At 58.8% G+C, this 56944-nt stretch carries 49 protein-coding genes and 11 pseudogenes (2 of these 60 only partly in view); 30 read left to right on the forward strand and 30 right to left on the reverse strand.

What is annotated here, in order from left to right:
* Positions 1-1558, reverse strand: the 5' portion of a protein-coding gene (locus NKH54_RS23820) for a branched-chain amino acid ABC transporter ATP-binding protein/permease (protein ID WP_353029079.1). The gene continues 308 nt to the left of window position 1, outside the view; the window shows 1558 of its 1866 coding nt (coding positions 1-1558); the start codon lies at positions 1556-1558; its stop codon lies beyond the left edge, outside the window.
* A 356-nt stretch (positions 1559-1914) separates the two neighbouring features.
* Here NKH54_RS23820 and NKH54_RS23825 point away from each other — a divergent pair, with 356 nt between their 5' ends.
* Both NKH54_RS23825 and NKH54_RS23830 read left to right on the forward strand, forming a co-directional pair.
* Positions 1915-2517: a hypothetical protein gene (locus NKH54_RS23825; protein WP_353029080.1), complete on the forward strand. Its 603-nt coding sequence runs from the start codon at positions 1915-1917 to the stop codon at positions 2515-2517.
* Positions 2518-2989: 472 nt separating this feature from the next.
* Positions 2990-3904: a MurR/RpiR family transcriptional regulator gene (locus NKH54_RS23830; protein ID WP_353029081.1), complete on the forward strand. Its 915-nt coding sequence runs from the start codon at positions 2990-2992 to the stop codon at positions 3902-3904.
* A gap of 30 nt (positions 3905-3934) precedes the next feature.
* Here NKH54_RS23830 and NKH54_RS23835 read toward each other — a convergent pair whose 3' ends face one another.
* Entirely contained in the window at positions 3935-5101 is a 1167-nt protein-coding gene (locus tag NKH54_RS23835) for an NAD(P)/FAD-dependent oxidoreductase (protein ID WP_353029082.1), read from the reverse strand.
* A gap of 591 nt (positions 5102-5692) precedes the next feature.
* Here NKH54_RS23835 and NKH54_RS23840 point away from each other — a divergent pair.
* Together NKH54_RS23840 and NKH54_RS23845 are read left to right on the forward strand one after the other, a co-directional pair.
* Positions 5693-6814 carry an aminomethyl transferase family protein gene (locus NKH54_RS23840; protein ID WP_353029083.1) on the forward strand — a complete coding sequence of 374 codons (1122 nt, stop codon included), beginning with the start codon at positions 5693-5695 and terminating at the stop codon, positions 6812-6814.
* Between the two features lie 378 nt (positions 6815-7192).
* A complete protein-coding gene (locus NKH54_RS23845) occupies positions 7193-8107 on the forward strand; it encodes a MurR/RpiR family transcriptional regulator (RefSeq protein ID WP_353029084.1) in 915 nt (304 codons plus the stop codon).
* A gap of 26 nt (positions 8108-8133) precedes the next feature.
* Here NKH54_RS23845 and NKH54_RS23850 read toward each other — a convergent pair whose 3' ends face one another.
* From NKH54_RS23850 to NKH54_RS23860, 3 genes are all read right to left on the reverse strand, one after another.
* Positions 8134-8997, reverse strand: coding sequence for a MurR/RpiR family transcriptional regulator (locus tag NKH54_RS23850; RefSeq protein WP_353029085.1), 864 nt, complete (start codon positions 8995-8997; stop codon positions 8134-8136).
* A gap of 112 nt (positions 8998-9109) precedes the next feature.
* The gene (locus tag NKH54_RS23855) at positions 9110-9799 is read right to left on the reverse strand and encodes a cysteine hydrolase family protein (protein ID WP_502907567.1); all 690 of its coding nucleotides are present in this window, start codon (positions 9797-9799) and stop codon (positions 9110-9112) included.
* Positions 9789-10559, reverse strand: a complete 771-nt coding sequence (locus NKH54_RS23860) for an N-formylglutamate amidohydrolase (RefSeq protein ID WP_353029087.1) — start codon at positions 10557-10559, stop codon at positions 9789-9791. Before NKH54_RS23860 ends, NKH54_RS23855 begins: the two co-directional genes overlap by 11 nt.
* 332 nt (positions 10560-10891) lie before the next feature.
* Here NKH54_RS23860 and NKH54_RS23865 point away from each other — a divergent pair, with 332 nt between their 5' ends.
* The 6 genes and pseudogenes from NKH54_RS23865 (at position 10892) to tnpB (ending at position 15541) form a co-directional block, all read left to right on the forward strand.
* Positions 10892-12205, forward strand: coding sequence for a glutamine synthetase family protein (locus tag NKH54_RS23865; RefSeq protein WP_353029088.1), 1314 nt, complete (start codon positions 10892-10894; stop codon positions 12203-12205).
* A gap of 40 nt (positions 12206-12245) precedes the next feature.
* Positions 12246-13313: a GlxA family transcriptional regulator gene (locus NKH54_RS23870; protein ID WP_353029181.1), complete on the forward strand. Its 1068-nt coding sequence runs from the start codon at positions 12246-12248 to the stop codon at positions 13311-13313.
* A gap of 77 nt (positions 13314-13390) precedes the next feature.
* A pseudogene (locus tag NKH54_RS23875) lies at positions 13391-14719 on the forward strand (NAD-dependent succinate-semialdehyde dehydrogenase); the annotation flags it as partial.
* Positions 14720-14812: 93 nt separating this feature from the next.
* A pseudogene (locus NKH54_RS23880) lies at positions 14813-14989 on the forward strand (transposase family protein); the annotation flags it as partial.
* Positions 14990-15065: 76 nt separating this feature from the next.
* Positions 15066-15389 (forward strand): IS66 family insertion sequence element accessory protein TnpB, encoded by a 324-nt coding sequence (locus NKH54_RS23885; protein ID WP_353029089.1) that lies wholly within the window; start codon positions 15066-15068, stop codon positions 15387-15389.
* Positions 15390-15397: 8 nt separating this feature from the next.
* The gene (gene tnpB / locus NKH54_RS23890) at positions 15398-15541 is read left to right on the forward strand and encodes an IS66 family insertion sequence element accessory protein TnpB (RefSeq protein ID WP_502907570.1); all 144 of its coding nucleotides are present in this window, start codon (positions 15398-15400) and stop codon (positions 15539-15541) included.
* Positions 15542-15588: 47 nt separating this feature from the next.
* Here the strand turns inward: tnpB and NKH54_RS23895 are convergent, their stop codons facing one another.
* The 5 genes and pseudogenes from NKH54_RS23895 to NKH54_RS32540 all read right to left on the reverse strand — a co-directional run bounded on the left by NKH54_RS23895 (position 15589) and on the right by NKH54_RS32540 (position 18228).
* Positions 15589-15789 carry a site-specific integrase gene (locus NKH54_RS23895; protein ID WP_352756108.1) on the reverse strand — a complete coding sequence of 67 codons (201 nt, stop codon included), beginning with the start codon at positions 15787-15789 and terminating at the stop codon, positions 15589-15591.
* Positions 15786-16481 carry a tyrosine-type recombinase/integrase gene (locus NKH54_RS23900; protein ID WP_353029090.1) on the reverse strand — a complete coding sequence of 232 codons (696 nt, stop codon included), beginning with the start codon at positions 16479-16481 and terminating at the stop codon, positions 15786-15788. The genes NKH54_RS23895 and NKH54_RS23900 overlap by 4 nt, the downstream gene beginning before the upstream one ends.
* Positions 16482-16590: 109 nt before the next feature.
* On the reverse strand, positions 16591-17160 hold the full coding sequence (locus NKH54_RS23905; protein WP_353029091.1) for a tyrosine-type recombinase/integrase: 570 nt from the start codon (positions 17158-17160) through the stop codon (positions 16591-16593).
* A gap of 215 nt (positions 17161-17375) precedes the next feature.
* The gene (locus NKH54_RS23910) at positions 17376-17501 is read right to left on the reverse strand and encodes a hypothetical protein (RefSeq protein WP_353029092.1); all 126 of its coding nucleotides are present in this window, start codon (positions 17499-17501) and stop codon (positions 17376-17378) included.
* A pseudogene (locus NKH54_RS32540) lies at positions 17498-18228 on the reverse strand (site-specific integrase). The gene NKH54_RS23910 and the pseudogene NKH54_RS32540 overlap by 4 nt, the downstream one beginning before the upstream one ends.
* Positions 18229-18433: 205 nt before the next feature.
* Between NKH54_RS32540 and NKH54_RS23925 the strand changes: the two are divergent.
* Positions 18434-19382, forward strand: a protein-coding gene (locus NKH54_RS23925; RefSeq protein ID WP_502907568.1) for an IS630 family transposase whose coding sequence is annotated in 2 segments (ribosomal slippage) — positions 18434-18774 and positions 18773-19382 — 951 coding nt in all. Because the reading frame shifts where the segments join, the coding sequence is not laid out codon by codon here.
* A gap of 56 nt (positions 19383-19438) precedes the next feature.
* On the opposite strand, the gene NKH54_RS23930 is transcribed toward NKH54_RS23925, so the two are convergent.
* Positions 19439-19759 (reverse strand): hypothetical protein, encoded by a 321-nt coding sequence (locus NKH54_RS23930; protein WP_353029095.1) that lies wholly within the window; start codon positions 19757-19759, stop codon positions 19439-19441.
* Between the two features lie 350 nt (positions 19760-20109).
* Here NKH54_RS23930 and NKH54_RS23935 point away from each other — a divergent pair.
* Positions 20110-20975: pseudogene (locus tag NKH54_RS23935) on the forward strand (tyrosine-type recombinase/integrase).
* 413 nt (positions 20976-21388) lie between these two features.
* Here NKH54_RS23935 and NKH54_RS23945 read toward each other — a convergent pair.
* From NKH54_RS23945 to NKH54_RS23955, 3 genes are all read right to left on the reverse strand, one after another.
* Positions 21389-22174, reverse strand: a complete 786-nt coding sequence (locus NKH54_RS23945) for an aspartate/glutamate racemase family protein (RefSeq protein ID WP_353029096.1) — start codon at positions 22172-22174, stop codon at positions 21389-21391.
* Between the two features lie 127 nt (positions 22175-22301).
* Positions 22302-23240, reverse strand: coding sequence for an L-histidine N(alpha)-methyltransferase (locus NKH54_RS23950; RefSeq protein WP_353029097.1), 939 nt, complete (start codon positions 23238-23240; stop codon positions 22302-22304).
* A gap of 688 nt (positions 23241-23928) precedes the next feature.
* On the reverse strand, positions 23929-25179 hold the full coding sequence (locus NKH54_RS23955) for an ATP-grasp domain-containing protein (RefSeq protein WP_353029098.1): 1251 nt from the start codon (positions 25177-25179) through the stop codon (positions 23929-23931).
* A gap of 774 nt (positions 25180-25953) precedes the next feature.
* Here NKH54_RS23955 and NKH54_RS23960 point away from each other — a divergent pair.
* Positions 25954-26091: a hypothetical protein gene (locus NKH54_RS23960; protein WP_353029099.1), complete on the forward strand. Its 138-nt coding sequence runs from the start codon at positions 25954-25956 to the stop codon at positions 26089-26091.
* A gap of 209 nt (positions 26092-26300) precedes the next feature.
* Here the strand turns inward: NKH54_RS23960 and NKH54_RS23965 are convergent.
* Positions 26301-26521: pseudogene (locus NKH54_RS23965) on the reverse strand (transposase); the annotation flags it as partial.
* A gap of 265 nt (positions 26522-26786) precedes the next feature.
* Between NKH54_RS23965 and NKH54_RS23970 the strand changes: the two are divergent.
* Positions 26787-27987 (forward strand): annotated as a pseudogene (locus NKH54_RS23970) (IS110 family RNA-guided transposase).
* Positions 27988-28185: 198 nt separating this feature from the next.
* On the opposite strand, the gene NKH54_RS23975 reads toward NKH54_RS23970, so the two are convergent.
* The 3 genes from NKH54_RS23975 to ectB all read right to left on the reverse strand — a co-directional run bounded on the left by NKH54_RS23975 (position 28186) and on the right by ectB (position 31704).
* Positions 28186-29652 carry an aspartate kinase gene (locus NKH54_RS23975; protein ID WP_353029100.1) on the reverse strand — a complete coding sequence of 489 codons (1467 nt, stop codon included), beginning with the start codon at positions 29650-29652 and terminating at the stop codon, positions 28186-28188.
* A gap of 342 nt (positions 29653-29994) precedes the next feature.
* A complete protein-coding gene (locus NKH54_RS23980; protein WP_353029101.1) occupies positions 29995-30291 on the reverse strand; it encodes an ectoine synthase in 297 nt (98 codons plus the stop codon).
* 105 nt (positions 30292-30396) lie between these two features.
* Positions 30397-31704, reverse strand: coding sequence for a diaminobutyrate--2-oxoglutarate transaminase (ectB, locus tag NKH54_RS23985; protein WP_353029102.1), 1308 nt, complete (start codon positions 31702-31704; stop codon positions 30397-30399).
* A gap of 387 nt (positions 31705-32091) precedes the next feature.
* On the opposite strand from ectB, the gene NKH54_RS23990 reads away from it, so the two are divergent.
* Entirely contained in the window at positions 32092-32583 is a 492-nt protein-coding gene (locus NKH54_RS23990) for an Lrp/AsnC family transcriptional regulator (protein WP_353029103.1), read from the forward strand.
* 133 nt (positions 32584-32716) lie between these two features.
* On the forward strand, positions 32717-34210 hold the full coding sequence (locus NKH54_RS23995; RefSeq protein WP_353029104.1) for an NAD-dependent succinate-semialdehyde dehydrogenase: 1494 nt from the start codon (positions 32717-32719) through the stop codon (positions 34208-34210).
* Between the two features lie 1134 nt (positions 34211-35344).
* Here NKH54_RS23995 and NKH54_RS24005 read toward each other — a convergent pair.
* Positions 35345-35521, reverse strand: a complete 177-nt coding sequence (locus tag NKH54_RS24005) for a GntR family transcriptional regulator (protein ID WP_353029105.1) — start codon at positions 35519-35521, stop codon at positions 35345-35347.
* A 74-nt stretch (positions 35522-35595) separates the two neighbouring features.
* Here NKH54_RS24005 and NKH54_RS24010 point away from each other — a divergent pair.
* The 3 genes and pseudogenes from NKH54_RS24010 to NKH54_RS24020 all read left to right on the forward strand — a co-directional run.
* Positions 35596-36048, forward strand: a pseudogene (locus tag NKH54_RS24010) (PLP-dependent transferase); the annotation flags it as partial.
* Between the two features lie 92 nt (positions 36049-36140).
* Positions 36141-36536: a dihydrodipicolinate synthase family protein gene (locus tag NKH54_RS24015; RefSeq protein ID WP_353029106.1), complete on the forward strand. Its 396-nt coding sequence runs from the start codon at positions 36141-36143 to the stop codon at positions 36534-36536.
* Entirely contained in the window at positions 36533-36811 is a 279-nt protein-coding gene (locus tag NKH54_RS24020; RefSeq protein ID WP_353029107.1) for a hypothetical protein, read from the forward strand. The genes NKH54_RS24015 and NKH54_RS24020 overlap by 4 nt, the downstream gene beginning before the upstream one ends.
* A 420-nt stretch (positions 36812-37231) precedes the next feature.
* On the opposite strand, the gene NKH54_RS24025 is transcribed toward NKH54_RS24020, so the two are convergent.
* From NKH54_RS24025 to NKH54_RS24055, 7 genes and pseudogenes are all read right to left on the reverse strand, one after another.
* Positions 37232-39391 carry a peptidase domain-containing ABC transporter gene (locus NKH54_RS24025; protein ID WP_353029108.1) on the reverse strand — a complete coding sequence of 720 codons (2160 nt, stop codon included), beginning with the start codon at positions 39389-39391 and terminating at the stop codon, positions 37232-37234.
* Positions 39392-39423: 32 nt separating this feature from the next.
* On the reverse strand, positions 39424-40509 hold the full coding sequence (locus tag NKH54_RS24030; RefSeq protein ID WP_352597105.1) for an HlyD family secretion protein: 1086 nt from the start codon (positions 40507-40509) through the stop codon (positions 39424-39426).
* A 676-nt stretch (positions 40510-41185) separates the two neighbouring features.
* Positions 41186-41379, reverse strand: a pseudogene (locus NKH54_RS24035) (hypothetical protein); the annotation flags it as partial.
* 224 nt (positions 41380-41603) lie between these two features.
* Positions 41604-42339: pseudogene (gene scpB / locus NKH54_RS24040) on the reverse strand (SMC-Scp complex subunit ScpB).
* A 14-nt stretch (positions 42340-42353) separates the two neighbouring features.
* Positions 42354-42654: pseudogene (locus tag NKH54_RS24045) on the reverse strand (DUF1403 family protein); the annotation flags it as partial.
* Between the two features lie 348 nt (positions 42655-43002).
* On the reverse strand, positions 43003-43596 hold the full coding sequence (locus NKH54_RS24050) for a type II toxin-antitoxin system VapC family toxin (protein WP_353029109.1): 594 nt from the start codon (positions 43594-43596) through the stop codon (positions 43003-43005).
* Positions 43586-43882, reverse strand: a complete 297-nt coding sequence (locus NKH54_RS24055) for a hypothetical protein (RefSeq protein ID WP_353029110.1) — start codon at positions 43880-43882, stop codon at positions 43586-43588. Before NKH54_RS24055 ends, NKH54_RS24050 begins: the two co-directional genes overlap by 11 nt.
* A 296-nt stretch (positions 43883-44178) precedes the next feature.
* On the opposite strand from NKH54_RS24055, the pseudogene NKH54_RS24060 reads away from it, so the two are divergent.
* From NKH54_RS24060 to NKH54_RS24080, 5 genes and pseudogenes are all read left to right on the forward strand, one after another.
* Positions 44179-45251, forward strand: a pseudogene (locus NKH54_RS24060) (site-specific integrase).
* A 1001-nt stretch (positions 45252-46252) separates the two neighbouring features.
* Positions 46253-47434: a plasmid partitioning protein RepA gene (gene repA, locus NKH54_RS24065; RefSeq protein WP_353029111.1), complete on the forward strand. Its 1182-nt coding sequence runs from the start codon at positions 46253-46255 to the stop codon at positions 47432-47434.
* Positions 47431-48465, forward strand: coding sequence for a plasmid partitioning protein RepB (gene repB / locus NKH54_RS24070; protein WP_353029112.1), 1035 nt, complete (start codon positions 47431-47433; stop codon positions 48463-48465). Before repA ends, repB begins: the two co-directional genes overlap by 4 nt.
* Positions 48466-48619: 154 nt before the next feature.
* The gene (gene repC / locus NKH54_RS24075; protein WP_353029113.1) at positions 48620-49963 is read left to right on the forward strand and encodes a plasmid replication protein RepC; all 1344 of its coding nucleotides are present in this window, start codon (positions 48620-48622) and stop codon (positions 49961-49963) included.
* Positions 49964-50050: 87 nt separating this feature from the next.
* Complete coding sequence (locus NKH54_RS24080) at positions 50051-50236, forward strand: hypothetical protein (RefSeq protein WP_032937087.1); 186 nt, start codon at positions 50051-50053, stop codon at positions 50234-50236.
* 25 nt (positions 50237-50261) lie between these two features.
* Here NKH54_RS24080 and NKH54_RS24085 read toward each other — a convergent pair whose 3' ends face one another.
* Positions 50262-51194: a recombinase family protein gene (locus NKH54_RS24085; protein WP_352811252.1), complete on the reverse strand. Its 933-nt coding sequence runs from the start codon at positions 51192-51194 to the stop codon at positions 50262-50264.
* Between the two features lie 294 nt (positions 51195-51488).
* Between NKH54_RS24085 and NKH54_RS24090 the strand changes: the two genes are divergently transcribed.
* Together NKH54_RS24090 and NKH54_RS24095 are read left to right on the forward strand one after the other, a co-directional pair.
* Positions 51489-52613, forward strand: a complete 1125-nt coding sequence (locus NKH54_RS24090) for an RHE_PE00001 family protein (protein WP_353029114.1) — start codon at positions 51489-51491, stop codon at positions 52611-52613.
* 94 nt (positions 52614-52707) lie between these two features.
* Complete coding sequence (locus NKH54_RS24095) at positions 52708-53394, forward strand: XRE family transcriptional regulator (protein WP_353029115.1); 687 nt, start codon at positions 52708-52710, stop codon at positions 53392-53394.
* Positions 53395-53565: 171 nt separating this feature from the next.
* Here NKH54_RS24095 and NKH54_RS24100 read toward each other — a convergent pair whose 3' ends face one another.
* Genes NKH54_RS24100 through NKH54_RS24110 form a run of 3 tightly spaced genes read right to left on the reverse strand, consistent with a single transcriptional unit; the run spans position 53566 to position 54629 of the window.
* Positions 53566-54141, reverse strand: coding sequence for a Fic/DOC family protein (locus NKH54_RS24100; protein ID WP_353029116.1), 576 nt, complete (start codon positions 54139-54141; stop codon positions 53566-53568).
* Positions 54141-54350: a hypothetical protein gene (locus NKH54_RS24105; protein WP_353029117.1), complete on the reverse strand. Its 210-nt coding sequence runs from the start codon at positions 54348-54350 to the stop codon at positions 54141-54143. Before NKH54_RS24105 ends, NKH54_RS24100 begins: the two co-directional genes overlap by 1 nt.
* A 33-nt stretch (positions 54351-54383) precedes the next feature.
* A complete protein-coding gene (locus tag NKH54_RS24110) occupies positions 54384-54629 on the reverse strand; it encodes a DUF6290 family protein (RefSeq protein WP_353029118.1) in 246 nt (81 codons plus the stop codon).
* Positions 54630-54671: 42 nt separating this feature from the next.
* Between NKH54_RS24110 and NKH54_RS24115 the strand changes: the two genes are divergently transcribed.
* The 4 genes in view from NKH54_RS24115 to NKH54_RS24130 are tightly spaced (at most 12 nt apart) and all read left to right on the forward strand, a layout consistent with a single transcriptional unit that may run on beyond the window.
* Positions 54672-54947, forward strand: coding sequence for a multiubiquitin domain-containing protein (locus tag NKH54_RS24115; RefSeq protein WP_224616311.1), 276 nt, complete (start codon positions 54672-54674; stop codon positions 54945-54947).
* 12 nt (positions 54948-54959) lie between these two features.
* On the forward strand, positions 54960-55349 hold the full coding sequence (locus NKH54_RS24120) for an E2/UBC family protein (RefSeq protein ID WP_353029119.1): 390 nt from the start codon (positions 54960-54962) through the stop codon (positions 55347-55349).
* Positions 55346-56731 (forward strand): ThiF family adenylyltransferase, encoded by a 1386-nt coding sequence (locus NKH54_RS24125; protein WP_353029120.1) that lies wholly within the window; start codon positions 55346-55348, stop codon positions 56729-56731. Before NKH54_RS24120 ends, NKH54_RS24125 begins: the two co-directional genes overlap by 4 nt.
* On the forward strand, positions 56728-56944 hold the 5' portion of the coding sequence (locus NKH54_RS24130; protein ID WP_353029121.1) for a ubiquitination-like system serine protease family protein. The gene runs 119 nt beyond the window's last position; 217 of the gene's 336 nt are visible here — the first part of the coding sequence; it begins with the start codon at positions 56728-56730; its stop codon lies beyond the right edge, outside the window. Before NKH54_RS24125 ends, NKH54_RS24130 begins: the two co-directional genes overlap by 4 nt.

Genomic DNA, 56944 nt, shown 5'->3' on the forward strand with positions numbered 1-56944 from the left:
GAAGGAGGAACCGGGGCCCCGTCGCAAGCGCGCGGGCGATTTCTACGAGACGCCTTTGTCCGTACGGAAGACTGCCGGCGAGCCGGTCTCCCAATGTTTCCACGCCAAAGCGCGCCAGGGCGTCATTGGTGCGCCACACAGCTAGAGCCGTGTCGGCCGCACATGCCTCAGCGGCAACAAGAACGTTCTCCCGAACGGTCATGTCAGCAAACACACGAAGGTTTTGGAACGTTCGCGCCAGACCTGCGCGGGCAATTAGATGTGGCTGCCTATTTTCGATCAGGTCCGAGCCAAGCGCCGCATGACCTGCACTGGGTCGTAGCTGGCCAGTCAACAGATTAATCAAGGTGCTCTTCCCGGCGCCATTCGGACCGATCAATCCGGTGATAAGCCCGGCTTCCGCTTTGAAGGACACCCCGTCGACGGCCCGCACACCGCCGAAATGACGGGACAGTTGATTTGCCTCCAGGGCGTGTGCACCCTTTGGTGCCTGAAAATCCAGCGATCCTGTGGGCAGCTTGCCACCGCGCCCCTTGAAAGGATCCCATGCGTTTGCAAGCTCGAGTTCCCTGCCACCGACGAGACCAGTCGGTCTGAAAAAGAGAACCAGGATCATGGCCAAGGAGGCACCAACGAGCGGCAGTCCGTACAAGGCCGGCACAGAGAAACCGAGGATATTGCCGCCGCCCTCCAGCGCCCTCAGAAGCTCCGTCACTGCGGTAATTATGATCACGCCTACCAGAGCGCCCGAAACAGAACCGAGCCCTCCGACGATCAGCATCGAGATCAGCAGAAAACACGACTCGAAGTAGAAATCCTTGGGGCCGAAGGCACCTAAAAATTGAGCCAATAACGCCCCGGCAATCGAAAGGATCGTTCCGCTCAACAGCCATGCCTTAAGCCGCGCCTGGCGAACGTCCACGCCCACTGCCGCGGCGGCTACTTCATCTTCTCGCGTCGCCCTGACGGCGCGGCCAGTCCTTGTATCCCTAAATGTTCGAGCAACGGCGATCGACAACGCTGCCACCAATAGAGCAACCACAAGCGTGGTATTGCGGGGCACTCCATAAAATGTTTGGCTTCCGCGCGTAATATCCTTTGTCGCCACTAGGACGGTGTAGACAATAATCTGCAATGCCAGAGTGGCGATGGACGCGGCCGAACCGGATAACCGCCGCATAACGAGACCGCTCACTCCCGCTAAAATCAACCCGGCCACGCCCGCCAGTAGCAACGAGGACCAGACTGAAAGACCATAGCCCGCCATCCAGGCCGGAAGGTGAGGAAGTGCTGTCCGTTGAACAGCAGGGCTCATCGTGAGGATGCCAGCGGTGTAGGCACCTATCCCCATGAAGGCTGCAGGACCGAATGAAACGATACCTGTGTTGCCGGAAAAAACCTGCAAACCAACGCAGGCAGTGACCACGATCGACATCGAAGTCGCGATGCGGGTTCCGTTCGCACCAAACAAAAGACCGGCCAAGATTCCTACCGCCACCAGGATCACGGCCAAAGCCAGCGAATCCATCGTCACAGCCTTGATGCGGGAATTGACCATTCCGTCTGCTCCTTTGCGGAATTGCAACTATTGGACAGGTCAACCCCGATGTCAATATAATTACATCATTCTGTCATATGAAAAATTGTGCAGAGGGCGCTACAGTCGGCTTAGTGAGGATTTCTGATTGCTATCGCTTGTCTAGGATTCGATGTTCCGCGAGCTCAACCTAGCCGAGCTGAGCAATAGCCAACGATGCAGATCGGGTCATGCTGACATGCAGCGCTAACTGCCAATCCTAGTCGAGACATTGGCGAACCGTCTACTTTTCTTACGCCAGAGCTTACCTTTGAAGAGATATTGACACGTCTCCAGCCCGAGGTTACCCTCTAACAAGGCTTTGAGTATGATGCCGGTTGGACCCCTTCTTCCCGCACACAATTTTGCATTTCGGAACGAGCCTTCAGCAATCGGCTAGTTCCGCCACGCCCTCATCATTCATGAACAACAAAGGTATTCCGATGCGGTCTTCTGTTCCAACTTACGAAAATCGCGTGCTCAGCGCATATGAGGGGGAAATCTTGGGGGAAGAGTTTTTTAGCGTTCTTGCCGAGAAAGCTGGCAGCGATCAATCTCGTGTAAAGTTGCGCAATTTAGCCGCCATTGAGCGGCTCGTCGCAGAGGCGCTGTTGCCGGTTGTTACGCGGTACAAACTTCAGCCGAGCAGCAAAGCATCGCTTGCCGAGAAGGGACGCGATGAAACTGTCGAGTATGCCGAGCTCGGATGGACTGAATTTGCGGTAAAGCTCAAGAGGCTGTTAGAGCCATTTGTTCGTGACTTTGAGACTCTGCTTGCAGAGTCGCCGGTTGAAGACCGACCCTATATCCAGTTACTCCTTGACCACGAAATCGCGCTTTTCGCGTTCGCCCAGGCGGAAGGTGAGGACTCACGCGATGGTCAGATTTATCTGGACAACTTTCTGCAACGGCATAAAACTCTTTTGCGCGACGGAAACTAAGAACCCTGTCTTCAAACCAGATCCTGCTGTATCTGAACGTTTCCGAGTTCGTCGGCGCCGGCTTGGTCTGGGTCACGCCGCCTTGGTCGGTTCTCGCTGGAGTTGGTGAGTGGCGTATCTCGGCCCCGCCGTCCCTGGTTGCTGACGGTGTTCACATTAGCCCAACCGTTTGATCTGGCGATCAAGATCCTCCACCCGGCGCCGCGCATGGGTGACTCACCGCGCAGCCAGACACCGGAGGCAACTCGGCTTGGTGGTGGGCTGGCGAACGGTGCAACGCTGCTCAACGCCCCGGCAGCCGCTGTTGGCCGCGATCGGCGGACAGCATGGAGTGCCCTTTGGTGGGCGAAAACCAAAAGTAGCCTCGCGGGCGCCCACTTTGGTGGCGCATTACTCGCACAGTCCGCTAACATATTTTCACAATGAGAACTTTTGTAATATTCTCTTCAGCGATGTCAGTTGGAGGACACGGATGAACGTTAGAGACATGCTCCTGCACGGGGCCATTTCGTTGACACCATCAGAGGAGCGGATCGTTCAGGTGCTCCTCACGGACTATCCTGCAGCCGGGCTAGGCACTGCCACGAGCCTCGCAAAGCGCGCCGGTGTCAGTGATCCCACCGTCGTTCGCCTTGCCATGAAGCTCGGTTTCGAAGGGTTCCCTGCCCTCCAACGGCGACTACTTGCAGATGTTGAGGCAAGATTGCATTCGCCCTTGCTTATGATGGAAGCCAAACGGCCTGACATTGGGACGGATGGCGAACAAGGAGCTGCTATCGCCTACATGCATTCAGTGGCCAGCAACCTCAACAAAGCGCTGACATCAACCCCGCTGGCGTCATATCAACGCGCCGCGCGCCTGGTAATGGATACAAAGGGCAAGGTCGTCCTGCTCGGCGGCCGCTACAGCCGTTTTATCGCAGGCATGCTGGCAGCCTATCTGTTGCAATTTCGGCCAGACATCATGCATATCGACGCCCTATCAGCGCAAAAGACCGACGTGTTAGTCGACTTGGGAAAGCGCGATCTCTTGATCGTATTCGACTATCGCCGATATCAGCTGGACGTTGTTGCGTTCGCGCAATTGGCCGCGGCCCGCCGCGTTCGCATTCTTCTGTTTACGGACCCCTGGTTGTCGCCCATTTCCGAGTTTTCGGAACTAACGCTGACCTGCCCAATCGAGGTTGATTCGCCCTACGATACCATGGCCTCTTCCGTGGCGCAGATTGAGGCCGTTATCGCTCAGATTCTTGCTTCCATGGAGAAGCGGACGCGCCAACGTATCGAGGAATTGGAGGAGATCCGACTCCAGGCGAGCGCATCACTGGATAATGGGCGTCTTCTCGAAGATGAAAAGCCCGCGCCGGCATCCACGACGAGCAACTAGCCCGCCATGAATGCAGATGCGTTGAGGACGTTACGAGAAGCGATGCATCGAGAACTTCCTGAGTAGTTCCTGCCGTTCACCCAAAGCCCATTTTGCGACGACTTCGCCCATGGCAGGCCCCAGCTTGAAGCCATGCCCGCTCGAGCCGGTGATCACGAAAGTTCCTTTTGCACCGGGAATCTCGTCGACGATGGGAAGGTGGTCAGGGCTCATATCGTACTGACAGGCATAGCCGGGACGGATGCCCAATTCGGCAATCTCGGGAGAACGGGACATGATATGTTCAATCGCCCAGACCGATTCCTCTTGCGTGATCGTTCGGTCCAGTTGGCCCGCGACATCGAGGCGATAGTTCATGCGAGTGTGTGCTTCTTTAAGCTCATCGTTCTCCACACCGGTGCCGCCGCCACCCCAGGTCCCGACCAGAATTGTATTTTCGCCTTCCGGCCGAGCATAGCAGTTCGTGGTTTCGTCGACCCAGCAGTGCGGAAGTAGCTTCCTTGCGGCACCGGGCGCATCCATAACTGCCATGAAGTGGCGTTCGATAAACGTCGGCAGGTCAACGCCAAGCTTAGCCACGAGCGCTTTTGACCAGACACCAGTCGCAAGAATGACGCGACCGGTAGAGATGACGGTTCCATCACTTAGCGTCGCTCCAGTCGTGTTTCCATTTGTTACTTGAATTTCGGTTACCGAGCGGCCGCCCATGAATTTAACGCCTTTCGCGCGGGCTCGATTGACCAATTCGTTAGTTGCGCCGTAAGGGTCGCAGTGTCCCGATTCATCTTCCCATGCGGCAAAAGTGATCCCCTCCATATTGAAATGGGGGAGAATTGCTTGCGCCTGCTCTCCGGTCAGCCCCTCGATTCGGCTTCCTTCATCGTCGCGGATCCGTTTAACAATCTCGCGATTTACGGGTTCGTGCTGAGGGCCGCAAACCCACAGGCAGCCAGACTGATGAAAAGCGCCGGGGAGGTCCTTTAGGATCTCGATCCCGCGTTTTGCGAGCAAAGATAACTCGCGATCGCCATAGAACGCGTGGCACACGGCGGACGACGAGCCGGTCGGCCCGGAAGCCGGATGGTCGGACTCGACTTGGATAACGTTCAGATTCTGGCTCGACAGATAATAGGCTGCCCCCGCACCCGCAATTCCCGCTCCCGCAACGAGTACGTCACAGCTCAATCTTTCGCTCATTTGATGCTCCCTGTTACAAGAAAGCCGACCGGCTATCCTTATCGATGCAGTCACTTCCGGTACGGCGAGTGGTGGAGGGCCAGGACGACGATTGCCACCGGCTCGCGATCAACTCCCTCCCAGCCGCCCTCTGCGCAAGGATCGCCCTCCCGCCTCGGCCAGTCCGCTTTAGGCTGACTGAGCAGCAAAATTAATGTGGAATTTTCTTCCTGTCTACAGCTAACTGCAGTCACTGAAGAAACTATTTCAGTCCACGACACTCGACTTTCTCTTCCAGCGTCGAACCATCCGGTTCGTCTGACAAGCCAACCCGCACCTGATCTATCCCGACACTGAGGCCATGGTTCACCCAATGCCAAGCCGAAAGAAATTTTCCATCACGCCAGATGGACACGTCATTGACAAATAATTTTCAGCAACTCATGCTTTGGGAGATAGCACGTTCGTTGCACTCGGAATGGACGCCCCATCGAGGAGATGCTGCCAGCGTACGAAGCACCGGAAATCAAGTGGGGGGGCCCGTTCTGGAAACGGTGCCAGTGCCGCCTGTCGGCCGACAAAGATGGCCAATTGTGAAGTTTGGAGGGTAAAATGGAAAAAAGAACTGCATATCATTCGATATACGAGAAGCTTGGGGCCCCCATGATTGACTTTGGGGGCTGGAAGGTCGCTTCACACATAACTTCTACTGACGAAGAATACATGATGATCCGCAACAGTGTCGGCTTTGCAGAGTATGACTTCCAGAGCTGTTTTGGGGTGTGCGGACCGGAAGCGTTTCAATTCATACAGGAAATTATCGTAAACGACTTGAGAAAGATCACCCCAGGCGGCACTCTTTACTCAAGTATCCTGGATGACAATGCCAGTCTGATCGACGATGTGATCATCTTTTGGATTAGCGACGATCGGTTTATAATACACGGTGGAATTACTCGGGACGCCTCGCGCAAGTGGATTACGGAAAAGGCAGACGGTCGAAAGGTCTGGGTTACGGAATTGTCTAATACGTTCCTTTCCGTACAGGGTCCAAAGTCAATCCATGTGCTTCAACAGGCCGTGGACGTTGCAGATCTAGAGCACAACCGCTTGATACAGGTTGATTTCGAGGGTGTTCCAACCACGATTGCACGGGTGGGGTTTTCCGGTGAACTGGGTTACGAGGTCCATTTCGGGCCTGAGTATGCTCACGGCATGTGGGAAAAATTCACTGCCTATTGCGCGAAGTACGGTGGTGGCCCGGCCGGTCTGATGGCTGCCTTTCCGATCGCGGTTGATAAAGGCTTTCTGTTTGGCGCGGACTTTTATGCGGGTGGTTCGCCTCTTGAGTATGGTCTTGGGTGGTCCGTAGCTTTCGACAAGGGCTTCTTCCATGGCAGAGATGAGATGTTGCGCCGCAAGCAGGCAGGGCTGCGCACCAAACTCGTAGGAATAGAGGCCGATCTAACGGAGCCTCAGATAGCGGGAGGTTCGAAGCTGAGCTGTGGCTCCAAAAACAACGTTGGTGAAACGACGATCGGCTGGATCAGCCCACTGCTCGAACGCAATATTGGGCGAGCATGGGTCAATAGCGAATTCGCCGAGCCTGGCACGGAGTTGGAGGTTCAATCGAAGGGCGGTCCCAAGAAGGTGAAAGTCACCGCCAGCTACCGGTTCTTCGATCCCAAAGGCGAGCGCGTCAGGGTAAATCCCCGCGAGATGCTCAACGTCTGATAAGAGCGCAGATAGGCAGCTCGCCGCCGTCCGAGCATGGGGCCTGGCAAAGCAACGTTGCTTGCAGGCCCCTGTGGCGCCCTTGCCCTGTCGGCCTCTCAAGAGAATCGCACCCTGCGGAACTCCTGCCGTAGTCGGCATCCATAGCCAGCTTCGCAAAGGTCCATCCGCAGATTGAGGTGGAGATTCGACCAGGGTCTTCGGTCGACTCGCCCTCGTAGGTGAGCCGGTTTGTGTCCGCCATTCGCCGGCCTTGATGCAAAAACTGTAAAGTTTCTTTCTCGATCTGGATCGCCCCATCGATTAAGAGTTTGACATGTTGACGCACTTCAAGATGATTTGTAATTTCCTCTTCATGAGAATGAGGGGAGCTGATTGATGCAGTTTCGAGATATGCTGCTTCAAGGGGGTTTTTCGCTGACCCCGTCGGAGGAGCGCATTGTTCAGGTGCTGCTCACGGATTATCCGACGGCCGGCCTAGGCACCGCAACGAGCCTGGCGAAGCGTGCTGGGGTCAGCGACCCCACTGTGGTTCGTCTGGCCATAAAGCTCGGCTTTGAGGGTTTTCCCGACTTTCAGCAGCGGCTGCTTGCCGACATCGAAGCGCGATTGCATTCCCCACTGCTTATGATGGGAGCAAAGCGCCCAGAGTTGAGTACAGACAATAAACAAGGCGCAGCTATAGCCTACATGCATTCGGTTGCCGGGAGCCTCGAAAAGGCGTTGACGACCACTCCGTTGGCTACATACGAGCGCGCAGCCCGAGTTGTCATGGATTCCAAAGGGAAGGTCATCCTGCTCGGAGGACGCTACAGTCGGCACGTCGCCGGAATGTTGGCGAGCTACTTATCGCAGTTTCGAGCCAACGTCGCCTACATCGAGACCCTGTCCGCCCAGCAACTGGATCTGTTGGTCGATTTAGGAAAGAGAGACGTTTTGATCGTCTTTGACTACCGCCGCTACCAACGCGACGTGGTCGCATTCGCGGAACAAGCGGCCGCCCGCCACGTCCGCATTCTTCTGTTTACCGATCTATGGGTGTCGCCGATCTCCGATTTCGCAGAAGTTACCCTCTCCTGCCCGATCGAAGTCAGTTCGCCCTATGACACGATGGCACCGGCAGTGGCGCAGATCGAAGCCCTCGTCGCTCAGATCTTTGCAGCCACGGGTGAGCGGACACGCCGCCGTATTGAGGAACTCGAACAAATCCGTCACGAGAGCAATGTGACACTTAACGAGGCCCGCGCGCACAAAAATCAGAGCAATGGGGCTTCTCGTCAAAAACTCCAATAGCCGGCCCGAAGAACAACTTCGCTTAGCTATGACGAGACTGAAGTCCTCAACGAGTCCCATTTCTTTATGCGCTGGCTTGCCTGGGACCAGTTCGCCTCTGCGACCCGGGTTATCAGGGCCTCGATCAACGCGAACGCGGCAACATTGCTGTCAAATGCAGTCTCGTTCTCAATGTGCAGCGCGATGACTTCTGATGCATATTTCGAGATGGGCGACATCCATCGATCCGTTATCAGGATGATCTTCAGCCCACTGTTCTTTGAAGCCCTTTCGGCGAACTCTTCAAGAGACCGTTGGTACCTTCGAAAATCGACAAGGACCAATACATCCTTCTGCCGCATGCGCAGTATATACTCAGGCCACCAATCGTCCTCAGACGACACTTGGTGAACACCGGCTCGGATCTGTTTCAAATGCCTAGATAAATACTGAGCAACGAGATCGCTGATGCGACCGCCCAATGTGAATATGTCCGATTTTGGGTCGGAAAGAAGTGACCCCACTCTTTCAAACTGGGCGGCCGTGATCGCTCCGGCGGACGCCTTTAGCAACTCTGTAGATTTTTGGATGAAGTTATCAAAAAACTCGTCCGTTATACCACTTGTTGTTGGCCTCAAATCGAGCGGAGACTTCTGCCCTTGTCTCAGCTCCTTGATAAGTTGTTGTTGGAACTCCTGCAGCCCCTGATAGCCGAGTTTACTCACAAAGCGCGAGATAGAGGGAGCAGAAACGTTTGAGGAGGTGGCGATGACCTGAATTGGCTCAAGCCCGGCAAACGGATAATTTGACAGAATTAGCGCAGATAGGCGCCGCTCCGTGGCGGTCAAAGAACCTGCTGCTTTCCTTATCTGCTCCCTTACGGTTTCGCCGGGAACTGCGCTATCGGTCATGATCTCTCCAAAGCCGGCCACCCCGCAAACCCTTAAGCACTGCTCTTTTTAGTATGCGGGAGTGAGACTCGGCTAGCAAGCTCAAGCCCTGCGCCACGACAATGAGATGCTGTTAACCAGCACTGGGGGTTAGCGCCCCGTAGGCGTGCTCCACACCTTGTATTTCGAATATGAGTTCTTGTGTCGTGATCTGACGACAATAGCCCTTGATCGCCCGTAGCGAGCTATCATGGCGTTCCTGGGTATAAGTCAGGCATGCATCTGTAACCTGTGTGACGAGATAGCCCAGGTCACAGGCGTCCCTGATCGCGCCCTCTACACACTGGTCGGTTACCAACCCCGCGAGTACGAGCTGTTTAACACCGAGATTGCGCAGTATGTAATCGATATTTGTGGAAATGAAGACGGAAGATGACGTCTTGGGCAGAACTATCTCATCACCCTGCACAGCTATCTGCTCGATTACCTTTCCGTCCCACGAGCCCTTCGGGACATGGAACCCGGTTATCTTGTAGTCGAGAGATCGGTCTCGACCATCGGCGGTCAAGCTCTCGATCGTTGTGTACATTACTTCAATACGCGACTTCCTGAAGGCGGTTTGCAAAGCCTGCATGTTGGGAATGACCCGAGCCTCAAGCTCGCTGAAAAACCAGCCGTACTTTGCTGCAAAATCGGTTTTCGGAAGCCCGGAAAATTCGGCTCCGTCACGGTGAGCACTGAAATTTTGGACGTCGATAAAAAGTAAGGCTGATTGCTCCGGCACCAAGGGCACATTGCGAGTAAGGCTCATTTCAGTTCCCATTCAAATAGTCTTCGATAGATGATGCGACGATATCCGCCCAGCGCTTTTGACCTTCAGGCGTCTGGATATGGTCATTTCGGATCTCAATCAGGCTGTTGTTCAAGCCACGTGTCTCGCAATGCCGCGGCACAAACCAGTCCGTCGAGTCGTTGACCTGATAGGGCTCATTCATCCCCACGCTTAAACGCGGATACCTGCGAGTAACAGAGTCTCTCAGGCGCGCTGACGTGTCCGTGTCAAGACGGAAGAGGAAACCGATATCCCACGGGCGCCACATGTTGTTCATGCGAGGGGTGAAACTGTGAACCGATATCGCCACTGTGTGTCGACCCTCATCCAGACGTCGACTAATCTCTGCGTGAAAAGGCTCGAAGATCTCGGCCACGCGAGCGGTGCGATCGGTAATGTCGACTTCCTGATTGCCGGGTATTCTGATCCCATCGCTTATTGCAGGAATGGCGTCGAATGCCTCCGGCGGTCTGTTGCAATCTATGACCAGGCGGCTATACGGCTGAAAGACAGCAACGGCATCCAGCCGCCGCGCCAAAAGCCGCGCCACTTCGGCTGCCCCGATATCCCAGCCAACATGATCGTCGAGCACCTCAAGAGAGATACCCAGATTTCCGAGCGCAGCGGGGATCGCCTGACCCGCATGTTCACACACAAGGAGAACAGAGCTTGAACCGTCCGGGTTCACGACCTCAAACGGGACCGGATCGCCCTGCCCCAGCAAGCGTAGCGTATCATAACCCTGCTTCATGCCATTATCTGTCCTTCGAGCGATTGGCGGGCCTGGTGACGCTCAGCCACCAAGGCATTGAGATTTCAACTGACCCCTGAGGGCCAACTATCTGAGGAATCCACCCGCCGCACGCTCCCACCGTTCGCTGCAAAAGAGGACGAGATTTCATTTTCAATGTCAACTCAGTATTTATGATTGACAAAAAAATTTCATTCAGGTTTTCTCCGCTGAAGGCAATATGCTCGTTTCGAGACAGGCGATTGCAGTGGTGAGGTTGCATAAAGGCCGCGCGGAGCACTGGCGCAAGTTTTGGATGGTCTCGATTGAGCCCAACGTTTTGAAGGACACCAATGATTTCGAACCCGCTCGTCTTCGCAGCTATGTCCGATATCGCGGGGAGAACACGTGGTAAAGCGTTTCCAGTTTCGGAACTGGATAAGCGCCTGAAGCGTGGAATCGGCTGGACGCCGACCAATGTGATGATTACCTGTTTCGACGCGATCGCGCCGAGCCCGTTTGGCTCGCTCGGCGATCTGCTTTTGATCCCTGACGCTGAGGCGCGCGTCGATGTGGATTTTGCGGACGGCGGCCCGGTTGAGCGTTTCATGTTGGGGGATATCACCGATCTCGAGGGCCGCCCATGGGATTGTTGCACTCGCTCGATCCTCAAAGCAGCACTTGAGCGGCTCCAATCTTGTGGCGGTATCCAGCTTGTTAGCGCCTTCGAGCATGAATTCCAGATGCTCGACGCCGGCGGAGTTCTTCCCGACGCCTTTAGCCTGCGCGGGTTTACTCAGCGGCGGCTGTTCGGTGAAGCTTTGATGTCGGCTCTCGCTCAGGCAGGACTAACGCCCGATACCTTCATGAAGGAATTTGGCCCAAACCAGTACGAGGTAACCAATGGCCCCGCTCAAGGTCATCGCTCTGCCGACCAAGCGGTAATTCTTCGGGAGCTGACCCGCATGACGGCGCAACGCTGCGGTGAACAGGTGACGTTCGCACCGATATTAGACCCCGCCAGCGTTGGTAACGGCGTTCACATCCATATGAGCTTCCTGGATGAGAATGGCTCCCCGGCAACGTACGACGAGAACGACCCGTTCGGCATGTCCAAGATTGCGGGGTCATTCATTGCCGGCGTACTCAAATATCTCGACTGCATCGTTGCGCTGACCGCGCCGTCTGACATTTCGTATCTGCGATTGACGCCAAACCGCTGGAGCGCGGCATATAACAATCTTGGCTTCCGCGATCGCGAGGCTTCAGTCCGAATCTGTCCCACAACCTCCGCAGATCCCGAGAAGATCGCCAGTCAATATAACTTTGAGTACCGTGCGGCTGACGCCGCCGCCTCGCCACATCTGGCCTTGGCATCGATTCTGCATGCAGGTGCCCAGGGCATCGAAGACAGCCTCTCCGCACCTCAGGTAACTCAGGAGAACTTATCCCTGCTGTCTGAGGCCCAGCTGTCTGGCCGCGGCTACAAGCGGCTACCACAATCGCTGGAAGAGGCTTTGCAGCGTTTTGAGCAGAATGACATTGTAACGCGTTGGTTTCCCGCCGGCTTTGCCTCGATATATACCGCGCACAAGCGAGCCGAAATCGCGCATCTGGGCGATCGCTCCGTCAAAGAGCGCTGTTCCGATTATTCAAAAGTGTACTGATAAAAGCAGACACTGCGCGGGAGGCGCAAAGATGCTGAATATGAAAGCTACAAGACGACTATTCAGTCTCTATCTAGAGCCTGGATTTTCGTTACAGGCTTTTTCTTCTGCAGTCGAGGCCTTGCGGCTTGCCAACGAAGTGCTCGAGTCGGAGATTTACACTTGGCGAGTTGTATCTGACGACGGACACCCTGTGAGATCGAATTGTGGACCTACGATCTCGGTTGATACGTCGCTCAAGGAGGAACGCAGCCTCCTTGGCAAAACGGGCTGGTCCCCGTCAACCGCCGTAATTTGCGGAGGTAGCCAACCACTTACCGCAAATCGGGCCCTGCATGGCTGGTTGCGAGAGTGCCGATCTAGGAAATTGTGTCTGGTCGGAATCGCGAGCGGGGTCTTCAGCATCGCCCAGAGCGGTCTGGCGGATGGACGAAGATGTGCAGTGCACTGGGAGCAATTCCCCTCATTCGTTGAACAGTTTCCAAGTGTGGCTGCTGTTCAAGCCGCTTATGAGATCGACGGCGACACGTACTCCTGCTCGGGTGGGGATGCTGCTTTCGACATGTTCGTGCAGTTCATCAAAGAGGACTATGAATTCCCAATTGCAAGCCGGGTGTGCGAAAAGGCCACCGCGATGAGGGTTCGTGACCCCGGTGATCGGCAGCGACTTCCTCTGCATGCAGGCGCGGCCATTCACCATGACGGCCTGTTGAGGATCATCGAGCAGATGGAGAGGCATCTCGACGAGCCAATAGCGCTCCAAGACATGGCTGCTTCCAGCCGTCTGTCTCGCCGCCAGGTTGAGCGTATTTTTTCGAAACAAATAGGGCGTTCGCCTGCGAAATATTATCTCGAGATGAGACTTGAGCGCGCTCATTTGCTTATCTTGAACTCGCAACTCCCAATTGTTGAGATCGCGATGGCTTGTGGTTTCGTCTCAGCCTCGCACTTTTCAAAGGCATATCGCGAGAATTATGGACTGGCTCCACGTGAGGCTCGCTTGGAAGCCATAGAACGCCGACGGAGCGGGCACGGAACGTTCGCCGCAGCCCGAGCTCACGAGTACCGCCGGACATCGAATTATCATAGCACCACAACGGAGTTCTGAAGGGGTCTCAGGGGCGGTGGCCACTCTCGTTGCCGATCCTCCCAGGGCTTTGGACGTTCATTTCTTGGGAGCAACTCATGCAAGGAATCGCGGCCGCTGCACTTCTTCAGCTTAGGCGGGCGGAGCCTCTCAACGACCAGGCTTATTTGAATGGCCGTTGGGTACTGAAAGCTCAATCACTCGCGGTTACCGACCCAGCTACTGGTGAGGAGCTGGCAAAGGTTCCTGCCTGTGATGCCGCAGATGTCGACGAGGCAGTCGAGGGCGCGAAGGCCGCCTTCCTCTCGTGGCGCGATCTGCTTCCGGTTGAACGTGGCGCTGTTTTACGCAGGTGGGCACCCCGCATGCGGGGAATGCGGAGGATCTTGCGGTAATCGTGACGGCAGAACAAGGAAAGCCGCTCGTCGAGCCCCGCGGCGAGATTCCTATGGCGCCAACTTCCTCGATTGGTTTGCCGCGGAAGGTGAGCGGGCCTATGGTGAGACAATACCAAGCCATCTAAGCGGGAGCCGTCTGACAGATGCAACCGATTGGGGTTACGGTTGCAATCACGCCCTGGAACTTCCCATCCGCGATGATCACCCGCAAGGCCGGCGCAGCGCTCGCTGCGGGCTGCAGCATGATTGTGAAGCCAGCTCCGGAGAAACCTCTTTCTGCTCTTGCCCTGGCGCGTCTTGCCGAAGAGGCCGGGGTCCGGCAGGTGTGTTCCAGGTAATCACTAGCGAAGCTCCACCACTTGCACAGCGGCTGCTTGAGCACACTGACGTCCGGGCCTTTTCCTTCACGGGGTCTACCGAAGTGGGCCGGATACTACTCGCACAGTCGGCGCAGACGATAAAGAAGTCGTCCATGGAACTCGGTGGACACGCGCCTTTCCTGCTGTTCGATGACGCCCATCTTGCCTCTGCGGTCTTCGGCTGTATGAGCGCGAAATTCGCTACGTCAGGGCAGGACTGCCTTGCCGCGAACCGGATCTATGTACAGCGCGGCGTATATGACAGCTTTGTCAGCAGCTTTGCTGACGCTACGAGAAAGCTCAAAGTTGGTCACGGGCTTGAACAGGGTACGGACATAGGCCCGATGACGCGCTCGTCTGTCGCAGAGAAATGCCGAGAACAAATTTCGCAGGCGGTCGCCGCCGAGCTCGCATCGTCTCTGGCGGCCAGGACAGCCCGCTCGGCCGAAATTTCGTCACACCAACGGTCCTCGCCGATGTCACCGATGACATGGTGATTGCCAGGGAAGAGACCTTCGGGCCGGTCGCTGCGATCTTGGCTTTCGACGACGAGCACGAGGTGCTCACTCGTGCCAATAAATCGGAAATGGGCCTTGCAGCCTACGTTTATACGCGCGATCTCAACCGCGCCATGCGGCTCACGGATCGGCTCGAATACGGCTTGGTCGCTTCACCGGGCAGGTCAATCGCTTCGGGTTAACGGGTGGTGCGTGTGGGGTGCGGATATGATTCATGGGAGGCTTCGTGATTTGCGGAGCCCACGATGTCGCGCCAACATTCCCGTTCGCTTTCGATTCTCGATCATTTTTCGGCGCTGTCTGATCCCCGCCAGCGTTGGCGTGTCGCCTATCCGCTACCCGAAATCCTGCTTGTGGTGCTGTGCGCGACGCTGTGCGGCATGGACGATTTCGTCGAGACGAAGCTGTGGGGTGGTAAGCGGTGCGCCAAGGCACCTTGCAATAGGATGATGAACATGGAGCTTTCGCGCCATGACATTGGAACATGCGAGGGGCGATATGGTCGCCGAGTTAAGCGGCGCCGCGGCGGCCGAAGAGCTTTCAACGGTGCCCGGGCGCGTGCGGCAACGAAGACTGTGGAGTTGCACCGAGAAGCGCGCGTTGGTCGACCTGGCGAGCGCGGCGGGGTCGTCGGTGACCGAGGTCGCGCACTTCGCGCGGATCGACCTGAGCGATCTGCCCGAGGTAGAGCGTCCCGTCGCCAATTGCCCGGACCCGGCCGGCAGAATCGTCGTGGCCTTTCCGAACGGCGCGCGATTGCGGATCGACGGGACCGTCGATCCGACGGCGCTGCGTATCGTCCTGGCGGAGTTGACCAGGTGATCACGGTGGTGCCGACCGACCGGATTTACTTGTGCTGCGGTGAGACCGACATGCGCCGCGGGATCAACAGCCTAGCGCGGATGGTGCAGCAGGTGCTCGCGCTCGACCCGCATTTATGCGTCGGGCGAGATTATGTGGCGGAGCCGCCCTGACGCCCGTCAGGGTCGGCCGAACCCAGCTTGCCTCCGCCACATAATATTTAGATGCTGTTCAGCAGTTGCAGAACGGCGTCGTTCGGTCGGAAACGCACGCCGTGGTCGCCGGCGACGCCCGCCTTCTCGAGTCCGTTGCGCATCATCTCGACATCCGCGGCGGCATAGCGGTGGGTCGTGGCGACCTGTGCGTGTCCGAGCCAGGCTTGGATCGTCAAAAGGTCCACGCCGGACTGGAGAAGCTTCATGGCCAGGGAGTGCCGGAGATGTGCGGCGATATGGGCTTGTCGGCCAAGGCCGGCCTGATGGTCACGGCCTCGGCGGCCGCACGCCGCACGATATGGGTCGCTCCGAAACGAGTCAGGCGCTCGTTGCGGGCGCCGGCGAATATCGGTCGCGGCTCGTGATGGGCGATCCCGCGCTCGCTCAACAAGGTCGTCAGCGCTCGCGCCAAGTCCTTAGGAATGGGGACGACGCGGTCTCTGCGCCCCTTGCCGCGCAGCAGCACTTGCGGGTGCGGCCGCTCCAACTGAAGGTCGTTTGCGTTGACGCCGGTGGCTTCGGAGACCCGGGCGCCGGTCCGTGCCAAGAAGAGCAGAAAGGCTCGGTCGCGCCGACCACGGGGCGTCTTTGGATCGGGCGCCGCGATGAGGGCGTCCACTTCGGCGCTGGTGAGGTGATGCGTCACCTCGATGTGCGCCCGTTTTATGGGAATCGTCACCACGCGTTGGGCGACGCCGAAGGACGCCGGGTCGGCGGCAGCGACGTGGTGGAAGAAAGATCGGATCGCGGCCAGGCGGGCATTGCGCGTGGCGACGGAGTTGTTCCGCTTCTCTTCGAGTTCGTCGAGAAAGGCGAGAACGAGGTCTCGATCAAGGTCTTCGAGCGTCAATGCCGCCGGCTTCCTTCGTAGTCGAGCGGCGGCAAAGAGGATCAGCATGCGCAAGGCGTCGCGCTAGCTGGCCACGGTCGCGGGAGCGGGTTGCGTTGCTTGGTCAGGCGCCGGCGAAATTAGGACTCCAGGAGCGGCGCCAAGAGCAGGTGTTCGCTCATGCTGCACCTCCATCGAGGAAGGCGCGTTCCGCCGCAGTGAGGTAGTAGGCTGTATCGCTGTAACTGGCGTGGCCGAGATAGGTGGCGAGCAACGGGAGCAGCGCCTGAACGTCTGCGCGCTGTTGGTGCCAGAGGCTGAGGGGGGTCACGGCGAACCGGTGCCTGAGATCGTGCGGCCTTAACGGCTTGCCGCCATCAAGGCCGGCGAGCTTACGGACCTCAGCAAAGCCGTTTTGCAGGCCAGTCGCCGAGAGGCGGTTGCCCCGGGAACTGAGGAAGAAGGCCTGATCCTTGGGCATGGGAAATGCGGCATCGCGCTCACGGGCATAGCAACCAAGGGCAGCCTGGGTTGTCGTGTGAACTGGAACGAGACGATCCTTGCGGAACTTCGTCTTCTGAATGAGGAGGACCCCGTTGGCCAGATCGACGTCGGAACGATCAAGCCGGACCACTTCGCCCGATCGCAGCCCCGAGCTCGCCAACAATCCGATCAGCGTCGCCATGGTCCGGCCCTTGAGAGGAACCTCCGGCGAAATGCGATGGCATGCGTCGATGAGCGACGCCAACTCAGCCTCGCTGAGAATACGCGGAGGCGGAATCGCTCTGGATCTGGGGAAAGCTCTGCGCTCCAAGGCCTCGGTTCGGACGTCATAGACGGCGAGATACTGTAAAACCGGCGGAGCACGCCCTGGCGAGTGGCGCGGCTGTTGGGGCGCCGCTGAACGACAAGGCGAAATCCAGCGCCATCGTTCGAGTGGCGGGCGCATCGAGCTGACCGCGCTCAACGTAGCGGACGAAAGCCCCGCAACGTGCCAGCTTGCTTGCTGAAGGCGTAGCCGAGGGAGTGGCGCAGCTCGATGTAACGCTCGGCGGCCTTCTCGCCGAGGAAACGGGCGAAGGCGGTCATGCGACGCCTCCCGGAAAAGGGAATGCGACCTCGGCGAGCTGCGAGGCCGGGATCTTTACGTACAGCGCTGTTGTATTGATGCTGCGGTGCCCGAGAAGATCGGCGACCTCGTTGATCGGCGTTCGCTGCCTGACGAGCTGGGTGGCAAGGCTGTGGCGCAGGAGATGTGCACCTGCGACCCGCCCGAGTCCGACCCCGCCATGCCGCAACCGCTTCCGCACGATCCTCGAAACAGGCGCCGCGCACTTGGGAACAGATACGGACTGTCCACCTTCGGTCGAGCGCGCAGGATGTAGTCGGCGAGCGCGGCGCCGGTCTCCTCAAGGAGCGGTGCCACCCGATCACGCTTACCCTTGGTGCGCCGGACTAAAACCGCGCCAGCACGCCAGTCGATATCCTGCAGCCGAATGGCGCGAAGCTCGCTGTTGCGAATGCCCGTGGTGGCGAGTAGCAACAGGACGGCTCGATCGCGGATGTCGACTGGCGTCGTTGCGCCGATCGCATCGATTGCGCGCCGAACGTCATCCCATGCAAGGCGCGGCGGCAAATGCGCCAAACGCCAATGCGGCGTCCCTGGGACGAAGCGGGCGAAATGGTCATGGTGGCCAGCCCAATACAAAAACCGAAGAAATGTTCGGATGTGAGAGGTCGCCGCCGTGCGGGTGGCGGAGGTCGCCGATAGCGACAGCCGATGCTCAACGGCGGCGAAGACATGCTCCGCCGTCAACGCTTGGGGCTCTTGGTCGGGATGATGATGGCGGAATCAATCCAGAAAGCGGCGGCCGCCCAGAAGAACGCCTTCGCGGGTCTTCGGCTCAAGTCCCCGCACCTTGCGCAGATAGAGCATAATCTGACCTGATGGAATCGCGAGGGATTCCCATCGGGGAGAATATCTGATTCATCATGTCGGCTGGGTATGGAGGCCAGCAGGCATGGTTAGAGCCATATCGGAGGATTTGCGTTCGCGAGTGATCGCAGCGGTTGAGAGTGGTCTGTCGCGGCGGGCTGCGGCGGATCGTTTCGGTGTTGCCGCGGCAAGCGCGGTCCGCTGGGTCCGCGAATGGCGAGAGAGCGGCGCGACGCGGGCAAAGCCCCAAGGCGGAGACAAGCGCTCCCAGCGGATCGAAGCCTACCGGGATACGATCCTAGCGGTGATCGAAGGTCAGGACGACATCGCACTGGTCGAGTTGGCTGAATTTCTCAGGGCGGAGCATGCGGTCGTGTTCGCGCCGAGCACGATCTGGCGCTTTCTCGACCGTCACTCGATGACCTTCAAAAAAAACAGCGCACGCCAGCGAGCAGGATCGGCCCGACGTGCTCGCGCGGCGACGCGCCTGGTTCAAGGCCCAGCCTGATCTCGATCCCGAACGGTTGGTCTTTATCGACGAGACCGGCGCATCGACGAAGATGGCTCGCCTGCGTGGACGGGCAAAGCGGGGCATGCGGTGCCGATCTCCGATCCCGCACGGGCACTGGAAAACGACTACCTTTACAGGCGCATTGCGCCTGACGGGCATGACTGCGCCGATGGTCCTCGACGGACCGATGACGGGTGAATGGTTCGCCGCTTATGCCGAGCATGTATTGGCGCCTACGCTTCGAGTTGGTGACATCGTCATCCTCGACAACCTGCCCGCTCACAAAGTCGCCGCCGCCCGCCAAGCGATCGAAGCGGCCGGCGCGCGAATGCTCTTCCTACCGCCTTACAGCCCAGACTTTAACCCGATCGAGAATGCCTTCTCCAAGCTGAAGTCGATCCTCAGGAAAGCCGCCGCACGCAACATCCCCGAGCTTTGGGACGCAATCCGCGACGCCTTGCCACGCTTCACCGCCGAGGAGTGCTCAAACTACTTCTGCGCCGCAGGATACGAGCCTGAGTGATCAGATTCTGCTCTAGTCCGAAAAGGAGGCCAGAAGCGGAGCATCTGGATCATCCTCTACACTTGGAACGGAAACAATGAACCGCTCTGGAGCCACTCGCCGTGCGTGTCCCAGCGCCGATCCTGCCCCAATGCGCGGAGTATCCGTAGTAAACGTGCATAAATAGCTATCGATGACATCTTGATGGATCGGCATCGGACCACTGCGCGGCCCGGCAAACTGGCTAAAGCGCGAATGCGGCTCAGGTAAATCTTGGCGGACGCTCGCTTGTAACCAAGCGTGAAAAAATGCTTCGCGATGCGATCCATCTCGCCACCGAGCGCACCGCTACGCAGGCGCTTGAGCACCCCACGATACGAAAAATAGAACTCGAGCATCCTGCCCCTCCGACATTGCGGCGCAGGGGAATCCCGCGTCCGTTAGAGAGACACGAAATATTATGTGGCGGAGGCAAGCTGGGTTTGGCCGGCCCTGACGGGCGTCAGGGCGGCTCCGCCACATAATCTCGCCCGACGCATAAAAACGGTTGGACTGACCCGCTCCGCGAATGCGGAGCGGCAAGGAGGGTGAGTGCCGCCGGCGTGGTGTTGATCGCGTCGTCTGTCGCGCGGGTCATGTGTCCACAACAAGCTCCGACTGCGTCAGCATGGAGTGGCTGCTTGCAGCCCATTCCATCGGACAAGGAGGAGTTTGTCATGACCCACTTCGCCAGCGCATGAGCGAGGACATGCAGGTGCGCAACTTCGCGCTCAACACCCAGCTGTCGTATCTACAACAGGTGTCGCTGTTCGCGCGTCACTTCGGCAAGTCGCCGGACTTGCTCGGGCGCGAGGATATTCGGACCTATCAGGTCTATCTGACCAACGAGAAGAAGCTGTCGCCCGGCTCAATCCACGTCGCCATTGCGGCGCTGCGCTTTCTCTACACTGTGACGCTCGAGAGGGATTGGGCGCCTGAAGAGGTCCTGCCGCTTCCCAAGAAGCCGCAGAAGCTGCCGATCATCCTCAGTCCCGAGGAAGTTCAGCGGTTCCTCGGCTGCGTCCTCGACGTCAAACACCACGCCATCCTGACCACGTGCTATGCCGCCGGCTTACGCATCTCGGAAGCGGTGCAGCTGAAGCCCACGGGCATCGACAGCCAGAGAATGGTCATTCGCGTCGAGCAGGGCAAAGGCCAGAAGGACCGCTCTGTGATGCTGTCGCCCAAGCTCTTGGAGATCCTGCGCAGCTACTGGAAGGTGCGGCGGCCAAAGGAGTGGCTCTTCCCCGGCGATCGTCCGGCCAGCCGATCACCAGGGATGCGGTGGGACACGCCTGCGCGAAAGCGCGCGACCGCTCCGGATTGTCCAAGCCGGTCACGCCCCATTCGCTCCGCCACGCCTTCGCCGTCCATCTGCTGGAGGCCGGCGCCGATGTGCGCACCATTCAACTGCTGCTCGGTCACCGCAGCCTCGCGACCACCGCCCATTACCTGCGGATCGCCACCAACAAGGTCTGCGCCACGTCGAGCCCCTTCGAGCTCTTTGCCGAGGCCGGCGCCCACCCCGCCGCACCGATGGTTGTTTCGCCTGGCCGACCACCAAGGATCAGGTGACCGTGTCGCTCACTAAGGCACAGCTTTCGCTGCTTCTGGACGGGATCGATTAGCGCCGGCCGAATAAGATTTATCGACCGCGTCTGGCCGGCTAAATTCGGCCGTTCTCATTGATTTTGTGTCGAGTTTGCTTCCGTGGACGAGGTCTTTCGGGTATGTAATTTGGGTGTCAGAACTGGCTCTCCAGCCGTGTCTTCGACAGCTGTGAGGCTATCATCAACGCCGCATGCGAGGCTTGGCACAAACTCCTCGCCGTCCCCGATGCCATCACTTCAATCGGAATGCGGGAGTGGGTCCATATCGGTCAAATCCCATGACTCTTGGTATTAGTCCCTTATCAATCAGACTACTCTCAAGCCGATTGCACCTGCCTCATCGCCGATCTTCAAACGAGACGAACAATCAGGCACCGTTCAAACGTGACCATAGTGTTCGCGATGAACCACGACTGAAAAGGCGTAGTCAAGCAGGGTGCTCCAAGAAAAAATAGGTAACCTCACTTCGCGCTGTACAGAGCGTGCGAAAGGCTGAAGACCCGTGCAACTGAAAACCAGTGCGCGCAAGTCGGGATTCTTAGAGACGAAGTCTTTACACGCGCTAACGAAATCGGTTTCGGCGCGTTCGAAACTGGCCGTCGGAATCGCGAGGCGCTTACTTGCGATCCACAAATTCTCGAACTCCGGGCACGAATATTCCTCGCATGCGCCCATGAACGCGAGGTTTGATGAGGGATCGATTCCGACGCTGACGAGGTGGTGTTCAGTCAGCTGCCGCGGGAAGGCACACACAATCCCAACTTGTTTCGTGGTTCCAGTCAGCCGCTGCGCGAGAGGCACCTGCAGAAGGCTCGACATAAATACAGGCACCGATATCTCGGCCGCCACCTCCTTCTGGAAATACGCGAAGTTACCGCACTCAGCGGCGATGGCTCGGCATCCCATACGTTCGAGCCGGCGCGCCGCCTGCAGTATGGGCTCTAGGCAGGCGGATTTATCCACCTCAAATACGAGCCGATGAATGTCAACACCTTCGACTACGTCATACTGGATCGGAAATGGATAGGCACTTGCGTTCCGCACATCGCCGGGAAACCCCGGGTATACCTCATCGAGCAGCATGACCCCCAGACCCATCCCACAAGCATATGTATGCGGTTGAGCACGAATGTGATCAATTCCAAAATCACGGTTTCCAAACATTATGATAACTCCTCAATCCGGAATGAACTTACTATCTTGATAAAAATTGCACACCGTTCATTGCCATGCTGATAAGCGGCGATGCAGTAGCTCACATGTCCGATGCCCCCTCTTCATCGCTAGCTCTTCACACGGGACGCTCAGAGTCCACCTTTGTCGGCTCATCGGAGAGTTGAAATAGAGACACAGCACATCTGTTTTCGGGATCGGTCCAATGCTGAACCGGACGGAAGCCATACGCAACGAATATTTCATTCAGCGCACTAAGGGTAAATTTCCGCATTATCTCCGTCCTAATCATCTCTCCTTTAGCGAGATGAAATGAGAAGTTTAGCTTCCGAAGGTTCACGGTCTGCTCTTGCACAGCCTGGACGTAACTCTCCATTCTAGACATAGATTGATTATAAAACGCCATATATCTAAACCGAAACAAATCAAAGTTACCTTTGAACCGCTGATTCACGTGTTGTAGAGCGCTAAAGTTAGTTAAAATTGCCGTCTGATTATTGTAGGCCGCCTCCATAATTCCCGTTTCTTTATCCAAATCGACTCCTACCAAGAAATAGTCGCCGACAGATAAGGCCGAGCTGGTCGAGAGTAGAAGATTATTTAGTTCGCCATCATACAGGTTGCCAATTGTGCTGCCGAGAGAAACTAAAAGCTTTCGACCCGTGAGCTTTTTCGTCTGTAAAAGCCCGGTTTGGTATGTGCCGACGATCCCTAGGAAGCCCAAATCCGATGCATCTGAGAGAATGTTTTCGGCCGCACGCTTCAAGATGGAGTGGTTGATGTCGATGGCGGCGTAAGTGGTCTGGCCATGCGCTTTCACATAAGCGCCGACTAAAAGAGTCGTTTTTTCCGCATTGCCAGACCCTAGCTCGATAAGAGAAACAGGACCTGTGACGTCAGAAATCGACTGTGCATGCTTGGCCAGTATGCTTTTCTCTGTCCTGAATAGGTAATACGTCTCTTCCTCGCAAAGACGTTCAAAAAGTTCCGATCCGATCTCGTCATAGAAATATATTGAGTTTATGGCGCGCGGTGACTCACATAGCGACGTGACCAATGCATCTCTGGGAAATAAGAGGGCCTCCGGGACGTCTCGGCCGATAATGTTGCATCTATTCGTAGGTATATTCTCGCTTTGTCTAACCACAGGTGTGTCTCCATCAAGATGAGGCCGATGGGAGATGACGCGTTGCCCCCCCCATGAAGTTGAAACAATGGCGGCATCTCCTGCGGCTTGCGGTAAGGAGAGCATCAAAGATCGTGCCAATTACCGTAAAAAGAGGCTTAGACGGATCCCCCGTTGACTTAGACGAGGGTCTACAGGAAGCTAGATCCGACACGAGATGTCTCGGACTCGACAAACCCGCCAGTAGGTGTTTGCCGGCGTTTCCTCAGGATGGCACATAGGATTCTTCCGGGGACAAGCCGAATTCATCCAAATTGTTCGAGACCAGGTCTCGAGGAGTTCAACCATCCGACTTTCGCCCTCACACGTCTGGGCGAGCGCTGCTTTGCCGCCGAACGGTTGATGGATCTGGAGGTGGGAACCGCTACTGGCGAGAAGAGCCCCTCTACTGCTGGTTCAGCTAACGCCATCGCTTTTGATCTCCTCCGGAACGTTCCCAAGCAATGTTCGACAGCGCAAAACTTAATCGTCGTCCTCGGCCGACCTCCCTGTGGTGTTGTCAATTAATGTCCGCCGATAGTCACCTCGTACCTGGCGCCACCTGTGGTGGTGCGGGAAGTTAAGGGTCCGCAGGGCGGTCCTGTTCGTTAAGCGCCTGAAATGGTGTAATCGACCAATTGATTAAGTCGACCGAACGCTGAAGTATCGCCTCGGTCTGAGCAAGACTATCTGAAGCAGCGATGACATGTGCGATCGTGTCTCGGTAATCGCCCTTCCTAACTATCGGCGACTTGGGTTCAATATACAACTTGACCTCGGCGACACCTGATATGACAGCGGCCAAATTGTGGCCATCGGTCCAATCGAGGACGCCATCGCGATCAGCAACCAGGAACCGGACGGCCGCAGTTTGTGAATGCCTTTTGCGCAAATTCCATTCGCCGCCGATGGCAAGCTTAATGTGTTCGGTGACAAGGTCGATGCCGTAAGCCAACTGGACCAGTTGAGGATCAGGCGTGCCAGCAAGACGCGGATTGACTTCAATGACGACTGGGCCATGCTTCGTGCACCGCACTTCTATGTTCGTCGGCCCCCAGCCAAGCCCAAGAGCTCGCAAACAGCGAAGCGAGACGTCGGCGATACGCTCATGTTCGTCATCAGTCAGCAAGGCCGGGAAGCTGAATTCACGATAGACGAAATAAGGTGGGGGGCCGAAGTGAGCAGCAGTAAATCCAATGACCTCATTCCCCATTATCTGAGCGGTATATTGGGGGCCTTGTGCGAACTCTTCAACCAGTATCCTTGGCGAAGAAGGCCATATGTGCTTCCCATCCAATAGATAGGTCGTATGTTCGGCCAACTCATCGTAGTTACGGCACAGGCGGACACCGATGCTGCAGGTGCCAACTGCTGGCTTAAGAACAACCGGCAGGCCGATTTCCACGGCAGCGCGTTCTACATCAGTGGCATTCGCCGCCACGCAATAGGCTGGCATTGGAACTCCGGCCTGCGCGAGGAGCTGACGTTGAACGAATTTGTCGCAGCATCGTTCAATCGATTCGGGATTCGGTCCTAAAAGACGGAAATGCCGGCAGAGCTTGCCAACTGTCGCGTAGAGCGACTCATCAGCGCTCGTAATTCCTGCAATGTCATAGATCCCACGTACCTTGGAACACTCGCAAATCAGCGCGTCGAGATCGTTTGCATCGACGCGGATTGCCTCAATTCCTTCCCTCGCGAAACTATCGTCCTGTGTTGAATCAGCCAAGAGGACAATTGGAATGAGGCCGAGACGCCGGGCCGCTTGGATGTACAGCAGTCCAGTATCCATCGCATGGCCTTCAACCAGGATAAGCGCTCTTCTTGCCATTGGCTGTAACCCCTAAGCTGAATGCTGTGCGCGGTCCGAGCGTAAACGGCCATGAGGTGTTTGGCCCCGACTGACCTCAGACTTCGTGGCGAGCGTACCATCATCGGCGAATTTCAGCCGTAAAGACTCTGTAAATTAGTTTGAAGGTTTTGTTGCGACCTCAGACTAAGGACGAGGGGCGAAGTTGGTGACACTGGCGAACTGCTCGGTTCTCCATCATGTGAATCGAATGCAGGGCCATTTCACCGCCGCATCCAAGCCTATGCGAATGCGGTCGACGTTCTGGTTGCCTTGAACGCATCAGACTGGAATGAGTCTTGAGTTGGTTTCAACCTAGCTGGCTGGGCTCCCCCCGTTACACCAATTAGAACGTCGAGACACCAAGGCGCAGTTCGGCGCGGAACTGTCGTTCGGCGGGTCGGCTGGCCATTTTCTCATGGCGGATCCCGGCGAATGATAGATTCTGAAGCACTTCATGATCATCGTCTTTCCCATTCCCGACTGTCACCATGGATTGGAACGGCTTGGCGCGCGGGTAGAGGATCCAGCGGCGTGATCGTATCGAGCGTTCATGCCCGGCAGACATCAGGCTGGACAAGGTGAAGGCAAAAGCGAGATCGATGCCGCTGAGTGGTCGTGGCTGGGATCACATGGGCCCAAAGGCTCAATAGTGTGTACGGAGTCCTGCATACTTTGGGACTTTTCATGGGAATCCGATCCGAAATGAGGGATGAATTCGAGGAATTATCGAACACCCTCATGTGGACTTGCCGCATGATCCTGCAAAGCGGTATCGAGGATCGGCAGCGTATCGCGCTCGCCTATCAGGAAGCGCACACCCTGGTTGCCAGCATCCCGAAGGACAGTGGCGATGGCTCGCCCGCGCATTGCCGCCTGCATCAAGCGGTCTGATACCGATAGGGCGGTGGACGATATTGCCTGGTCGGTTGGACGCTGACGGCCGTTGAGGAGCGGGTGGACGAACGAAACCTCCCCATCTGGCGGCAGCTCCGCAAGGTCATTAACAAGAGCCGGTAGTGCATTGATGGGCGGCGATCCGATCGTGTCCCGCGGCGTGGTGTAGTGGGGGTCGCCGTGCTGTCCGGCATGGGCCGGGCTGATCAGCGCGCCACGGCTGGCAGGCTGATCAGGGGATCATCGCTCATCTGGCTGATGGTTTCCAGATGGGTCATATATCTCTGGCCCGCTGCAGTGCCCATTCATCATTCTGTTCGAGCAGGATTGCGCCGACGAGGCGCACGATCGCATCGTCCTTGGGGAAGATTTCGACGACCTCGGTGCGCCGCTTAATCTCGCCGTTAAGACGCTGGATCGGCTTCGTAACCGGTGTGATGATTCTCCGTGCCGATATCCGGCTGCGGTTTCCAGGATCGCGGTGTATGGTGCGACCATCCGGGACGGAGGCACCGGGAGCACGAAGGTGCGGGCAGGCCGATCCACACGATGAGCCGAGAGCTCGTGTTAGTAGCTGGCCGCCTCTGCGACTCGCCCGGTTGCGCCGGGAGCGCCAATCCGTAGTTGTCGTGTCGCCGGCCGCTCCCGTCGTTTTGCTCTGACAGGAGGCACATATGCGACGCGTGATTGGAATGGACATCCACCGAACCTTCGGGGAAGTGGTTTTCTGGGAAGATGGCAGGCTTCGACATGGAGGGCGGGTTGACATGACCCGAACGGCGCTGGAGGGCTTTGGTAAAAGCCTTCTGGCGACAGACGAGGTGGTAATCGAGGCGACCGGTAACTGCATGGCGGTGTCACGGGTGTTGTCGCCCTTCGTGAAGCGGGTGGTCATCGCCAACCCACTTCAGGTGAAAGCGATCGCCCATGCCAATGTGAAGACTGACAAGGTCGACGCGGGCACTCTGGCCAGCCTATACGCCGCAGGCTATCTGCCGGAGATCTGGACGCCGGATGCCGCCACCGAGCGATGCGCAGGCTGGTCGCACGGAGCTATCATGCGGCATCGGACCCGGATCAAGAATGAGGTGCATGCGATCCTGCATGCGCACCTGATCACGAAGTGTCCGCACGCCGATCTGTTCAACGTCCGCGGCCGCGCCTGGCTGGCGCGCCAGCCAGTGCCCGACGATGAGCGCTTCGCGATCGAGCGGCATGTGCGCGAACTCGATCGGCTTGCCGAGGACCTGGCGACCCTCGACCGGGAGATTGCCGAGACCACGCTGGACGATCCAGCGGTCAGGCGTCTGCTCACCATCACCGGCGCCAACCTGGTCGTGGCAGCGGGGCTGATGTCGGCGATCGGCGACATCGCTACTTCAAGAGCCCCCAGAAGCTGGTCAGCTATTTCGGCCTCAATCCGCGTGTGCATCAGTCGGGCCTCGGTGCCGCACATCATGGCCGGATCAGCAAGATCGGTCGCAGCCACCCCCTCGCGATGCTGGTGGAAGCCGCTTGGGCAGCCGCCAAGGCGTCGGGTCCGTTACATGCGTTCTTCGTCCGTATCCGGGCCAGACGCGGCCAACAGGTTGCCGCCGTCGCTGTAGCGCGCAAGATGCTGGCATCTGCCGACGAAGGAGGAGGATTATCTCTGGGCACGGCCCAGTCTCGTCGCCCACAAGGTGCGAGGCATGGAGTTGCAGGCCGGCAAGCCGTAGAAGAAAGGCAACAGTCGCGGACCCGCGCATGCCTACAATGTCAAGGGCCTCCGAAACCAGGAGATGCGTATCGCCGAGCAGGCCCAGAAGAGCTACGAGTACTATCGAGGCCTGGCGGCCGCGCCCGCCAAAGGAAAAGGCGCGCGGGCGCCTCAATCCGACAAGGCTTGAATGAGGCTGCTCGGCGGCGCTTTCAGCCGGTGCCGCATCAAGACCCCTCCAGACGGTCTCGTAGGAAACGACGATCCCGCGATCGATCAGGGCCGATGTTTTACCAGCCGTCACGGCGATTTTCGCGCAACCGAGTCTGCGACATGTTCGAGGTTCCACGATGCCGGTGGTGACGCTGTGCAAATCAATGATCGGCTCAGCCTTAGCGCTCCACGCTGGACGAAGGCTGCGCTGCAAGAGGCAGCCATGAATCTTCGATCAGAGCGCGGTGAAGCGCCCTAACAGCGTCGTCAAAGCGGGTTTCATCAACTATGAAGATCATATCTACGCTGCGCATGAGCTTGTGGATGCCTAGGACCTCTATGCAAGCATCCGCTAGCGCTTGCACAGCAATGGCCGCTAGGTTCTGGATATTTAGGTCGCTTCCGATGGCCGAGACAATGCTCACCTTCTTTGTAACAATATCAGCCGTCGGAAAGCTTTCCTCTAGAGCCTGGACAACGGGCGCGATTACGTCGGATGCCGCGGCTAGATAATGCGTGATGGTATTTGCGTTTGATGCCTTAGTGACGACGCGGACGTCATAGCCTTTCAACTTCTTGAGTATCTCCGCATCATAGTCGTTCCCACCCACCATATCCTGCTCGAAAAACTCTAGGGCATACACTCCTCTGAGGCCGGTGATAATCTCTGCCTGCGGTGTGTCAGAGACGTAGTCGCGCGTAATGACGGTTCCTTCGCCCCCCGATTCGAAGGTATTCTTGAAACGAAGAGGTATATTCGCCTGGCGCAGCTCCTTGGCTGCAGCCGGATGTATCGCCTCCACTTCGAGGTTAGAGAGCTGATCGGCGACATCATAGTTGGTGTGGCCGATGGTGCGGACCCGTTCAATGCCGACAATCTTGGGGTCGGCTGTCGAAAGATGGTACTCCTTGTGGATTATTGCCTCCTTGGCGCCTGTCATTACGGCGATCCGGGCGAATGTAAACTCGGTGTAGCCACGGCCATAGAGCTGCACCAGGCCTGCTGGGCATCGGCTGTAGCCCGTGATGATCGGCAGCTGCTTGCCGAGGTCGATCGCGGATAGCGCCGTCTCGATTCGCTCGTCAAGGCTTGTTTCAGTTTCGTCACGCCAGCCCGTCATGTCCACGAAGATCGCCTCCACGCCAAGTGTCCTGAGGAGCAGTGCCGTGTTGTGGGAACTGTGGGCTTCGCCCTGCGCGGCGAGAACCTCGCGCACGGTATTCAAGTGCTCTTCGAGCCTGAAGGGGCCATTTGAGCAAAGCCGCTGCAGATCCAACAGGCAGCCGCGCACCCCTTCGATGCGGTCGCGAACAAAATCATCGGCGACGTGCCTTTCCGGCGAGCGGCCGAAGACTTCCGCATTGATCCTCCTCATCTCACGATGGACCTCTGCGATCGCTTCGACCAAAGCCGATCTTGATTTGTCGCCGGCAAAACGCGCATAGGCGCCGGGCTTGCCAGTTTTCTTGTGCTCGAGGAGCAGATCGGTCATTCCACTATAAGCGGATACGACGAATATCCGGTTGTAGAGTGCGCTCCCCTTGCGTCCTCCGATTAGGACGTTCTTGAGTACGGCAGCGGTGTTGGAGATCGACGTGCCTCCGATCTTCTCGACTGTGTGGGCGCTAGGCTCGCGGTTAGGCAAGAGTTTTCACCTCAAAATCCTTTCGGTGAGTTGTCTCAACTCGCAGCACCAGCGGCCATCCATAGGCGCTATTTCGCGGCGGGACGTCCTGCATGCGCGCTGACATTCATACGTTCTTCTCCTTCTGACATACCTCGCAGCGCTGCCGTGCCAAGGCCCTCCGAACAGCAGCCACGGGTGGTCGATCGAATCCACGCGTCGTCGTACTTTCCTGGTATGCGGATTTGCTTGCGGAGGGGGAAACCACGGCGGCACGGCCTCTAGCATGACGAGCGACGGCAGAGCGGCGGAGCAGCCGAATACTCTCGATGTCGGCGCTCGTTAGCCTTCTCTGTGGCGACATCAGATCGCCTCGGAGTCGAGAGGATAAGCACCGGACTCGTCATGCACCTCGCTGCCGGCCAAGGGAGGGACGAAGACGCAGACTAACACCAATTCGGTCTCAGCACCCAGCAGGTAGGCGTCATGCTTATCGAACGCGTAAATGATGTTCGGTCGCACGACATGGACCTCATCCGCCTGCGGGTCCTCGATAGAACCCGTTCCTGAGATGCAGTAGATCGCCCCAGGGTGGTTCCGAAAGTGCATCTTGAGCCGGGCGCCCGGATGGATCGTGGTGATATGGAAGGAGAAGCCCATCCATCGTTCTTGAGTAGCAACCGCACGCTTTCCCAGCTCGATGTTTCGACACGTCGGGCTGTCAGTTTCTCCTTATTGAAATCCCTGACGATCATGATTCACCTCTTACGCTGCCGTGTTCACAGTCCTGCCGATCACCCTGTCGATAGCGCCCTCGAGGATGTCGAGGCCTTGGCTAAGCTGATCCTCCTTAATGACGAGAGGTGGCAGACATTTCACGACCTCGTCTTTGGGACCAGCGGTCTCGACAATGAGGCCTTTCTGGAAGGCGGTCCAGACGACCTGACTGGCAACCTCGCCAGACTTCAGATCGATGCCTCGCATCATGCCACGACCCTTGGCTGACACGCGGCTTGGGTCGTATTTCTGCGCGATCTGCTCAAGGCGGCTTTTCAGCAGATTGCCTTTCTCCTCGACGGACGCCGCAAAGCTGTCTGTCCGCCAGAAGTGCTCAAGGGCTGCCCGGGCGGTCACGAAAGCATGGCAATTGCCGCGGAACGTGCCGTTGTGTTCTCCCGGCTCCCACTTGTCGAGTTGTCGGTCAATTAGGACGATGGCCATTGGCAAGCCATAGCCCGATATCGATTTCGCCATCGTTACGATGTCCGGGCGGAGACCGGCCGCGTCGAAGCTGAAGAACGCATCGGTCCGGCCAACACCCGCCTGAATGTCATCGACGATCAACAAAGCCCCATGACTACGCGCAATGGCCGCCACCTTGCGCAGCCACTCCGTGCCGGCGACATTCAGGCCGCCTTCGCCTTGAGCTGTCTCGACAATCACCGCCGCCGGAGCGTCTACGCCGCTCGATGGGTCCGAGAGCAGGCGATCAAGGTAATCGGCGGTGTCTACAGCGGATCCAAGATAGCCGTCATAGGGTAGCCGCGTGACGCCGCCGAGCAGCTGGCCGGCGGCTGCGCGGTGGTATCGGTTGCCCGTGCAGGAGAGAGCGCCAAGGCTCGCGCCATGAAAGCCATTGGTGAAGGCTATGACGTTGGCCCGACCAGTGATCTTGCGCGCTAGCTTGAGGGCAGCCTCGACCGCGTTCGCGCCGGTCGGACCCGGAAACTGTACGACGTAGTCTAGTTGCCGCGGCCTAAGGATCGTCTCGTGGAATTCCCGCAGAAAAGATTCCTTGGCTTCGTTATACAGATCGAGGCCGTGGGTGATGCCGTCGTCCGCAATATAATCTGCGAGCGCGGATTTCAGCTCTGGAGGATTGTGCCCATAGTTTAAACTTGAGCAGCCCATGAGAAAGTCGAGATAGGCTGTCCCATCGCGCGCAAACAGCTGAGCCCCTCGTGCCCTAGCGAAAACGACAGGGAATCTGCGGGCGTAGCTGCGCACTTCGGACTCGAGATGGTTGAAGATCGCAAATTCCTCCCGGCGATCCGGTGCACTTTGGACAATCATCGTTGCCTCCTTTGGACGTTGCGTGGCAACGAGAAGCTCTGGCTATCACTGACCATTCGAATCCTCCAGGCGAACACCAGTGGGGCCTTCGCGTCGCGTTTCACGAAGAGGACTCTCAAAAGTCATGCCAATTGCGCCGAGGGAGCCTGAGAAATAGTTTTTCTGAGTTTCGTTCAGTGACTTGAAACCTGAGTGCAGCAGGCACGGCCCAATGTGTCGCGGATTCGACATACACGACAGTAGGTGTCGGCCTGGCGGTTTCTCAGGAATGGCGACGGGGTTTAACAACGGGGCTGGTAGCGGATCATCTTGCGATCGGCGCTGACGACGGAGCATGCTACAGGCCGGAAATTGAACTGATATAAGTGCGCCGAATGGATACTTAGCATGACGTTCCTAAAACTTGATCAGATCGATCTCAAAATCCTCGACGCCATCCAGCGCGCCGGGCGCATCACCAAGCTGGCGCTGGCCGACAAGGTCGGACTGTCGCCGACGCCGTGTTGGATGCGGCTGCGCAAACTGGAAAAGGCTGGCATCGTTTCGGGCTATCACGCCAGCGTCGCCATGCGTTTGATCGCGCCGGTCGCCACCGTTCTGATGGAGGTGACGCTGGCCAGCCACCGCCAGGCCGATTTCGACCGCTTCGAACGCATCATCCGCGACATCCCGGAGATCGTCGCCTGCTGGTCGGTGGGTGGTGGCGTCGACTATGTGCTGAAGGTGATGGCGCGCGACATCGACGCCTACCAGCGGCTGGTCGACGCCTTGCTCGAGCGTGAGATCGGCATCGACCGTTACTTCACCTACGTTGTCACCAAGACGGTGAAGGACGAGAGCGTCGTGCCGGTGGCCGACCTGCTGCCGGCGCAATCGTAACAAGACCACAGATATCCTCTTCCCGGGGCGCACAATAGAGAGACTCTCTCTACGGGCAGGCATCCAAACAGCCTCTCTGTCTGCCCATGGCGAATAGTCTTCCCGTATCAGTCCGAGCCGGGAGGTCTCGACCATGTCCGCGCACTTTGCGTGCACGATCCGCCATGACGCGCTCGATCGCCTCCTCGACCGCCGGCTGCTGCGCGAACTCGCCTATGTCGACGGCCACTGGACGGCGAGCGAGGCCGCCGAAAGCTTCGAAGTCACCGATCCGGCCACCGGCGCCACCATTGCCTTCGTCGCCGCGCTCGATGCCGGACAGACGACGAAGGCGATCGACGCAGCCTGGCGCGCCTTTCCGGCGTGGCGGGCTCTGCTGCCGCAGGAGCGCGCAAGGATCCTGCGAAAATGGTTCGAGCTGATCCTCGCAGCCAGGGACGACCTCGCTCTGCTGATGACGCTGGAGCAGGGCAAGCCACTCAAGGAGTCGCTGGGCGAGATCGACTATGCCGCCTCCTTCGTCGAGTGGTATGCGGAAGAAGCCAAGCGCCTCAACGCAGAGAGCGTCACCAGCCACCTGCCCGGGGCCGAGATGATGGTGCGGCGCGAGCCGCTCGGTGTCGTCGGCGTCGTCACACCGTGGAATTTCCCGTCGGCGATGCTGACCCGCAAGGCAGCGGCAGCGCTCGCCGCCGGCTGCACCATCGTCGCGCATCCGTCCTCGGAAACGCCGCTGTCGGCACTGGCGCTGGCCGAGCTTGGCGAGCGCGCCGGGCTGCCCGCCGGCGTCTTCAACGTCGTCACCGGAAAGGCCTCCACCATTGTCGGTCGGATGTGCGAGGACCCGCGCGTCCGCGCCATGAGTTTCACCGGCTCGACCGAGGTCGGCCGGTTGATCGCGGCACAAAGTGCGCCGACGATGAAGCGGCTGGTGATGGAACTCGGCGGTCACGCGCCGCTGATCGTCTTTGCCGACACCGATCTCGACAAAGCGGTGAGCCTGGCTATCGACGCCAAATTCGCCACGTCAGGCCAGGACTGCCTTGCCGCCAACCGCATCTACGTGCAGCGGCCGATCTATGACCGGTTCTGCGCCGCCTTCGCCCGCCGCGTCGAGACGCTGCGGATCGGCAATGGGCTCGCCGACGAAACCGACATCGGACCGCTGATGCACGAGCGGGCCGTCAAAAAGGTCGAGGAGCAGGTTGCCGACGCGCTCGCCCGCGGCGCGCGCTGCCTTGCCGGCGGCAAGCTTCACGCGGCTGGATCGCTGTTCTATCAGCCCACCCTGCTGGCCGATGTTGCCGACGAGGCGCTGATCATGCGCGAGGAGACCTTTGGTCCGGTCGCGGCGGTGACACCGTTCGACGACGAGGCAGAGGTTGTCGCTCGCGCCAATGCCACCGAATATGGCTTGGTCGCCTATGTCGTGACCGAGAACGGCGCCCGCCAGCAGCGCATGGGCCGCGCGCTCGACTACGGCATGGTCGCCATCAACCGCGTAAAGATCACCGGCGCGCCGATCCCGTTCGGTGGCGTCAAGCAGTCAGGCATCGGCCGCGAGGGGTCGCGCCACGGATTAGAGGCCTTCACCGATCTCAAATATCTCTGCCTTGATGTAGCCTAGGTGTTCGGTCCGGCATGTGATGGATTGGGTTTAGCCTGAAACCTTTGCGGCTGCTCAGTCCAGATTTTGCAGATGTTGCTCGAAGGGGGTTAGGCCGCTGAATGTGCAGAAGTCTGTCTACCTCATGGCGAGAAAAGCCAAGACCCCGACCAAGCGAGGTAAGCGGCGCTCGAGGGTCTCTTGCGCCAATGATGTTTGAATCGGGACTGTCATTGTTGAGGGTAGTCGCGTCCACAACGCCATAGCCCCCATGGACGAATAGGCCTAGCCAAAAAAACATTGAAACACGATTTGCAAGCCGTTGAGGGTACTCTGTACGCGCTGTGAATCTACTTCCCGGTTCCGTCCGCATCCGCCGGGTCGTGACGACGCGGCTGGAACGTCTGGTAAATGCGGCGGGGCGGGACACCGAGCCCGGCAACCTTTCCTGCCTCACCTGCCCGTGTCCCGTGCGCGGCGCTGCATCATCCTTATGACGTCCGCCTAAACCCGCGGGCTAGAACGTCTGGAATGACATCGCGAAGGAATCATAACCGACAGCCTCGGATGGCGTCGAAAATCAAAAACTGTATCGGGGTTGTCAAGTTCGCGACACGACCCGCCTTAGAACGAATGTCCTACTGTAGGCTGTAGGCAATTTAACCCATTGAAAGCTTTGCGGCCATACCGACGGGCGACCACGGAAATGACTGCCTTCGGCTCCAGCGTCTCCGCGATGATCCGCGCCTTGTCATCCACCGACCAATGACGCCGACCGCCAGCACCGTTGATCACCTCGAAACGCCGAGGCTGCCGCTCCGGGTCACGCTCCACCGAACGCAGGCTGATAATGATCCCGTGTTCGTCCGCCAACTCCTGGCGATAACGTCCCCGTTGCCGTCATGACGGAAAAATGGCTCCCTCAACCAATCATCAAGCCGGTCGAGCGCCGACACGCGCGGGCGTAAAGGGGCGAGATCAGGTGTAGCCCCAGGCCAGCGTCTCTGGCGGATTCGACCAAGGCCGTTTCCCGCGATCGTGGCAGTTCATTGAACCAAACGGCGACGTGCAGTCCCGCATCTGCTCCCTGGACAGTGATGCGATCCCCGAAGCTGCGCTGCAAGGCACCCAACAACATTTCCCGACGCTCGCCGTTCAGCCTGCGCACACGCCGAGGTCATTTGCCAAGGCCCGGGAGGATGGCAGCTGACTGCCGGTTTCGTAGACGCCGCCGAGGATTTGCTTGCGAAGGGCTTCGTATATCTGGCGTGCACCCATCGCGTGCGAGCGCGCTGCAGAACCGGCACTTGAAGACTGGACCATCTCTTTCATCGCCAACTCGATATTTCATTTTAGCCAGGTTGCCGTCAATCTTTCGGAACCCCAAGAGAGATCGCAGAGGCCGAATGACCAGCTCCCATCAATCCGAAACCGATGCTCCCACGGGGTCGCTCAACCGCACCAGCCCCGGATTTGCCACCCGGGCGATCCATCATGGCTACGATCCGGCCGGCTTTTCCAATGCCGTTCAGCCGTCAGTGTTCCTGACCTCGACCTACGGCTTCGAAAGCGTGGCAGCAAACGAGGCCGCCGCCGCGCTTGGTGGACGGCTCTATGCGCGCGAATACAATCCGACGACGGAGATCCTCGAGCGACGGCTCGCCAATCTGGAAGGAGCCGAGGCAGGTCTGGTCGTTGCCTCGGGGATGGCGGCTTTTGGGACGCTGATCCTGTCGCTCCTGTCCCAAGGCGATGAACTCATCGTCCACAGGACGCTTTATGCGAACACGCTAGCCATGGTCGAACAGGCGGTCCCCCGCTTCGGCATCAAGGTCGTCGCGGTCGACCTGTGCGATCCACAACGGCGACGGACGCTCGCCGAGACCTTGGACGAAATCGCCGGGCGAATGCCGGTCGTGGTGGGTGTGGGCGCGCTGCGCACCGATGAGCAGTGAGGTTCGCGCAGGACGCCAAGGGAGCTGCCGCGGGGCTGCTTGCGGCCGCCTCCTACACCCCGCTCACTGAGGACGAGGTGTTCGAACATTTCTCGACGGTGGCGTGCGAGAGCGGCCTGCCGATCGTCGTCTACGACAATCCAGGAACGACGCATTTCCATTTCACCCCAGCACTCATCAGCCGCCTGGCAAAGGTGGGTGCGATTGTCATTATCAAGAATCCGACAGACAAGGGCGATGCGATCAAGAGCCATCTGGCCGACCAGAGACGCACTGTGCCGGAAGGGTTCTCGATCGGCTACAGCGGCGACTGGAACGCCGCCGAGGCCATGATCGCCGGCGCCGACACATGGTACAGCGTCCTCGCGGCATCCTGCCCGAGGTCTGCATGACGATCGTCACAGCGGCGCAACAGGGCGATGCGGCCGAAGCGCGACGTATCGATGCCACGCTTGCGCCGCTCTGGAGCCTCTTCAAGGAGTTCTCGAGCCTTCGCGTCGTCTATGCACTTGCCGAATTGCTCGACATTTGCCGTGCCGACCGCGTCCAATCCTGCCTCTGCCCTCAGCAGCGAAGCGCCAGATCGCCGCCGCGTTGGAACGCTTGCCATCGGATGCCAGCCGGTGAACAGCAAACCCGGCGGCCAGTGAAAGGAACTGTCATGTAGAGCTCGCGCACGGACACGTTCGGCCGCCGCTCTTCGATCGCGATGCGTAGCTTCTTGGCCACAACCTTTTCGAGCGAGACCCGCCGACGCAATGCCTCGACGCTATCAATGCTCGCTACATGCAAAAAGGGACACGTCGTTCAATGCTTCGCTGGAAGATTAACTTGCTCGGTAATGTTCTGTCGTCACTCGGGATGGTGAGTATTTGGGCACTTGGCAATCTGACGAGAATGACCCCCGAGCTCAAGCCGCATTACAGACGATGCGGAGGAATGTTGCGATTATGCAGGGCAGGCGAGACGCTATTCACCGAGTGCGACGATGCGATCCGCGTCAGCTCATACGTGATGCTGCAGGCCACGCTCCTAGGTCTCGATGACCGGATCTGGCGGTGATCGATGCGCTACGGCACCGTCGTGGTTAGCTGGATCCGGTTTGCGCCCGCCACAAGCGTGCGTAAGCACCTTCAGTTGCCAGCAGATCAGCATGCCTCCCCTCCTCAATAAGCTGTCCCTTGTCGAAGACCACGATCTTGTCGGCCCTACGAACGGTGCTGAGTCGATGAGCGATGACGATTATGGTCTTACCGGCCCGACGAAGATCTTCAATGATTCGCAGGACAAACCCCTCGGCTATCGAGTCGAGAGAGGAAGTCGCTTCGTCGAGGATCAGGATCTCCGGATCCCGGTACAGAGCCCGAGCCAACGCAAGCTGCTGCTTCTCGCCGCCGGAGAGGCGTATACCATTCTCGCCCAAATAGGTCTGAAGACCGCCGGGCCAGCGCTCGATCAGCTCTCGTAGCCCTATTTGACCGCAGATGTGCAGGATCTTCTCGATGTCCGGCTCGAACTCGCCAAGGGCGATGTTCCCGACCACCGAGCCCGAGAACACATCGACCGATTGCGGCACAGCAGCGATAGCCTTGCGCACGGACACTGTTGAGAGATCCTGGAGGGCAAAGGGACCAATCCGGATGCGTCCTCCCTCAAGCGGGTAGACATTCTGCAGCAACGCCGCAAGGGTGCTCTTGCCCGAGCCGCTTTCCCCCACCAAGGCCGTCATCTCGCCCCGGCGGAAGGTGACGCTGAGATCGTGGAAAAGCTCCGGCTGCGAACCATGGCGGAACGTGACTTTCTCCAGGCGAATATCACCAAGGTCGGACTTTGTGGCATCGATGCCGCCGCCGCTTGTCTCCTGCTCCAGGTCGAAGATCTCAAACAGGCGATCCGCTGCGATGAAGCCATCCTGAACGATCCGATTAGTCTGGATCAGATTGGCGACCGGCCGGATGACATAGCCGAGTAACGTATAACAGGACAGTAACTCGCCGGGCGTGACGGTTTGATCGAGGGCAAGCGTCGTTCCGAACCACATCAGCACGATGGTGAATAGGGTCGAGAGGAAAGTCGAGGCATTATCCCCAAAGATCGAGATGAGACCGGAACTGTAGACGGAGTGCAGCATCTTGATGAAACGGATCTCCATCTTGAAGTTGGCGAAACTCTCCATGCCGGAGGTCTTGATTGTGGAGACAGCTCCGAGCGATTCCACCAGCTCCGCCTCCAGGTTGGCGGCATCCTCCATAATCGCGCGCTGGTGCTTCCTATTCAGCCGGTTGATGGTCCAATAGACCAAGAGATACAGCGGAATGGAGACCGCCACGACCAAGGCGATCTTCCACGAGTAGATGCACATCAGCCCGAACGAAAATAGAATCATTAGCACGTCAACGAATATGCTGATCGAGACGTCGTTCAGGAAGCTCCTGATCTTCACGGCGTCGTTCATCCGGGCGATGATTTCGCCCATGCGCATGCTGTCGAAGAACTTCTGGGGCAGGTTTAGGATGTGCTTGTAGTAGCCGAGGATCAAGTGGACATCGATCTTCTGCCCCGTTTGCAGGATAAGCCGGTTCCCGAGGAGATTGATCAGGATCTGCGCCACCAGGATCACCAGCATGACGAGGCTCATCAGGTTGAGCAGGTTGCGGTTGCCCGCTGTGATCACATGATCGACGATCTTCTGGACGTAGATTGCCGTCGAGAGCCCGAGTACCGTCGTCACGAGCGCCCCGGCGAGAGCCTGGGCCATCACCGCCTTTTGTGGCGCAAGCAGACGCGCGAACCGGGCAAGCGGCGTAATGGTCTCGTCGCGGCGCTTGAAGGTGGCTGCCGGAACCAGGAGCACCAGGACGCCAGTCCATTGCGTCTTGAATTCCTCGTGCGGCAGCTTGCGGATTTCGCCATAGGCTGGGTCCATGACGGTGACCCACCTCGCGTCGATCGCCTGGATGACGACGAAGTGGTGAAGGACCCCCTTGACGACGACGTGCGCGATAGCGGGCTTGGGGATCTTGTACAGGCTGTCGAAGCCACCCTTCACTCCCTTGGCGACAAAGCCCAGCTTCCGGGCCGCTTCCGTGAGGCCCAGTACGGTAGTGCCGGAGCGGTCGGTCGAGGCATACTGGCGGATGCGCGACAATGGCAGCTTGTGACCATAGAAGGCTGCGACAGAAGCAAGACTGGCAGCTCCACAATCGGTGATGTCGTGCTGCTTGAACTTGATAACCTTGCTCGACATGGCGGCTCGCTGGCTGTTTGGATAGGGAAGGATTAGTGGCCCGCCAGGAGGGGATTGAGCCAATCGTCGGCCTCATTGTAGAGGAGTTGCAGAAGAGTGCGTTCTGCCACGAGGAAGCGGGCCCGCACGGTCATGCCCTTCTTCAGATGACCGATGACCCCGTTCTTGAGTGCGAGATGGGTGCGAGAGAGTGCGCAGCGGACCTTGAAGACCGGGCTCATGTCGTGGAGGGTGAAGTCCTGCGCTACGCCGAGCACTGTCGCATCGATGAGACCCCATTGATTGTAGTTGAAGGCATCCACTTGGAGCCGCACCGACTGGCCCTCCCGCACGAAGCCGATGTCTTTGGGGGAGACGTAGATTTCCGCCACCAGTTCGTCGTCCGGCGAAACCCAAGCAACGGTTTGCCCGGCCTGGATGTAGCTGCCGGGGGTCAGGCCGGTGAATTGCTCGAGTGCGCCTGACACGGAGGCCCGAATGTGGGTGAGATCCCGTTCCTTCTCGAGCTGATGCACGGCGGCCGTGAGTTCCTTGAGGCGCAGGGTAAGGTCGAAGAGCTGCTGGTTCCATTCGGCGGATTTGCGCCGGGCAAGGATCTCCCCCTGAACCTCAATGTTCTGGAGGGCGAAAGCCTTCTCGTCAACGGCCTTTGCGGGCGTCGCAGCAGCGGAGAGCAGTCGCTTAGCGCGGTCGAGTTCCGCCGCGGCATTACTGCTGGCATATTGGTTCTCCCGCAGCAGGTTGAGAAAATGCGCCCGCTCCGCCTTGGCGGACTCGGTCAGGAGGAGGATCGGGTCCTTGGCCTTCGTGCCGGAGGAGATCAGGGTTTCGAGGTCACGGGCAAGATCACTCTTAGCGCGAATATCGCCTTTATACGCCCTGAGCTTTTCCTCAACCACCTCATCATCGAGGGCGAGAATCTCCTGCCCCTGGGCAACCAGATGGTTCTCAACGGCAAGGATACGGGAGATGCGTCCGGAGACGGGTGCGACCAGGGGCGTCTTCTCGACGGTGGGGCGAATGATACCGGCACTTTGGACCGAGATCGCTATGGTGATGAGTGGCAGCGATACCAACGTCGCAACCACAGAGAGCAAAATCAGCCGATAGATGATCAAAGATCGTCCTGATCGTCGGGAGAGAATGCTCTCTGCAGTGTAGCTGGCAATTTCAGGAGAAAGGGTATTTAGCTTGCACACTAATGTTCTAACCGTGTCTCTTCCAGTGCCTCGCCGCTACCAGTATAGTCGCAGCCGCAACGCCTATTAACCCCGCCACCGCGAAAGCTATCGCCGCAAAAAAAGCCCACCCGCCCGAAATTGTGGATGCTTCTTCTGGAGCCAATTCAGTCACACCATAGTCTGACAGATCGACCTTCATTGCTGTCTCCTTTCCTAGAGATCAAATAGGATGAACCAGTCTGCCATTAGCGGCTTTTGCCGCCGTACAACCAACATCAAGAGTCGTGCCAACTGCACAGGAAGCGACCCAGAAAACTAATTCTGCATGTTATTCAATGGCTTCACTGAGAGCGCGGCGGCACGCCAGCCAGACGTCACCGTGTCGCGGATTCGACAAACCCGACACTGGTAGGGGCCAGTGCGGTAGGTCGGATACTTAGGGTCGGATACTTAGGGATAGAGTCGAATATAGGTCTCCTGAGGGAGCTCTGCCTGCATGGAGGATATATTTCGGCCAAGCATTCTGCCGAGAGAACCGGCCTGTCAGGAACAGCATCTGGAACGCGCTGAGCAGCTTGCGGCAGTGTGGTCTTGTGTAAGCGCCCGATTGTGATCGCGGAGATTTCGCTTTGATGCGTGCGATGATGTCTGGGTCTGACGAAGTCTTCGAGGAAATCGTTTCCAGTCATTGGTCGAGCGGCGGGCATGGGCGCCGGTGCCGTCGTAAACGCTGATGAGACTGCCGTAGGACAGATTGTCGTGGTTACAGACGATCGCCTCCAGGAGTTCGGGGTCCTCTCCGAGCATTTTCGCGACGTGATTGAATTTATCCAGCGAATCCGCGAGGCATCTGAACTGGCGAGAAGCAAGAAGAAGCCCGATTATCCTGCCGATCAGCGACCAGCTGTCATTATCGGGCAATTGCGCCGGGTCCTGGCACGACCCCGGTGACGCTAAAATCGAGCGCATGGTCCTGATCCCTCCGTTTAGTCGGGAGGTGGAGCGCTACGGGAATCTGAAAAAGTCTCTGGCTACCTATCGGTGGTCGGGTCGGATCTGCTTTCAGATGTCGGGCTCTGAAACGTCATCCCGATCGCTATCTGAAAACCTGGCATGATGTCGCCCGCAAGCAGCTTCTCCTTGCTCAGCAGTCCGGCATCCTCGAGCGCCTCGAAATCCGGCAGGTCGCGCAGCGTGTCGAGGCCGAATTCCAGCAGGAATTGTTTTGTCGTCACGTAGGTGTAGGGCGCGCCCGGCGTCGGGCTGCGCGGCCCGGAAGCGATCAGGCCGGCACCGCGAAGATGACCAATAAATCGCGGCTGATCTCCTTGCCGAAGAACGATGACAACTCGGCGCGGGTGATCGGCTGGAACTAGCCAATGCACATCAGCACCAAAACCTCGGACTGTGTCAGGTCGGCCGTCTTCTCACGTCCGCCGACGGCGGCGCGGATGGCGTCGGCATAGGCCGGCCGGGTCAGGTGCTTCCAGCCGCCGGCGACGGCGAGAGGTCATAGGGCCGGCCGCGCAATTCCTCGCGGATGTCATCGATCAGCAGGTCGATGCTGCAGCTCTTGCCGACAATGCGCGCAAGCACCTCACGGGTGACCGGTTCGCTGGCGGCAAAAATGGTCGCCTCGACGCGGTGCATCCATTCGCGCCAGCGCGCCTCCGGCGGCAGATGATCCAGCTCGCGGTCGAACAGGCAGTCGCCTGATCGATCGTCATCTGGCCGGTCCTTCCGTGGTCTGCGCGTCGTCTCGGTCATGGTCGTCACAGCCCCTAAATACGGAACGTTGATCGGCCGAACGGCTCGCGCACGGCGCCGAGTTCGACCAGGCGATCGAACAGGCGGCGAAGCCCACGGTCGCTCATGCCTGCGATCTTTGCCGAAGCAACGATCGCATCGTCGGACAGGAGCTTTTACGACAGTGTGCGCTGCCTTGGCCCTGAGTTCCGGGGCAACGACAAGCAGCCGGTCTGCCCGGCGCTCGAATTCGGCTGAAAGATCAATGGCACGCAGGGCAGCGCGCGCCTGCGCGGCAAGCAGACCTTTCGCACGCTCGCTATCTGTCTCTACTGTCTCGGTGGCTAGCCAAGCCGGCGCCGTTGCCATCGGTGCGGTCGAAGGGGCACCGGCAAGCGTGGCGTGGTGGCGCGGCGAGGGTTTGGGACGCAGAACCATCGCAAGCACGATGAATCACGGCGGCGCTTTTGGCAACCGAAATGGATAGAAAGCGCTGCGCCTGTCGTGCCAGATAAACGAATGATAATGTTGCATTATCGTTTGTTTTGTCCTTACGTTTGACATGGCCGTTGTCGCCCGCGTTTCAACGGTCGCAGGAGAGTGTCAGCGACCTCTTGGAAGACTGGTGGTCATTAAAGGAGGGTGGACGATCACGGTGCACGGGCATATCTGCCACAGACGCTTTCAACCCTGCGGGCGCAAGTCTATCACCGGCCGGTAGAAGATCACACGCACCGACGGAACAAGCTGGTTGAGGTAATCGAAATCCCGAACATTGCCGGTCAGGACCGTCGCGCCCAGCAGACCGGCCTGGTGAAAGATCAGCGCATCGTTGAGGAAGCGGCGTTCATGTCCCTCCCCTTTCGGCAGACGGCTCAGCCGGAACAGCAGGCCGGCAAGCATGCCGGCGCGTCCCCAGGCGGTGGCGTCGGGTGCATGCAGTCGGTGCACTGGAATGTCTTCAATCGTGCCTGCAACCACTTTCAGGACCGACTTCGTCGTGGGGTGCGCTGGGTCGAGCCGGCCGAACAGGTGGCTGAGCTCGGCAAGGCAGACGGCCGAGTGCTGACAGAGCCGATAGGTCAGAAGGTCATCGACCACTTCGGGCGTGCGGCCCTGCAGGACATCCAGATAGACGCTCGTGTCGAGAAGCAATGCACCGCCGACAGGCGGCTGGTCCGCTGCCCAGGACAGAGCGGAATCCGGCCGCCGTTCCAGCCCCCCGGCACGCCGCTGTGGTTTGAGGGAACGCAGTGCGCTCCCGAGATCAAACGCCAAGATCAAGGTCCGCGGAGATGCTGCCCTTGCGGCGGACGAGCCGGGCGCCAAAATCGTCCTCGAGGGCCAGCCGCGACAAGGCGAGCTCCAGCAGCTCAGTGTCGGAGGTCACATGAGCGCGCTTCTTTGCCGCCTCGATCAGTTCCGATGGCACCCTGCCCGACAGGCGTGTGTTCTTGGCCGCGCCGAGAAGGCCGACCGCCTTCGCCTGCTCAAGCACCAGACGGTTCCGGGTGTGGGCGATCCGCTCCTCGCTTTCGGCTGCCGTTGCGCCACGTACGCTCATCCTGGATTCTCCTGTTGAACGAAACATAAAGGATGTTGAACATAAAGGCAAGGATCGGCACTGCGAAAGAGGACCCTAGGAGGGTCAACACTGGATCGGACATGGTCCGTCGCCCGGTCATGCTATAGTACGACCCAGTGTGTGGTCGTACGCGACCGGCGCAAATCTCGGGAGCTATTGGCCAAGCACCTCGCGGTGGACAATTGGGCGCTTTGGTCGCACGTTGGGGCTCTCAGAATCGCACGACTGTGACATTCAAATGATCGAGAGTTTCGATGGGCAGTCCCCGTAATTTCATGACGCCCATCGACGCGGTCGACACCAGCGACCTGCCTGACATTGTCGACGTCGTCATGGAAATGGGGCACCCGGATGAGGCTCCCTCCCCTCCCACGCAGGTCCTCGACTCGCGACAAGCATCACTGCCTGTGCATCTCGAAAGCTGGCCGACCGCGCGCGCGATTACGTCGAGGCGGCGAGTTCGGCAAACACCCGTCGCGCGGTGCCGGCGCCAGGCGTTTGATCCGCTGCCGCCAGATCCACAAGTCGTCGGCCTCTACATCACGGCCCAAGCCTCAGGATCGGAACGGGACAAAAAGTCTGTGTCGACCATTGAGCGCCGCCTGTCGTCGCTGACCTGGAACTATACGCAACGCGGTCAACCGCTCGACCGGAAGGACCGGCATATCGCCACCGTGCTCGCCGGTATCCGCAATAAACACACCTCCCCTCCCCGTCAAAAGGAAGCCATCCTGCGCGATCTTGTCGCCATGCTGGAAACGCTCGATCGTGGCACGCTGCGCGGTCTGCGCGGCCGCGCCATGTTGCTTTTGGCTTCGCCGGCGGCTTGCGCCGCTCCGAAATCGTGGGCCTCGATGTTGCGCGCGATCAAACCGAGGACGGCTGCGGCTGGATTGAATTTTTCCTGGACAAGGGCGTGCTGGTTACGCTGCGAGGCAAGACCGGCTGGCGCGAGGTCGAGATTGGCCGCGGCTCGTCCGATGCCACCTGCCCGGTCGTCGCCCTGCAGACCTGGCTGAAGCTGGCCCGCATCGCGCACGGCCCCCTCTTCCGCCGCGTCACGGGGCAGGGCAAAGCTGTGGGGGCCGAGCGGCTCAACGATCAGGAGGTGGCGCGGCTGGTCAAACGCGCGGCCTTGGCCGCCGGCGTGCGCGGTGATCTTTCCGAGGGCGAGCGCGGCCAAAAGTTTTCGGGCCACTCGCTGCGTGCCGGCCTCGCGTCCTCTGCCGAGGTTGACGAGCGCTACGTGAAGAAGCAGCTTGGTCACGCCTCGGCAGAGATGACACGCAAATACCAGCGCCGGCGCGATCGCTTCCGCGTCAATCTAACTAAGGCGTCAGGATTGTAGAGCGCGGTACGCCCCCCAGCCGCGGGTGACTCCGGATGCGCCGATCCACCCCGGCGCCACAGATCCAACGCTCAAGTTGATGGGTTTCTAAGGTTTATTGGAGCGGCGCAAGGCCTCCAGCTTGAAGAGCTGTTCCCAGCTGGGAACTCAAAGTACGGGTCGTGCGAGAAGTTTGCTTCTCATGAGTTCTCCAGGATCCTTCGCCGACACTTGGACTAGCCCCCGAGGGAAGTTGCCTGGCGGCTGTAGGAGCCTCTTGCTCGACGCTGGAGGAAAGTGCGCGTGGACAGGACGCCCACGTGCCAACGGTGCTGATTGCGGTCAAATCGCGTGGGACGCCTGGCGATAGATCCTAGCCGCTGAGTTGCCATTCGCGAGGGTCGCTCGGCCCGGAAGGAATGCCTCGTTGCAGGGTAGGGGCCGTGGGGCGTCTAACTTGTCAGCCTGGGGGCGATCACCGAAGTGACATCGGAAGCGGCGCGGCATGGCTGCATCACAAACACAACCCATCGTATCCGACCCAAAGGATGGTGACCCCCTGGACTGCGAGCTCAGTGTCTCCTTCACAACGGGAATTTCGCCGCCGCGCCAATGTGGGGGGGAGGGGTGGATCTCTCCATGCGCCGAAACTTGCCTGCGCTTTTGTAAGGTCGTTGGCCGCCGTACGCGGAAGCCAGAGGGCATCCGGTACACCAACGTCGAGTCTACGAGAACAAAACGGGCAACGGGGCTCGCCCGTGCCCGATGCTGCGTGACCAACTTCATGGCTGTCGTTTTCAATGCCTGATGCGCGACTTTGACGGCACAGGGAAGCCAGCGACAACGAAAAGTTCCCAGCTGGGAACTGCCCTGTGTCCATTTGCTCGAATGCTCCGAATCGGGCATACCTCCAGTAACGGAAAAACCGCGTAATTCGAAAAGTTGGCGTAGTTGGCGTGGCGTTAACAGCTTGTTAACCACAGTCGCTATCAATAGGCGCTGGGTGCAAGAGGAGAATCTGGGTGACGCGGCATCTAAGTAGCCTTCAGTTCATGAATACCTTTTCGACGAAACTCGAGAAGGCACTCAACAATCTTTCACTGGCTCAGTATCCTCCTAATGCGATTCGTACGATGCGCAAATTCACTTCGACGGAAGTGGCAGCATTGCTAGGAGTGACCGAAGCTTACATAAGGCAGGTCTCCTTGAAAGGGCAGGGACCTGAGCCAGAGACAACGACCACCGGAAAGCGCCTATATTCTGTGGAGCAGGTGCTGGACCTTCGGATGCACCTGGCGGAAAAGGCACGGAAGAAATGGATCAATCCTCGTCGTGTTAAAGGCGAGGATTGCCAGATCATCGCGATCACGAACTTCAAAGGTGGATCGTCCAAGACAGCGACCACTATTCACTTGGGTCATTGGTTGGCACTACGTGGATATCGCGTTCTAGCAGTCGACATGGATCCCCAGGCGTCGTTAACAAGTCTGCAAGGAGCGTTACCCGGATTTGACTACCGAGAAGGTGACACCCTTTACTCAGCGATTCGGTTTGATGATCCGGTGCCAACGGAAAAGATTATTCATCAGACGCACATCATCGGATTCGACGTCATCTGCGCCGGTCTTGAGCTGACAGAATTCGAGACGGCCGTCACCCTTGAAATGCGCAAGAGCGGTGGAACCAGTTTTCTGCTTCGAGTGTCACAGGCCCTCGAACAGATCGTCGACAACTACGACATCGTTCTTCTCGACTGTGCGCCGTCACTCAATTTCCTGACACTTTCGTCGCTCACTGCCGCTACCGGAGTCCTAATCCCAGTTCCAGCGCACATGCTCGATGTCGACTCCACAGGGAAGTTTTTGGAGTTGGCCGCATCTTATATGCAAATCCTGGATGAGGCTGGTGCAGGCGCACGTTGGGATTTCGCCAAATTCCTCATCACAAAGTTTGAGGCCAACGACCACCCGCAAGCCAACATGCAGGCCCTAATGCGCCAAGTGTTTGGCGAGGATTTACTTCTGAATTCAGTCTCCAAATCCACTGCGGTTGCGGACGCTCTCACTTGGAAGCAGAGCCTCTATGAAGTGCAACGATCGAGGTTTTCGGCACCTAAAACTTATGATCGTGCAATCGAATCGATCAATGCCGCGAACGCGGAAATAGAAAGCCTCATCACAATGGCATGGAGGCGTGAACAGTGAGCCGTAAAGATTCTAAGGGCATGTTTGCTGCTGTTTTGGGGCAACTCGGGGAGGACAATTCGGAGGAGGGCGTCAGCCGCCGCACGTCATCGCCGCACCTGATGAAGGTGGCGGCTGGTGTTCGCCAAATGCAAGAGCGGAGCGATATCGCCGACAAGTTACTGAAGTCAGGCGAACAGATCATTGAACTCGATCCCGACAAAATACGGCCGTCGTCTATCACCGATAGATATGATGACGCCTACGAGATTTCCGCCATTGCTGAGATCACTGAATCCATGCGGGAGCGCGGTCAGATTGTGCCTGGATTGGTTCGGCCAGTGCAAGGCAAGGATGGCGAGTTTCAAATCGTCTATGGTCGCAGAAGATTAGCGGCAGCTAAGCAACTTGGGATCGGATTCAAAGCGGCCGTCCGCGAGTTAACTGATGAACAAGCAGTCATTTTCCAAGGCGAAGAAAACACCGCTCGAGAGGATCTTTCATACATTGAAAAGTGCGCTTTTGCGCTTGCGCAGCAGGAAGCGGGATATAAACGGGACACCATCTGCGCTTCGCTGTCGACAGGAAAATCGCATGTCTCCGAGATGATCAAAATCGCCTCATCGGTCGACAAGAAGATACTGCAATCGATTGGTAAAGCTCCCGGGATTGGTCGAGGACGATGGCAGGAATTCTCGAACCGCTATTCCATAGACGGCTCACTCGCAAAAGCTTTCGATCTTATCCGCAAAAACAAATTCCGCGAGGCAACGTCCGACGACAGATTCATTATTCTGCTTGAGACGCTTCCATCGGATCATAATGGGATCAAAGAACCTGCGGGTCCGGCCAAGCCATCAAAGCCCAAGATTGCTATTAAATCCTGGGCTGCTCCAGACAAAACAGTCAGCGTCAGCCTCAAAGACAACGGAAAAACCACCATGATTGCCGTGGGAGAGGCTGAAGGATCGCGTTTCGCAGCGTTTATCGCCGGACAACTGGACGACCTGTTTGAGGCCTTTCGGAAGTCCATCACGAAACAAGGAGTCTGAAACCGCAAAAGAAAAAGGCCCCCGAACGGCAAGCCGTGGAAGCCTCTCTCTGAACTAAGCACTCTGAGAATCGCATCTCCACGAATCACTGTCAAGAGTCATTGGCGTCGTTTTGGCGAGCAGGTTTCTTTTGCCTAATCGAGGGTGAAAGAAAATGGAGACGAATATTGCAACGACGCCCTTTGGGCGGCGACCGATGACGCTTGGCATGATTTCAAGCCAAGTCACCGCAAGGGCGGTGCCGAGGGACGCGACCGTCCACAAATGGCATGTCTTCCAAGATATCAAGGACGCCAGGATCGCTCTGGGCGCCACCGATCGCGCTCTGGCTATTCTCGACGCGCTGTTGTCGTTCCATCCGGACACGGCGCTTTATGGCGACAGCGAACTGGTTGTATGGCCATCCAACGAGCAGCTGATCCGCCGCGCCAACGGAATGCCCCCAACGACGTTACGGCGGCACCTGGCCGTTCTGGTCGAGTGCGGCTTGATCATCCGTCGGGACAGCCCAAACGGCAAGCGCTTCGCCCGGAAGGGTCAGGGGGGCGAGATCGAGCAGGCCTATGGCTTTGACATCTCGCCGATCGTGGCGCGCGCTGAGGAGTTCAAGAATCTTGCGGAAGCGGTCAGATCTGAGAAGAAGGCCTTTCGTCTCGTTAAGGAGCGGCTAACCATATGCCGCCGTGACATCGTCAAGATGATCGACGCCGGGATTGAGGAAGGCGTGCCGGCGAACTGGGGCAGGGTCCAGCAGGCCTACCAGGCGATTGTCGGCCAGATACCACGCACCGCAACCAGACACACCCTCGAGGCGATTGCCGAGGAGCTTGAAGGCCTTTGGGCTGAAGTGCGTGAAGCATTGGAATCATTTGTAAAAACACAGAAAGTGGACGCCAATGAGTCCCAAAATGGGCGCCACATACAGAATTCAAAACCAGACTCTAAATCTGAATCTGAAAACGGCTCAGGAAATAAGGATGAAGCGGGCGGCAACGTTGCTGACACCGACAACGTACGGAGCCTACCGAAACGCGAACTGCCGCTAGGGATCGTGCTGGATGCCTGCCCGAACATGCTTTGGCTGGTGAAGGGCGGCGGCGGAATCCGCAACTGGCGTGAATTTCTGGCCGCGGCCGAGGTTGGCCGGCCGACCATGGGCATCAGCCCGAGCGCCTGGGAGGAAGCGCGAACGGCAATGGGTGAGCAGCAGGCGGCGATTACCATTGCCGCGATCTATCAGCGGCAGGACCAGATCAACAGCGCCGGCGGCTATTTGCGCAGCCTGACGGACCGAGCAAAGGCCGGAAAGTTCTCAGTCTGGCCGATGGTAATGGCCTTGTTGCGGGCAAAGCTTGACGCGTCGAAAGCCGCTGGAAACGGAGCCGAAGCTGCTGCCGCCGATTTGGAGATGGCAGGCAAGGTTGTGCGCACCGAATCTAGGCTGGAAATCAGTGATGCGTTGCGCCGCAGCCTCGACAAGCCGAGGCGCGGATCATGATCAGCCGGCGGGTTTCGATCCGCACTAGGACATGGACGGTGGCTGCAGCGCTTGTCGGGACGAGCGTCTTATGAGAGCATCGAAGGCATGAAAAACGAACAGGACCCGGAACCGACGCCCGATGAAACCGCCGGGATGGTCTGGTGGAATTCGCTTACCGAATCCGATCGTGCGGCTTGGCTGGCGCGGGCCGGCAGCGCTGTTCCAGCTGATGCCTGGGCCGTGTACAAGCGGCTCGGGAAAGTTGAGCGTCAGCCACGGACCGTAAACTGAGGACTGTTCTCCAGCGGGATGACGGTCAGCTCGCGGATAGTTCGGCGACGAGTCCAAGCCGGCGGGCTCGATCGAGCAGGTTCTTGACTGAGGAGGCAGACCATTTTGCGCTTCCTCGTGGGGTTCGCTCATGCAGACGCTCGAGCTGGCCAGCGATGTCGCGGAGCGACAGGTCTGGGTTAGACTGCGAAATCCCTGCCACAAGAGTCATCAGGCGATCTTCGGGAGGCAGAGGAGACGCCCGCTTTAGCAGTGTGGATTCGGCCAGGTGCTCGGTGACGAGCCATCTCACTGCCCGCCGCAGTCGTTCAGGCGTCCACTCGAGGCCGCGCTGCTTCAGGACCCGAGCGATATCGTCCCAGTTATGGTCTGGTCGCATCCGGCGGACCGTCGGAAGCCACTGGTTCATCGTTGATTGTAGCCGTCGGCCATAGGCTGCCTTTTGCACTGCTGTCATCTTCGCCAGGGCTTCGGGCCTGCGCTCCCGGATACCAGGATTGCCTGGCAGTCGCCCCTTGGATCGTGCAGCGATGATGCCGGCCTTGGTTCGCTCCGAAATCAGCGCACGCTCGAGTTGGGCAACGGCGCCGAGTACCTGTAGCGAAAACATGCCCTGTGGCGTCGACGTGTCGATTGGATCTCGCAGAGATCGGAAATGCGCGCCCTTCTCAGCCAGATCCTCGATCACCTGAAGAAGATGGCTGACCGAGCGCGCAAGGCGATCTAGACGCACGACGACCAGGACGTCGCCGGCGCCGATGTCGCTCATCAACCGCAGTAGGGCCGGGCGAGCTCTCGACGCACCGGATCCATGTTCCTGAACGACGACGTCGCAACCGGCCGATCGCAGCTCAATCTCCTGCGCTTCCGTCGCTTGTTCGTCCGTCGACACGCGCGCGTAGCCGACTTGCCGACCTCTTGGTCGTCCGGAGCGTCGATCTTGCGCCTCACGGGCCATTCGCGTCGTCATCTCAGCATAGAAAAGGGGCGTTTGTACAAACACCGAAGATATCAGCAAACGATCGTTTGTAAACGTCTCTAGTGGCCCTTTGCGTAGCTCCTACGGCTTCGATGAGGCTGAAAATCAACGTTTTCTAGCCTCCTGACCGCCCCAGGGCGTGATGCTGTACAGTCCCGATATGAGGTCATTATCGATAGTGATTTTTGTCCCGGAAGAAACACGACGTAAGTCCAGTGAGACCCTCACTAGCTTGACCAATGCGAATCAGCCATCATGAAAACAATGGCTTACATGCTCGACAAACTGCCCCTGGAAACCCTGATCGGGCCGGTTGCCCGCGCGACCGAGGTTTTGGTCCGCCTCGACGAGCGGGTCGCCCGTTCGCCGGTCCGCGACGGCTTTGTCGAGCGCCAGCATTTTGCCGACGCGGCTTCCGCGCTCTGGCTCGAGGGCGAGTTGGTCCACGTCGAGGATCTCGTGCTGCACGACGCCCACATGGACATCCGCACCCCGACCCACGAACTCACCCGGGCGCACGCGGTGCTGCGAACCCGTCGGCGGATTTATGCACAGAAGCCGGGCTGGGCGCTCAGCCGCGACGGTTTTCTGGCGCTGACCGGTCGCGGCGGCGCCAAGCCGGCGGCGGGCCAAAAAAGCCGGGACGGGGAGGGGGCTGGAGCCAGCTCCTTTGAAGCCGACGATCGCGATGCTGAGGCCGACCGGCTGGCCGAAGAATTTGCCGAGATCGATGCCGTCCTGGCGCGCTCGTCAAAGCTTCTCAGCGGCGGCGACGTGCCTGGTCGAAAGGAGGAAGCGTCACGACGTGACCGGCCGGAGCCGCAAAACGGCCTGATCTACGATCTCGACTGGAATGAAGAAGAACGGCTGGCCGAATGGCAGGCCGTGCTCGCCGACACGCGGGAGTGGCCGTCGGTGCTGCGCGCCGCAATCCTGCTTGAGGCCTGGTCCGACATCGAGGTGCTGCAGCATGCCGCCTGGCTCGGGCCGCTGCTTGTTGCCGCACTGCTGCGCCACGAGGGTCTTGCCGCCAACCATCTCGCTTGCCTGCATCTCGGCGCGAAAAACATTCCGCGTGAGCGGAGGCGGGCGCGCAATCGCTCCGATCGGCTGCTCGCCTTGCTCGATGGAATCCACGACGCAGCAGTGGCTGGCCTGAAGGAACACGATCGGCTGGTGCTGGCCAAAAGCCAGATGGAGCGGCGGCTCAAACAACGGCGCGCCAGCTCGAAACTGCCCGACCTGGTCGAGCTGGTACTGTCGCGGCCGCTGGTCTCGGCGGGCATGATCCAGGAGCGGCTAAAGGTGACAAAACAGGGGGCGCTCAACCTGATCGGTGAGCTCGGCCTGCGCGAGATGACGGGGAGGGGAAGGTTTCGGGCATGGGGAATTGTTTAGGTCCGCAGCCATTCGCTACGAACGTTACGAAATTATCGAACTTGACCAACTTGCGATCCGTAACCATACTGGTGACAGCACCAGGGGTGTCACCATGGCCGCTCGAAAACGCAGCAATCATAGCGGGACCGGATCCCATTCGGCAGTCGCCGCTCTGAGCTTCACCACAAAGCTGCCGGCACAGGCCGATTTCAAGAAGGTGTTGCTCGAACGCTATCAGGAAGCGATCGCACGCAGCCGCAAGATCGGCAATCCGGTCTCGTTCCGGGTAGAGGTTGATCCAACGGCTGGTGCGCAGACGATCACGCCGGTCGAGGAACAACCGATCGCTTCAGACGATACTTTTCCCGTCGAGGACACGGGCATGCCGGATACCGAACTCGAGGCGGCTCTTGCCGGAGCGCGCGCGCGTGGCCGCAAGCGTGTTGCCGAAATTGTCGCCGGCGAGGAGATGCTGAGCGCTGAAGCCTTCGCCAAGTTGCTTGGCACCTCGCGGGTGACAGTCAACGCCAGGCGGCAAAGCGGACAGGTGCTCGGCATCGATGGAGCCAAGCGCGGCTTCCGCTTTCCTGTCTGGCAACTCGACAAGAACGGTCGTCCCTTCGGCGCATTGCCGGCGCTCCACGAGACGCTCGGCAATAGTGCCTGGGCGGTCTATCGGTTTCTGGTGTCGCGCCATGGTGCCCTCAATGGCCGGACGGGCCTTCGAGCCCTTGAGCAAGGCGATGACGCCTCGGTGCTAGCCGCGGCGGAAGGCATGGCCAGGGGCGACTTCGACTGAATGCCCGGCGTTCCACCTCCACCCTATTTCGCGCGTGCAAACCTCGAAATCGAGACCATATCGCGGGGTCGGACATTCGGTCGGATCTACTGGAGCACCGATCCCGCTCCGTTGGGGTACGCGCGAGACGCTCGGGCTTGAGACGGACTCGAATGGCGAACACCAAAAATGTCAAAGGAGCAGATGACGAAGCTCCAGGACCAATCGGGCGCGGTCGCCCGCGTAGCTTGCGACCATCGCCGGCAAAAATGTTTCTCTTCTGACGCGACTAAAATCCATGGGATATCCCGCGCGCTCGCCGAGCATCGCCATGAATGACAGTTGCGAACGGCCATTGCCTTCTCGGAAGGGATGGATCGCATTTAGTTCGCCCAGGAAATGGGCCGCCTCGGTCACGAAAGCCTCAGCGGTCTCCGCTCCGATCACCGACGGAAGCCCGTTGAAAAGCTGCTTCATCTCGCCGTCGATATACTCTGGAAAGCAGAACGGATTGCCAGCCTTTGCAGTTCGCACCGTGCGGTACTTGCCAGCCCAGCTGTAGACATCCTGGAACAGGTGGTAATGCACACGGCGATAGTGGCTCGGGTCATAGCGCCCGCGCGGTAGCGGCTCGCCAGCCCGCAGCGTCGTCATTTCCAGCTCGAACGCCTCGAGCAATGCGGGATCGCGCAAGCCAAGCTTGTTCTTTAGGGTCGTCGTGCCCTTATAAGCATAGGGATCGTCGAAGGCTTCGTAACCAACCGACATCACCCGCGTGACTTGGCGTCCTGATAAGCGCGGATGATCTCGGCCCGCTGATCGTCAGGCGAAAGCTTGCGCTTCTTCAGATCCGCGAGACGCTTACGGCTGGCCGCGCTCAAGTTGATGCCTTCGACGGCTGTGATCGCCGCGAATGTGCGCTGTCCGAGGATATGGCTGGGCGCGCTAGGCGTCAGACCTTTGGTGGATTTTTTCATGCTTCCCCTGTCATCGAAGGCGACACCGACCAACTAGCGGTCGAGCAGCTTACGCGCCTGTGAAATGCGGTCCTTGAGCCCGGCCTGAAAGCTTGGGTCACGTCTGCGGGTCTCAATATGAGTGGTTATCGCTGCCCGAATAATATCGGACACGGGCCGATTTTCAACGCTGGCGACCATCTCCAGGGCCTGAGCCTGCTCTTCGGAGAGGCGAACAGTCATCGCTTTAGCTTGTTTCATGGCGCTGTTTTGCACCAAAACAAGCCTCTTGTCAATCACCGTGGTATCGTGGTATCACGGTATCAAATCACGGAGGTGACGATGAGCGAAATTCAGAATGACGAGCACGGGCGCCCTGACCGTCCCAAGATGTTCGAGATCAAGATAGATCGCATGAACTACAAGGTCTCCGAGGCGGTTCTGACGGGAGCGCAGTTGCGGCAGTTGCCTGAGCCCAACATTGGGCCGGATCGCGATCTCTTCGAAGTTGTGCCGGGCGGATCCGACGTAAAGATCGAGGCTGACGCGAAGGTCGAGATGCGCAATGGTCTGCGCTTTTTCACGGCGCCGGCGCAGATCAATCCTGGCCGTGGATGAGGGAAGGCGACGATGCTGCCAGCGGTCGACCAGGACTATCTGCAGGCGCGGGCGCCGGGCCATAGCGTTTCGCTCGATGGCGCCATGATCGCTATCATAATCCCATCCTTCCCGCTGCCGTCGGGATTCACGGCCGTCGCAGCCGATCTCCTGCTGCGGCTGTCGCCCGGGTACCCGGATGTTGCGCCGGACATGTGGTGGTTTGAGCCTGCGGTGCACCGCACGGATGGGCAGGTGATCGAGGCGACCCAGTCGCAGGAGGCCTATCTCGGCCGTACGTGGCAGCGTTGGTCGCGCCACTTTCAGGCCGGACAGTGGCGTTCCGGCATCGACTCGCTCGAAAGCTACCTGACGCTCGTTAGGAAGGAACTTGACGCTGCCGGGAGGGCGCGCGCTGCATGATCACCACCTTGGTCCTTCCGGGCTCGCTCGCCGATGAGATCGCGACAGCCTCGCGCAACCCGCTTGAATGCGCTGCTGTCCTTCTTGCGCGGCGTGTCGACACCGGCGCCGAGGTTCGTCTTCTTGGGCGATCGCTGCACTGGGTGCCGCAGGCGGCCTATTGCGAGCAGAGTTCGCACCACATGCTGATCCGCTCCGAAGGCTATGTCGGCGCACTCGGCACTGCCGAAAAAGACGGTGCGGTCCCGATCTGGTTTCACACTCATCCAGGGCACCAGGGCGTCCCGCTGCCGAGCCCCCACGACCGACAGGTCGACCGTGAAATCGGTGATCTATTTCAACTGCGCAGCGGCTCTGGCGTGTACGCGACTCTGATTGCGTCACCGCGCGGCGAGAGCTTTGTCTTCAGCGGCGAGGTCACGCCTGAAGACGGCGAGACGGCGCCGATTGATCGCGTGTGGATGGTCGGCGATCGCTGGCGCCTTCTGCCGAGTTTCGCGAGCCAAGTCGCGACGCCAGACGCGATCTTCGATCGCAATGTGCGCGCTTTTGGCCCCGATATTCAAGGTGTGCTCGGCGATATGCGGGTTGCCATTGTCGGTGCCGGCGGCACCGGGTCGGCCGTCGCTGAACAGCTTGTTCGGCTTGGCGTGAGACATCTCCTGCTGATCGACAACGATACCTTGTCGGCGAGCAACGTCACGCGCGTGTATGGCTCGACACCGCGCGACGTCGGCCAGCCGAAGGTGGATGTGCTGGCGGCGCATCTGATGCGGATCGCTCCCGAACTTCGCTGTTCAACGATCCAGGGCATGGTGACGGTCAAGCATGTTGCCCAGGCCCTTCGGGCAAGCGATCTCGTCTTCGGCTGTACCGACGACAACGCAGGCCGGCTCGTCTTGTCGCGACTGTCGACCTTCCTGTTGACCCCGGTGATTGACGTCGGCGTTCTGCTCAGCAGCGATCGTACAGGGGTGTTGACCGGTGTTGACGGCCGGATAACGACGCTAACGGCCGGCGCGGCCTGTCTCGTCTGCCGCAGTCGGGTCGATATGGCACGTGCGGCCGCCGAGATGCGTACGCCCGAGGAACGGCAGCGATTGGCAGACGAGGGCTACGCGCCGGCCTTGGGTCAGGTCGAACCAGCGGTCGTTGCCTTCACGACCGCAGTCGCTGCCGCCGCAGTCAACGAACTGCTCGATCGCCTGATCGGCTACGGTCCGCCTGAGCGGCCGACCGAGACGCTGCTGAGGCTTCACGAGCGCGAGATCTCGACCAATGAGTCCCTACCGCGCCAAGGCCACTATTGCCATGTGGCCCAAGGCAAGTGGGGGGCGGGTGATGAGGAGCCGTTCCTCGGCCAGTTGTGGGGCACGGCATGAGGATTTCCTGGTGGCAATGGCTTCCGATCTGGCGCTGGCGCGTGGTCGGCGCGGTCGAGTCGGCCGACGAGGTGCCGGAGCGGTTGCCGCGCAACGGTGTCGCGCTCATTGGCGACATCAATCGAATGAAGTGGATAGTCTTCGATTGCCCTTGTCGGACTGGACATCGGATCATGCTCAACGCCGATCCAAGTCGGCGGCCCCACTGGACGT

The organism is Mesorhizobium sp. M1004 (assembly GCF_040318795.1).
In the GTDB taxonomy this organism is placed as follows: Bacteria; Pseudomonadota; Alphaproteobacteria; order Rhizobiales; family Rhizobiaceae; genus Mesorhizobium.

What these genes read in the sequence shown, in the direction of transcription:
- NKH54_RS23830 (WP_353029081.1), top strand. Translation starts at nt 2,990, where the DNA reads ATGAACGTTAGAGACATGCTCCTGCACGGGGCCATTTCGTTGACACCA.
- NKH54_RS23835 (WP_353029082.1), bottom strand. Translation starts at nt 5,101, where the DNA reads ATGAGCGAAAGATTGAGCTGTGACGTACTCGTTGCGGGAGCGGGAATT.
- NKH54_RS23840 (WP_353029083.1), top strand. Translation starts at nt 5,693, where the DNA reads ATGGAAAAAAGAACTGCATATCATTCGATATACGAGAAGCTTGGGGCC.
- NKH54_RS23845 (WP_353029084.1), top strand. Translation starts at nt 7,193, where the DNA reads ATGCAGTTTCGAGATATGCTGCTTCAAGGGGGTTTTTCGCTGACCCCG.
- NKH54_RS23850 (WP_353029085.1), bottom strand. Translation starts at nt 8,997, where the DNA reads ATGACCGATAGCGCAGTTCCCGGCGAAACCGTAAGGGAGCAGATAAGG.
- NKH54_RS23855 (WP_502907567.1), bottom strand. Translation starts at nt 9,799, where the DNA reads ATGGGAACTGAAATGAGCCTTACTCGCAATGTGCCCTTGGTGCCGGAG.
- NKH54_RS23860 (WP_353029087.1), bottom strand. Translation starts at nt 10,559, where the DNA reads ATGAAGCAGGGTTATGATACGCTACGCTTGCTGGGGCAGGGCGATCCG.
- NKH54_RS23865 (WP_353029088.1), top strand. Translation starts at nt 10,892, where the DNA reads ATGATTTCGAACCCGCTCGTCTTCGCAGCTATGTCCGATATCGCGGGG.
- NKH54_RS23870 (WP_353029181.1), top strand. Translation starts at nt 12,246, where the DNA reads ATGAAAGCTACAAGACGACTATTCAGTCTCTATCTAGAGCCTGGATTT.
- NKH54_RS23885 (WP_353029089.1), top strand. Translation starts at nt 15,066, where the DNA reads ATGGTCGCCGAGTTAAGCGGCGCCGCGGCGGCCGAAGAGCTTTCAACG.
- NKH54_RS23895 (WP_352756108.1), bottom strand. Translation starts at nt 15,789, where the DNA reads ATGAAGCTTCTCCAGTCCGGCGTGGACCTTTTGACGATCCAAGCCTGG.
- NKH54_RS23900 (WP_353029090.1), bottom strand. Translation starts at nt 16,481, where the DNA reads ATGCTGATCCTCTTTGCCGCCGCTCGACTACGAAGGAAGCCGGCGGCA.
- NKH54_RS23910 (WP_353029092.1), bottom strand. Translation starts at nt 17,501, where the DNA reads ATGACCGCCTTCGCCCGTTTCCTCGGCGAGAAGGCCGCCGAGCGTTAC.
- NKH54_RS23930 (WP_353029095.1), bottom strand. Translation starts at nt 19,759, where the DNA reads ATGCTCGAGTTCTATTTTTCGTATCGTGGGGTGCTCAAGCGCCTGCGT.
- NKH54_RS23945 (WP_353029096.1), bottom strand. Translation starts at nt 22,174, where the DNA reads ATGTTTGGAAACCGTGATTTTGGAATTGATCACATTCGTGCTCAACCG.
- NKH54_RS23955 (WP_353029098.1), bottom strand. Translation starts at nt 25,179, where the DNA reads ATGGCAAGAAGAGCGCTTATCCTGGTTGAAGGCCATGCGATGGATACT.
- NKH54_RS23960 (WP_353029099.1), top strand. Translation starts at nt 25,954, where the DNA reads ATGATCCTGCAAAGCGGTATCGAGGATCGGCAGCGTATCGCGCTCGCC.
- NKH54_RS23980 (WP_353029101.1), bottom strand. Translation starts at nt 30,291, where the DNA reads ATGGGCTTCTCCTTCCATATCACCACGATCCATCCGGGCGCCCGGCTC.
- ectB (WP_353029102.1), bottom strand. Translation starts at nt 31,704, where the DNA reads ATGATTGTCCAAAGTGCACCGGATCGCCGGGAGGAATTTGCGATCTTC.
- NKH54_RS23990 (WP_353029103.1), top strand. Translation starts at nt 32,092, where the DNA reads ATGACGTTCCTAAAACTTGATCAGATCGATCTCAAAATCCTCGACGCC.
- NKH54_RS23995 (WP_353029104.1), top strand. Translation starts at nt 32,717, where the DNA reads ATGTCCGCGCACTTTGCGTGCACGATCCGCCATGACGCGCTCGATCGC.
- NKH54_RS24005 (WP_353029105.1), bottom strand. Translation starts at nt 35,521, where the DNA reads ATGAAAGAGATGGTCCAGTCTTCAAGTGCCGGTTCTGCAGCGCGCTCG.
- NKH54_RS24020 (WP_353029107.1), top strand. Translation starts at nt 36,533, where the DNA reads ATGACGATCGTCACAGCGGCGCAACAGGGCGATGCGGCCGAAGCGCGA.
- NKH54_RS24025 (WP_353029108.1), bottom strand. Translation starts at nt 39,391, where the DNA reads ATGTCGAGCAAGGTTATCAAGTTCAAGCAGCACGACATCACCGATTGT.
- NKH54_RS24055 (WP_353029110.1), bottom strand. Translation starts at nt 43,882, where the DNA reads ATGAGCGTACGTGGCGCAACGGCAGCCGAAAGCGAGGAGCGGATCGCC.
- repC (WP_353029113.1), top strand. Translation starts at nt 48,620, where the DNA reads ATGGAGACGAATATTGCAACGACGCCCTTTGGGCGGCGACCGATGACG.
- NKH54_RS24080 (WP_032937087.1), top strand. Translation starts at nt 50,051, where the DNA reads ATGAAAAACGAACAGGACCCGGAACCGACGCCCGATGAAACCGCCGGG.
- NKH54_RS24085 (WP_352811252.1), bottom strand. Translation starts at nt 51,194, where the DNA reads ATGGCCCGTGAGGCGCAAGATCGACGCTCCGGACGACCAAGAGGTCGG.
- NKH54_RS24090 (WP_353029114.1), top strand. Translation starts at nt 51,489, where the DNA reads ATGCTCGACAAACTGCCCCTGGAAACCCTGATCGGGCCGGTTGCCCGC.
- NKH54_RS24095 (WP_353029115.1), top strand. Translation starts at nt 52,708, where the DNA reads ATGGCCGCTCGAAAACGCAGCAATCATAGCGGGACCGGATCCCATTCG.
- NKH54_RS24100 (WP_353029116.1), bottom strand. Translation starts at nt 54,141, where the DNA reads ATGTCGGTTGGTTACGAAGCCTTCGACGATCCCTATGCTTATAAGGGC.
- NKH54_RS24105 (WP_353029117.1), bottom strand. Translation starts at nt 54,350, where the DNA reads ATGAAAAAATCCACCAAAGGTCTGACGCCTAGCGCGCCCAGCCATATC.
- NKH54_RS24115 (WP_224616311.1), top strand. Translation starts at nt 54,672, where the DNA reads ATGAGCGAAATTCAGAATGACGAGCACGGGCGCCCTGACCGTCCCAAG.
- NKH54_RS24120 (WP_353029119.1), top strand. Translation starts at nt 54,960, where the DNA reads ATGCTGCCAGCGGTCGACCAGGACTATCTGCAGGCGCGGGCGCCGGGC.
- NKH54_RS24125 (WP_353029120.1), top strand. Translation starts at nt 55,346, where the DNA reads ATGATCACCACCTTGGTCCTTCCGGGCTCGCTCGCCGATGAGATCGCG.